Origin of the sequence: Pseudobutyrivibrio sp. C4, from assembly GCF_900111635.1 — a bacterium.
GTDB lineage: Bacteria > Bacillota > Clostridia > Lachnospirales > Lachnospiraceae > Pseudobutyrivibrio > Pseudobutyrivibrio ruminis.
In genome coordinates this window covers 1-57671 of the sequence record NZ_FOHF01000008.1, presented here as the reverse complement: position 1 = coordinate 57671, position 57671 = coordinate 1, and the positions used below count along the sequence as shown (strand labels likewise).

The window sequence follows — 57671 nt, the reverse complement described above, 5'->3', positions numbered from 1 at the left end:
CAACTGCAGCATCGATGTTGTCCTTTAATGTATTTTGAACATCCTCTCCTGCCACGCAATAGCCATTGTAATCGCTTGTGTACATAGCGAGGCGGATAACATTGATTCCCCAGTTATTTCTAAGAGATTTGATAGTCTCTGGTGTGACATATTCTGGATACCAGCTAAGTCCATGTGAGCTGACGCCTGTAAGCACTGCTACATCCCCTGACTCGTCTACAAGCTTGCCATCCTCTACATGAAGGGCACCATAATAATCAAGTGAGACACCTGTAGTAGCTGCTGTAGTCTCTGGCTCTTCTGGCTCTTCTTCAACAGGCTCTTCTGGCTCTTCTACCTTTTCTACCTCTTTTTGAAGCTCTTCCTCTTTAGCAGTAGCCTCCTTAACCTTTTCAGCTTCTGGCTCCTCAGCAACCTGCGGCTCCTCTTCCTGCTTTTCAGTTACTTCCCAAGGAAATACCACACTGCCCTTGGCATAGCTTACTCCAAATACTCCAGCGATAATTGCTATCGCAAGAATTATTATTAACAATACTGTTCTGAATTTCTGCTTTTTTGAAACCATACCATTCTCCTTATTTTAAATTTAGTCGAAAGTTACAGCAGCCTCTCCATTGTGAGCATACTGAATATAATCATAGAGGCGTGAACTGGTTAAAAGATCTGTAGCCTCAAGGTCAAAATCGTAATCAGCAAAATCCACTTCTTCGATAAACTTATCTAACTCCTCATTGCTAAGTGAGTTTACATATTCTTTTATTTCTACAATTGTTTTTCCTGTTAAATCGTACATACATAACCTCTTTTCTATAAAACATTCTTCTTAAGATTATAGTACATTCTCCCCTTTTAAAAAAGAATGTTTTTGTTGTGAAACTCGTTGTAGTCTGTTATCATATATGATAACATTATAGTATCGAATTGGTGGGTAGCTAATGAAGGAAAGATATTCAGATGGAATCATTTCATCTCAAGCCATAGCAGCCCGGCGTTCCATTGCAAAACAGCTTAAGGACGCACGCAAATCCCTGCATCTCACGCAGGAGGTATTAGCTGATATGGCCGGCACGAAAAAATCAAATATCTCCCGCATGGAAAGCGGTAAATACAATCCCTCATTGGATTTTCTAGTGAAGGTTGCAAATTCTATGGGTAAAGAAATAAACATACACTTGGATTGATAGGAAATTGTTATGAGAAAGAAACCAAAGCTTGCCAAAAACATTGATAAAGACGTTGTCTTATGCGAAATCACAAACAGAATAGTATCAAATCGTACTTCTAATCTACTTCTTCATGAATCAGTACCTTTTTCAAAGAATTGGCACCGTGTCCCATTCTTCAAGCGCAGAACTTACAATGGAGCCAGAAACGTCTGTGTTATTTCAATTAGTCGTACACAATATTCAAGAGCCCGCCGCGTCCTTAATCTTCTAGAAGACCGTGACTACAACAGACTCTTACTTAACATCATATAAAATGAGTGCCAGGTCTTTTAGAAACCTGGCACTTTTTTAATCTCTATTTCTTATTAATTTATATATACCTATTATAATTCCTCGTATCAGGGCGTATATCAAGAACATCAGCATAAAGCCCCACACGCCAAACACGATATCCTCAAACTCCATTGCTCCTGAGCCTGTAATCTTTTGCTCGATTTCGATGGCGAAGGTAAGAAGAAGAATTAACGTAAATACGTATATCCAACTGATTATAAGAACGTGACCTGTTTTGGCCAAAAGTGAGAAAATTGGCTGAACAACAAAAATCATAGCCATGCCAATTGCGCCAATCACAAGGAAATGTAGCTCTTTATCTGTGAAATTTGCCTCATATGCATCATTCAGAGAAAGAAGATATGTGTGCATGTCGTTAATAAAATCCAAAATAGCGTATAAAAAGGTGTTCATAGTATCTCTCCTTATGTTAGAATAATCCCTAGAAGCTTAATTATAAGCATACGTTCGGGAGGTAATCAAATGGGAAACATCATCGTCGCACAGTCGGGCGGACCAACTGTGGCAATCAACGCCAGTCTTGCTGGTGTTATCGAGGGAGCCTTGTCTTCTAAATACGACAAGATTTACGGTTCCATCAACGGAATTATCGGCATTAAGGATGACAACATCATCGACTTAACCGAAACAATAAAATCTGATTCTAATTTTCTAAAAAAACTTAAAGTTACTCCAGCCATGTACCTTGGCTCATGTCGTTTCAAGCTTCCAAGCGTCACTTCAAACGACCCTATCTATAATACCCTATTTCAGCAATTTAAAAAATATGATATCGAAGCATTTTTCTACATCGGTGGAAACGACTCCATGGATACTGTAGACAAACTTTCAGCATATGCAAAATCAATAGAATCTCCTATTAGATTTATCGGTGTGCCAAAGACAGTAGACAACGATTTGTGTGTAACAGATCATACTCCTGGTTTTGGTTCAGCTGCTAAATACATTGCTACCGCCACTATGGAAGTTATCTATGACGCTAAAATCTACAACTCTCCTAGTGTTACTATTATAGAAGTAATGGGACGAGATGCCGGATGGCTTACAGCTGCCACATCTCTTGCAAGAAATAACTGCTGCTGTGGACCAGATTTAATCTATCTTCCAGAGGTTCCATTTAACACAGAGGTATTTGTAAACGATTTATCTCGTCTTTTAAAGGAAAAGACAAATATAGTTGTAGCTGTATCCGAGGGAATTCGCGATGCTAATGGTGAATATATCTCTGCATCTACAGGCCAATTAGACAACTTTGGTCACGCACAGCTTTCAGGTGCCGGCAAGACTCTTGAATATATTGTAAAGGATAGACTTGGAGTAAAGGTTCGTTCAATAGAAGTAAACGTTTTACAAAGAGCTGCTGCTCATATGAGCTCACTTACTGATTTAAAAGAATCTGTAGAGCTTGGTAAGCACGGAGTACAGTATGCAGAAGAAGGTGTAACAGGTGCAATGGTAGTTCTTAACCGCACAAGTAACGCACCATACACTGTAGACTACAGCTATGCTACTATCCATGATATTGCAAACGAAGCAAAGGAAGTTCCTCAGGAATGGATTAATGAAAGCCACAACTGGGTTACAGATGAAATGGTAGAATACCTCAAGCCTCTAGTAATTGGGGAGCCTGAGCTTGAATACGAAAACGGACTTCCTGTTTATGTAACAAGATAATTTTGCACATTTCACAAAATTAACACTTACATTTTGTTGAAAATCATGTTATCATTGCTGACGCAACAAAAGATAATATGGTTTAATTGGAAACGACACATCCTCCGGATGATAACGAACAACACATGTATTTTTAATGTATTATTCATTATCAGAAGGAGGATTTATTATGCCTAAAAACAAATTTCATGACGTAGTATTTACAATAATCATGGCTACAATTATGGTTTACGGAATGGTAGTTTACAACGTTGCCTTAAACACAGGAGGAGTTACAGGACAGACATTCTTTTTAGCACTTCATGAGCTTCCTATCATGGTGCCTATCGCATTCATCCTTGAGTTTTTCATTGTTGGTAAGATTGCACGTGCTCTTGCATTCTCTGTAATGAGACCTACTGACAGACCTCAGTTCATTACATACGCTATTTCAATTTGCATTTGCTGCATCATGTGCCCAACAATGAGCCTTGTAGCTACTATCCTTTTCAAGGATACTCATACATTTGGAACATGGGTACAGACATGGGCTATGAACTTCCCAATGGCACTTCTTTATCAGTTGTTCTATTGTGGACCATTTGTAAGACTTATTTTCAGAACTATTTTCAGAGAGAAGAAAGTAGAAACTTCTAATGAAAGCGAAGCTGTTGAGGCTGCGTAAGATTTATAGGGATTAAGATAAGAGCTGTCACATTTAAAATGTGGCAGCTCTTTTTGTTCTTGCTTTTGGATCGCAGCATGTGGGGTTGTGGCTGTTCTCTTTTTTACATGCCGCTATTTAGGGCTAGATTTTTCTATAAATAATTATTATTCTGATGTTTCAAAGGTATATGTATCAGATATTGTTAATCCATCGTCACCTTCTATAGCTACATTAACAGTAACACTTTCTGCTGAAGATTCAGCAAAACCAACTCCTACAGTATATTCTGTACTTGTGGTTCCATTTTCATCTGCAACAACAAAGGAAAAAGCCCACAAAAACCTACGCTCTATTGGCGGTTTTATTATTTATGTCATCGAAATCTAATAATTCAAAATCAGTTACAGGCATAGGTTTATAAAAATAATATCCTTGCATTTGTTCACAATCTATATTTAAAAGAAATTGAGCCTGTTCTTTGGTTTCGACACCTTCAGCAATAAAGTTGAATTTAAGCTGCAAAAGCATTTTGATTATATAGTTAATAATGATTTTGCTTTTTTCTTTGTTCTTCTCGTCCTTTAAAAAGATGTAATCTAGCTTTATTCCGTCAACAGGAACCTCTTTAAGCATATTTAATGAAGAATAGCCACTACCAAAATCATCCATTTCAACAATAAAACCATATTTTTGAAGGGCAGTAGTTGTTTTTAGTAGAAGCTCAGTATCTTCAACATATGCGCTTTCAGTAATTTCAATCCTTAGCTGCGACGGTGCGATATCATACTTTCGTATTAGATTGTTGAAATAGTCCGCAATGTTGTTATTTTTTTCAATGTCATAACGTGATAAGTTTACCGAAATGGAATGTTGGATACCTTTTTCATTCCATCTATGGAGGTCTTGACATACTTTATCCCATATTAAGCAATCTAAATCATAGATAAGCCCTGCTTGTTCCAACATAGGTATAAATATGCCAGGACTTATCCAGCCTAACTTTTCGTGCTTCCAACGGCACAATGCCTCGGCACCAACTATTTTGCCTGTCTTATAATTAACTTGTGGTTGGTACCATACTTGTATTTCATTATTCTTTACGGCTGTTGAAAAATGACCACAGATGTCGGCAATCATTTTAGCTTTTTCCCATTGGTCAGTATTGTATATTTCATATCCCCCACCTGAGACAGAATTGCGAGCTTTCTTTTCTGCTAAATGGGCATAATCCAACATCTTATCAACATTAATATCTGAGTAATCATCACTTGTTAGAACGTATACACCACTGCATAACTGGACTGTATAGTCGATACCCTGATTTATATAATAGTTTTTTACAGGTTCAAATACAGTCTTTTCTTGATTGAAAAGATTATTGTCATCTGGAACTAGAGCTAAAACTGCAAAATGATCAGCCCCTATTCTTGCAACAGCTTCTTTTTCAGACAGGTAATTCATTGTTTTATCAGCCCAGAAAACTAAAAGTTCATCACCTGAATTCATACCCATTTTATCGTTTATAAATTTAAAGTTTTTAATATTGTTATAAGATATTAAATACGTTAAAGTTGGGTTCTCCCTTAATAGCGTTTTAACTTTTTTACGGAAACCATCAAGACTTAAGGTTCCAGTAAGAGCATCATACTCAATTAATTGGCGGATTTGCTCATCTTGCTCTTTTCTTATTGCATATTGTTTTGAAACGAAATGCAGAATAATAAAAACCAATAATAATCCAAATATAATGATTAGATTGCCATAGATATATAAGTAGTCAAAGAAATCATTTTTATACAGACGCCGAGATGTATAATCCAATATAATCGCCTGACGTTGATTATCATTAATCTTAGAAATGCCCACATTAATCTGGTTTATTAGCTCCTGATTTTGAGGGGTATCAACAGCACCAACTCTAAAATCCATTGAGAACATTGTTGTTGGTTGAACTTCTAAATCTGAATATGATGGTTTTTGAAGCACATAACTCCATACATAAGAGTTGTAAAGTAATGCGTCAACATCACCTTTTCGAAGAGCATTCACACAATCAGGCATAGTTTCATACAAAACAAGATTCATACTTGGATACAAAGTGTGAACAGTATCAGCAACACCTGCCATTGATTGTAGCATTCCAACCTTTATTTGTTCTAAAGATTGAATGTAACCGCTACTCAAAGTGACAAGCGTGAAAGGTGTTGTCATAAGATTATCTGATATGATTGAAGGTTGTCCTGAGGTACTTTTTATAGAACTGCCAAAAGGCATTACCAAATCATAATTAGGGTTGTCTAGTGCCTCTTTTAATGTGGATTCCTCTATAACCCTAAAATCAACACTATAACCAGCATTTTCTGCCGCAAGACGCATTAAATCAATTCCAATACCTACAATATCGTTATCTTTGGATGAATTATCAATATAAAATAGAGGGCATCTATCCGAAGGCACACCAACTATTATAGTTTCGTTAGCAGATAAATCTGTAGCCAAAACTGCCTCATTAAACAGGGAAGCAATCATTAATGAAATAAGTAGAAGTACTATTATATTAATTTTTGGAAATGTCTTCATATTAAACCAATCCTTGTAAAAATAATATTTTTTAAAAAGTAGTTTTTACATGGTTCAAAACAATTCACCCACGATATGCTGTATTTACGTAAGTATAGCAAATATTTATGAATACTTTGTTAATTACAAGGCTGATTAATTCATCCCATGAAGAATTGAGAAAATGATGCATTGATTGAAGAATAATTACTGTTGAAAGAAAAAAGAGAGGATGCTGCAAGCTTCGTCTTGCAGCATCCTCTTTATCTACACGTTGATATATAGGAACTAGATTCCCATATCTTACTCCCCAAATCCTTATATTAAACTAACTACTAGCTAGCCTTCTGCGCTGTCATAACTCCAACAATTTTAATAGTATTTCTCGCTACAAATACTGTCTTAACTCCCTTTTGCTGAAGTTCTTCAGCTCTCCTAAAAAGATCCTCTGGACCTGTGCATATAATGATTTCACCTATCGCCATTTCTCATGCCTCCCCTTGGCGTATTTTAATGCTTGTTGTTTGCGCCGCAGCGCAATTTGTTAACAACCGAACGTCTTTAATGATAGTACCAAATCCATTGTTTGTCCATTGCTAAAATGTGAACAAATTGTGAATTCTGCTTAATCGTTTTCACTAATTGATTTTTTTAGGGTTAAATAGAAATAGCTGCAAAATATATTCAGCAAAAGCTGTGAATTTGAGATTATAATTAAGAAGAGCCTCTATCATTTTGTATGACAGAGGCTCATTTTTTTACAAACTGGAATTATTATAAGTTCATGCCCGCATTTTTTTGTCGCGTTTTTCTTTCTTTAATCATTTGCTTGTACTGTGCCAAGCTCATCATTTTCTTTGGGCGCTTTGTGTATTTGATTTTAAGTTCCTCTGGCTTGTACATCTTCATGATGCCAGTGTATGTGATAAGTGAGCCGTCAGACTTTGTAACACATCGTCTGTTTATATGGATATGATAGTTTGAAACCGAACCGTTAATGATAAGCTCTGCAATGCCTTTATCATCGGTGATTTCACCACTCTTAACCTTTGCCTGAAAGGTGTAAATATCCATAATCATGCTGGCTTTATCTTGAATTTTCTTTTGAGCCTCTTTAGCAGCCTGGATAGTCTCCTGATCTGGGGCTTCTATTGTAAATCTATTACCCATTTCCTTATTCCTCAAAAACTTCAGTCATTTTATCACAATTTAGCCACAATTTAAAGATGCACAATTATCCTTTAATTCTTCCAATCAAATAACATGCTCCAAATAGTATGCAGTCCACCGCCACAATTGTGGAACCTACTGGTGTTCCTGCCAGTATAGAAATAATGATTCCTACAAGTGCACAAATCATTGATGATACTGCCGAAAAGATTGTTACACTTTTAAAACTCTTCAAAATGCTCATAGCCGACAATGCAGGAAATATTACCAAAGCAGATATTAGTAAAGAGCCTACCAAATTCATTGCAAGAACGATTATTACAGCAATTACTGTGGCAATAAGCAGATTGTAAAGATTTACCTTTGTACCTACCGCATTAGCAAAATTCTCATCGAATGTAACTGCAAAAATCCTGTTGTAAAACAATATGAAAATCAAAATCACTATAACAGCAAGGATTCCACATGCCCACACATCAGCCTGTGTAAGAGTAAGTATGGATGTTGAGCCAAAAAGTGTTGAGCATACATCACCAGATATATTAGCTGATGAAGGGAAAAGGTTCATAATCAAATAACCAAAGGCAAGAGCTCCAACAGAAAGCATGGCTATTGCTGCATCGCCTTTGATTTTTGCGTTTTGGCCCTTTCTTAGCAAAAGGATAGCAAACAGAATTGTCAGCGGAAGCACAATAATCATCTTGTTTGTAAGCTGAAGAACTGTTGCTATAGCAAGTGCGCCAAATGCTACGTGTGATAATCCATCTCCAATAAATGAATATCTTTTAAGAACAAGTGTAACTCCAAGAAGAGATGAACATAGGGCGATAAGCACGCCTACGATTAACGCATATCTTACGAATGGGAATCCCATATACAAAATAAGTTTATCTAACATGACATTCCCTCCATATCATTAACATTTAAAATACGAGTTGCGTAGTCTTTTACAGCAACCATGTCGTGGCTAATCATGATAATTGTAAGCCCCTCATCGTTAAGCTGCTTTATAAGCTGATACATTTCCTCTGTAACAATAGGATCAAGACCAGCTACTGGCTCATCTAAAAGTAACACTCGCTTTGTAGCACAAAGCGCTCTTGCAAGAAGTACTCGCTGTTGCTGCCCTCCTGAAAGCTCTCTATAGCATCTGTCCTTTAAATCTTCAATGCCCATTCTTTTAATATTTTCCATAGCCAAGGCTTTATGCTCCTTAGAGTAGAAAAACCTTTTCTTTAGGCTATTCTGGCAACCCGAAAGGACAATCTCAAATACCGAAGCAGGGAAATCCCTTTGAACTACTGACTGCTGTGGCAAATAGCCGATTTCATTTTGAATAAGACCATCCCCAAACTCAATGCTACCGGAAATAGGACTTTGAAGCCCCAGCATAGTCTTCATCATTGTAGACTTTCCAGAACCATTCTCCCCGATAATACAGAAGTAATCTCCTGCATTAATCTCGAAATTAATATCTGAAAGAACTGCCTGACCTTCATAGCCAACGCATAAACTTCTTGCTGTTAAAAGTGCCATATTGCCTCCTAATTTAGCCCCTGACTAAGTATATCCAAATTTCCTTCCATCACTGAAAGATATGTCACCCCTGCATTTACGTCATCCATAGTTGTGGACTGTAGCGAATCAAGGGTAAGAATCTGAGCATCCTTAGCTGTTGTGTTTTCAATAATAGTCTTAGCTATTTTTTGATCTGAGTTTTCTATCGTAAATACGGTATTAAGATTAAGCTCATCAACCTTTCCTGCAAGGAATGTGACAGTTTCAAAGCTTGCCTCTGTCTCTGCTGAGCAACCAACAAATGCTGCATAATAATCAAGGCCATAATCATCTACCAAATATCTAAATGGGAAACGGTCTCCAAATAGAACTGTTTTTACTGAAGCTTCATCGATAGTAGCCTGATATTTTTCATCAAGGGCAGCAAGCTCATCGATGTAAGCAGATGCATTGGCAGCATAAGTATCTGCGTTGTCTGCATCTACTGTAGCAATAGCCTGTTCGATAGCATCAACAAGAACCTGGGCATTCTTAAGTGAGAGCCATACGTGCTCGTCGTATTCAACCTCTTCCTCTTCGCCTTCTTCAGCTTCTGCCTCTTCCTCTTCTTCAGCCATCATGCCTTCTACAACTTCCTCTTCCTTAACAGATTCTCCAAGAGATTCAAGAAGATTTACAACCTGCATATCCTTATTAGTAGCCTCTGAAAGTGCATCCCCGACCCACTCATCAGACTCGCCGCCAACATAAACAAACACATCGCAGGTAGCGATTTTCATGATGTCCTCGGCAGTTGGCTGATAGTTGTGAAGATCTACACCATTATCAAGAAGCATTGTAATTTCTACATTGTCATTATCACCCACGATTTCTCTTACCCAATCGTATTCTGGGAAAATAGTGGTTACTACAGATATCTTATTCTCTGAAGTTGTATTATTTACTGATGAATTATTGTCTGTACTTGCACCACATCCTGTAAAAGCCGAAACTCCAAGTGTTGTTGCTGCAAGCATAGCGATTATCTTATTAGTTTTCATTATTTATTTCTCCATTCTTAAAAAATTTTACCAAAACAGAACCTGCATTGTGTTAAATGCAGAGTGAAAGGCAGTATTTTTCAAGAATCCATTCTTACCTTTTGGGAAATCAATGTAGCCTGAATAGACTCAAAAGAATAGTCCTGGAAAGCTTCTGTTAAAAGCTTATGTATGAATAGGACTACCGCAGCAACTATCAAGCCTGTACCGAATGTTTTGAGAGCATTCTCACATTGTTCCAAAATAGAACAAACAGGACAGTGATTGCTGTCTTCACAGTGATGTGATACGTGCTCAGAAATATAAATATTAGAAAAGAACATCATAAATAAAGCAGCTGCGATAGCTACTGTAGCAATTATGATACTTTGAAAATTGCTGTTTTTCATGATTGCCCCTTTCCTAATTAGATAACTCTAACCAAATATCACTGTCATGATACTTATTACTAGATACTTTGTCAATTTGCAAAACTCCACATTAAAAGGCCTAAATTAAAAGAAAAGTTTTGTTATTATTTCTTGACATATGAGTAGCTGTTCAAATTAAAGAATTAGTTGTTAGAATATTCACACAACTGCTATTATTTTATGATATTATACTAATAGGATTTTTTGAGCGAAAACTAGAATTTAATGAGAGGAGGCTCTTTTTATGTACGACTACGTAGCAATAGAACGTAAATATGGTAGTGGTGGTCATGAGATTGCAGATAAGCTTGCAAAGAAGCTTGGATATCAGCTTTACGATCGAGGGGTTGTTGTTGAGACCTGCAAGCGAATGGGACTTCCTTATGATCAGGTGTCTGGAATGGACGAGCAGACTCCTGTAAAAGCTCTTTTTAAGGCTTCAGGAACTGACAATACTTCCATGGAAGAAAAAATCTATAATACTGAGGTAGAAATCATTAAAGAAGCTGCCGAAAAGCCTGGCTGCGTTTTTGTTGGTCGTTGCGCAAGCGAAATTCTAAAAGACAAACAATGCCTTAAGGTTTTCATTACCGCAGATGATTCTTACCGCATGAAACGTGCAATTAACGTGGAAAATATTGAAGCCGACAAGGCTGAAGATGTAATGAAACGTTTTGACAAAAAGCGTGAGAAATTCTTTACCACTCATTCTGGATATAAATGGGGCTCCACAGACTACTTCGATATAGTGCTTAATGTAAGCGAACTAGATGAAGAAGCCTGTGTTGCAATGCTTGAAGCATTAGTTAAGTTTTAAATATGCATCAATTCCACATTTTAATCTATCAAGGCCATCCTGTAGGGTGGCCTTTGTGCATGCCACATTCATACGAAGGAAATTGGCGCCTGTGCCACCGTAAGCTGTACCAGCTGACAGGTAAAGACCTGTTTCTTTTCTGATAAAGGCAGCAAGTTTATCACTTGATACTCCTATAGTTGAAACATCAATCCACAAGAGATATGTAGCATCTCCTCGTACCACATGAAGCTGTGGAATGTTTGCATCCACATATTCTTCTACAATACGTCTGTTTTCAAAGAGATATTCTCTGATTTCATCAAGCCACTGCTCTCCCTTAGTGAAAGCAGCAACTGCCGCATGAGCTGCAAATACATTTGGCTCTGCAACTTCGTCTGTATTTATTCCTCGCCATACCTTGTGACGAAGGAATTTATTTGGAACAAAAATAGCTGCTGTCTGAATTCCAGGGATGCTGAATGTCTTTGTAGGAGCGATGCAAGTGATACTGATGTCCTTGCATGTTTCTGACACCGAAGCAAATGGAACATACTCCTTGCCTGGTGCTGTCAAGTCACAGTGGATTTCATCTGATACCACGGTAACCCCATACTTCTTTGCAAGCTCTCCTACCTTGGCCAAATCTTCCTTTGACCAAATCTTACTAACCGGGTTGTGAGGGTTGCAAAGAACCATAAGACTAGCCTGTGGATCAGACATTTTCTTTTCAAGATCCTCAAAATCCATTGAATACACACCGTTTTCATACTTCAACGGATTTTCAAGGACTCTGCATCCATTATTTACAATGCTATTGAAAAAGATATTGTAGACTGGAGTCTGAATAATCACCTTTTCATTTGGAGTAGTAAGCTTTCGTACAATTGATGAAAGTGCAGGAATTACTCCTGTGCAGAACATCAGCCAGTCTTTTTCAATTTTAAGACCATGGCGACGGTCCCACCATGAAATATAAGCCTGATACCAGTCGTCATCCACATCAGTGTATCCAAACACACCATGTGCCACACGCTGCTGAAGTGCCTCAATTATTTCTGGGGCTGTCTGAAAGTCCATGTCTGCAACCCACATAGGCAGCTCATTTTCCTTCACGTCCCATTTCATGGAATCTGTACCGCGTCTATCTATCTCAACATCAAAATTATATTTACCCATAATTATCCTAAACCCTGTCATATTCAAAATCTTCGCTATGCTCGATTTTAAATATGAGCTCTCCACTCTACGATTTCTTCCTTTTTACCTACTGCCTGGCATTTGATTGTAGTCTTTTCAGGATCAACGAAATCCTTCTCTACAATTAATGTTTCAATCTCAGGTGCTGAAATAGTACCGCTGATTGGGTTAAATACGCTGTCAATCTTGTTTGTAATTTCTGCATCGATATTCTTTGCATACTCAAATGAAAGTGTAGTATTGATAAGCTTACAGTTTTTCATTGTAAGATTGTCGATGTAGCAAAGTCCCTGGAGACTCTCGATTGTACAATTTACAAAAGTAAGATTCTTAGCATTCCATCCAAGGTACTCACCGCAGATGTATGAATCATATACAGTAACATTCTCTGTATTCCAGAATGCATCCTTTGAAAGGATAACTGAATTTCTGATAGTGATATTCTTGCCACCATCAAATGAATAGTTACCATCAAGTCTGAGATTATCAATTTCGATGTTCTCAGAGTTCATAGCAAAGTAATGTCCCTTTGCTGTAACATCCTTAAGATTGATGTTCTTACACATCCAGAATGTCTCTTCTGCATTTGTAAGGTCTACATTATCAAGTGTTACTCCATCACATCTTCTGAAATTCTTTGGAGCTGTGATAAGAGAATTCTTGATTTCGATATTGTTTGTGTACCATACACCAGAACGAGCCATCTCGAACCAGTTACAGTTTTCTACCTTTACATTGTTTGAATACCAGATTGGATACTTCCACTTAAACTGAGAGTGGTATACCTCTATATTCTTGCTTTCCTTTAATGGTGACTCGCCCTCATCAAAGATTGAATCATAAATAACAGCATCCTCAGCTGCATAGAGAGCTCTTTCACCCTTGAAAAATTCCTGTCTATATTCCTTCATATTGCTATAACCTCCGAATTCATACTTATAATACTTCCTAAAGTTAACTTTAGGTCAAGGTATGTTTTCAATTTTATTCACGACATATATTCTAACACCTAAATTTGATTTTGTAAAATTAAATAGCGCGTCTTGATGTTAAAATTCTGTTAAATATCATTATAAGATTGATAATTCCGTCGGTAAGTAACACGATTCCAAGAAATACCATATACCATCCCAAAGTATCCTTTGGCGCTACCAAAATGAATCCTCCCAATATAATGAGGATAGAAATTTCAGCTATAAGCTTTATCTTTTCGCCACGTCTTTCTTTCTTTTCTGTTCTCTCACAAAGATTTCTGAAAGCAATGGCATTGCGGTAGGCCCAAGCTAAAAATGATACGCCAATTACTGCACTACCTATCAAGAAAATGGCATCTTCTTTTACAAGAAGCATAGCGTATACACCAACCATTCCAAGACATATATATACTCTCGCAGATTCTTCCTGAAGATTCCACTTCGCCTTGTATAAATGCCTGATGGTAACGGCTATCTCAAACACAATTACTGCAAACAGCGCCAAGCTAATGGCTGTCTGTAAAATATATTCTGGAATAATAAATAAAACTCCACTACACAGAATCATTCCCAAATAAGGAAGCCAATCCTTCTTTTTTATTTCTTCCTTAATCTTTTTTGCCTTCTTTTCATCTGGCGCTTTATCTAAAGCTGCTGTAATAGGCAGTTTCCAGAAAGTCTTTACAGTCTCTTTATCAAGAGCTAAAAGCTCAATCAAAATCTTTTCTATGGCAAAAGGTCCCTTCGCCACTACCTGACTGGTTGTTTTAATGCCTGCCTTATCGATAGCATTAAATAGGTCGTTAACAAAGCTTGTCCGCTTAGTATTGTTAACACTTTCAATCCACTGATTAAGAACCTGATTTATAAAAACACATCCCGGATCAAATCCATCACTAAAAAAGGCATGTCCATGATCAACTGCCCAGGATGTAGGGTCATGCTGCATGACGCCTTCATTTGTGCTCTTTACAATTACCTGTGGGATATCGTGTTCCTCAAACAGCTGTCCAAAGATAGAATACTCCGGAACATATCTGGTTGCTTTATCTTTTATTTTTGAAACACAGGATTTATCGCATACTTCCGGACAAAGACCTGGGCCATCATTCAGATACACATGCTCTATCCACTTTTGATATTCGTCTGAAATATGGGTAGAAGCATAAAGCGCAAGATTGGCACCTTTGCTGTGACCTGACACTATTACCTGATGTTTTTCATCGAAGGCTTCTTCCAAATAAGCTAAGGCTTTCTTTTGTGCCTCAGTCTCAGTAAAGCTTATCATGAAATCTTCCTTCCAGCCTGCCATGGTATCGTCCGTTCCACGGTATGCTATGAATCTGATTTCATCAGTTAAATCAAAGGTCATGGCTGAAAACTGAGCAGATATTGATTCATCAAATACATCATCATGCTTCACTAAAAGCATTTCTCCGTATCTTTTAGAATCGGCAGCCAAAGTAACAATTTCTTCCTTGCCGTAGAATGTGCCCTGAATTCCAGTTCTTGCCATTACTTCATAGACAACATCCCTAAAAGCCCTAGGCTTATCAAGCTTTACATCCTCTAGTATCAGATATGCAAGCTTGCAAAGGATAAAATTGTCCACCTCTGTAAGTGGCTTCTCCTGAAATGAGTAGTCTTTGTACCATTTTATATAATCGATTACGTTATCCATATCATGCTCCACAGATTATAAAAAAATAATAGTCACTATAAAAATAGTAACTATTACTTTTCCCAAATACAATAAAGCAAATATTAAATTTTTGAAAACTTTTTGTTACTGAAGGTTTTCATAATAATCCATATAAATATCCTTATTCACTGGTGTGTAAACCATGTAGGATTCTTTACCATAAATTAGTGATGCAGGAATCTCCCATGGCTTGCCGTAGTAATAGCAGTCCGCCACCAGCTTTCCATCTGCAATAATCTGTGCCACATCAAATTCCATATTAATAGAAACTAGTCCTTCTGAACTATCCACAGATAGCTTTTTGCATAAAAGCTCTTTTCCACCACATACTGAAAACTCCTCTGGATAATCCAGCTCAGGTGTATAAACACTGTCCTCAATTTTAAGATTTGTGTGGCATATTCCCTTGTTGATATTTCTTTCAACATAGACTTTTCCATCCACTTTTCGCAAATATAGAGCCACTTCCCATGGGATAGTGACTATAGTTAAATCTCCTACCTGGTTATGGCTTACATGGGTAGAATCATCCACCGCAATCACCTTTCCATCCACAGAATACTCAGGCTTTACACCAGGCACTGCTGCAAAGAACAATGTGTTATCGTCTTTGCAAAGCAATTGAGCTGTGGCATAGTCTATATTATGATTTGAAAATGATAGATTAAATGGCAGAATAAATGCCACATCACCTTTTACATCAAACTGTGGGAACTTTACACTTCCAGTGTCTATCACTACATCCTTAATATCATTTAGCTTCAAGCTTCTCTGATGATGATTTATAAACACAAAACCACTGTGTCCATCAGTACGCATAGCATATCTTAGGCTATCTGCATCATCAGCTTCCACAAAAGTCTGGCTTCCTACATGCTCCATTGGTGCCAGAATATCACCAAAATCATTTATAAACATATGGAGCAAATTACAAAGTCTGTATTGATCCCTGACCTGGCCATACTGACCAATGCAAGTCATGAAATCGTAATTCAAGATTGCATAATCATTAGGATATCCCGTAGCCTTACTTTCATGTAATGCGGAAAGTGCACCAAGCTTGTTGGTGCCGCCATGATACATGTAGTAGCCCACCAGATTGTTGCCACAACCTAGCTTTACCAAGCTAAGTGCATAGGCATCCATTGGTGCCACATAAGGCCTACGTATATACGAAGTAGGAAGTCCACTGCCCAGCTCACATGTGGCAAATGGATAGTCCTCGTAAGGAAGTCTCCAGCCCTCGTCATCTGTTTCATTAATCAAATCTACACCTATGGCAGCATCATTTCTGATGGTATTAAATGTGAAATGATGTGATGGCGGAAGTGCCTCTGTGTGGGCTAGCCATGGAGCATCCACATATGCGCCAAACACTGGCAGAAATTCCTTTACTGGGAACTTTGCTCCGTACAATCTATCCCATCCTGTCACTGTCCAAAGAGGCACATCAAATCCAATTTCAGTGGCAATTTCCTTGAGCTTTCCTAAGTGCTCACACTGATCTACAAGCTCATTTTCAATCTGAATACCTATAATAGGACCACCGTCTTTGAAGAAAAGTCCCTGCACCTGCTCATAAATCTTTGAATACCAAACTCTAACACATTCCAAATATCCAGGGTCATTTGTTCTCAGCTTGTAGCCCTTTTTCAAAAGCCAATCAGGGAAACCACCATTTCTAACCTCTCCATGGGCCCATGGCCCAATCCTTAGCATCACAGTAAGACCCAGTTTTTGGCACAGCTCTACAAAATATCGCAGATCTCTATCCCCAGTAAAATCATACTGCCCTTCTATCTCCTCGTGATATATCCAAAACACATAGAAAGCCACCGTTGTAATTCCGCCAGCCTTCATCTTGGCCAGCTCCATCTCCCAATCACTACGAGGATATCGCACAAAGTGAAACTCCCCCATTATTCCAATCCAAGGCTTACCATCCTTCTCAAGGTACAAGCTATTTACCTGATAGCTACTTCCATCTGCTCTAACCTGCCCCAAATTGAGATGATTACGTTTTATCTCAGCCTTCTTATACTCCTTAAACCCGTATTCCATTTTCCTTCTCCCTAAATATGAATGTTCACACTTACTGCTCTGTTTGAAAATCTTTTAACTTGTCATAGTATGACTTATACCTATAAACGGTACGTTTGCTGATTTTACATATATTTTCAATCTCTACTATTGTTTTTCCACTCTCATATGCAGCTACAAATTCTTTATAGCCTTTCATCCATTTTTCATCATGAACCTTTCGTCCCACAGGTTTTCTTTCTTTTAAATTTGCCAATTCCTGCTTAAGCAAAAAATTTTCTTTTTCTAATTCATCTATTCTTTCTAATGCTTGCTCTAATGTATATTTTCCCATTAAAATCCTCCGGTTGACAAACCAAACATCCCATTTTAAAATGTATTCAAGAAATGGGTTTTTTGCCGAGTAAAGTCTTATGACTCCAAAGGGTTGCTCGTTTCTTTTTTTATATCAATAATATCATATAAATATTTTTTCCCATCATTGGAATGTCTTATTAATAAACTTGCATGGTAAACATTGTATCCTATTAGCTCATTTTCTTTATATAACGGAATTGCAAATCTTGAATCATATCTATACCAACCATATTTTGCATTCCATTGATGTTTTGTAGCGGTATTGTTTCGAAAATGTTTTCCAGTGGCAATTTCTATCAACTCTGGTATTCCCTGTGCTACATTAGCCTTAGCTTTTTTATTTGCCCCTTTCAAACCTTTTGTATAATTAGAGTGAGCAAATTCATCTGGCAAATCTGCCCCAACATATATTTGATCACCCGTCTCAATTATTGAGTAAAAATCTCCTATATATCTCTTCAGATAAGTCTCTACTTCATCCCAATCAATGGACTTTTTGCCTTTAAAAATAATATCATTAATCATTACAATATCATTTCCATCAACATCTTTAATGACAAATACATTTCTATTCTTTTTATTTTCCACCAATTTGTGCCTTTCTATTTTTGACACTATAATATTCTTAGGCAGCCGTTGTGTCAATATATATTTGTCACAATGTAAGCTTTTATACTATACAATAAAAAAATACTCTTATGGCTTGCCATAAGAGTATTTTCCTTTTTAAAATCTTTGTTTAGTTTTCATCAACGTACTTTTGGATGTTGCTTGCGTTAGCATAACGCTTAACATCATCGCCGTTAACTACTACAAGAGTAGGTGCCTGCATAACGCCATATTTCTTTGTCATATCTACCTGTTCCTCAGCATCTACAAGGATGTAATCCTCATCTTCAAGGATTTCCTTTGCTCTAGCGCAGTTTGGACATGTCTTTGTAGTGAATAGGTATTTAACGCCTGTTGTTGGCTCCTCTGAAACTACCTCAAGGTTGATTTCAGGCTGCTCAGCCTTTGCTGCCTGCTTTTCTCCAGCACGGCGGCATATAGAACCTGCAATATCGTAAAGCTTACGGTTCTTGTACTCCTGAGCCTTTCCTTCGTTCCAGTTCTGTACTGGACGATAGTAACCAGTGATACGGCTGTAAACCTCTGCTGTCTTGCCACAGTGTGGGCATGTGTAGTGCTCACCAGCGATGTAGCCATGATCCTTACATACTGAGTATGTTGGAGACAATGTGTAGTATGGAAGCTTGTAGTTTTCAGCAATCTTACGTACAAGATTTGCTGCTGATTCCCATGTAGGAAGCTTCTCACCAATAAATGCATGGAATACTGTTCCAGATGTATAAAGTGTCTGGAGCTCATCCTGAACATCAAGAGCATCAAAGATGTCTGATGTGTACTCTACTGGCATGTGTGAGCTGTTTGTATAGAATGGTGTGTCACCTTCTTTACCTGCTGTAATGATATCTGGGAACTGCTCTCTATCATGCTTTGCAAAGCGGTATGTTGTAGACTCAGCTGGTGTAGCCTCAAGGTTGTAAAGGTCGCCGTACATCTCCTGATAATCAGAAAGACGCTCACGCATGTGATTAAGGACATCCTTTGCAAACTCCTGTGTCTTCTTGCTAGTCATATCTGCACGAAGCCAGTTTGCATTAAGACCTACTTCGTTCATACCAATAAGACCGATTGTAGAGAAGTGGTTGTTGAAAGTTCCAAGGTATCTCTTTGTGTATGGGTATAATCCCTCATCAAGAAGCTTTGTGATAACGCCACGCTTAATCTTAAGTGAACGCGCGCTGATATCCATAAGCTTGTCTAATCTAGCATAGAAATCTGCCTCATCCTTTGCCTGGTACGCAATACGAGGAAGATTGATTGTAACTACACCTACAGAACCTGTGCTCTCGCCTGAGCCAAAGAATCCACCTGACTTCTTGCGAAGCTCACGAAGATCAAGACGAAGACGGCAGCACATAGAACGAACATCGCTTGGCTCCATATCGGAATTGATGTAGTTGCTGAAGTATGGAGTACCATACTTTGCAGTCATTTCGAATAATAGTCTGTTGTTTTCTGTGTCAGACCAATCGAAATCACGAGTGATAGAGTATGTAGGGATTGGATACTGGAATCCACGACCGTTAGCATCGCCTTCGATCATGATTTCAAGGAATGCCTTGTTAACCATGTCCATTTCCTTCTTGCAGTCCTTATACTTGAAATCCTGCTCTTTTCCACCAACGATAGCTGGAAGCTCTGCCAAGTCGTTTGGTACTGTCCAATCAAGAGTGATATTTGAGAATGGTGCCTGTGTACCCCAACGTGATGGAGTGTTTACACCGTATATAAATGCCTCAAGGCACTTTTTAACTTCCTGATATGAAAGGTTGTCTGTCTTAACAAATGGTGCAAGATATGTATCAAATGATGAGAATGCCTGAGCACCAGCCCACTCATTCTGCATGATACCAAGGAAGTTTACCATCTGATTGCAAAGTACTGAAAGGTGCTTTGCTGGAGCAGATGTAATCTTTCCTGTGATTCCACCTAAGCCCTCCTGAATAAGCTGCTTAAGTGACCAACCTGCACAATAACCTGTAAGCATTGAAAGATCATGAATGTGGATATCTGCATTGCGGTGTGCCTGTGCAATTTCCTCATCATAAATCTCTGAAAGCCAGTAATTAGCTGTGATTGCACCAGAGTTTGAAAGAATAAGACCACCTACAGAATATGTAACTGTGGAATTTTCCTTAACTCTCCAGTCCTCAACCTTAACATAGCTATCTACAACGTTCTTGTAATCGAGAACTGTAGATTTCATGTTGCGCATCTTTTCACGCTGTTTTCTGTAAAGAATATATGCCTTAGCAACATCTGTATATCCAGTCTGCTCAAGTACGTTTTCTACTGAGTCCTGAATATCCTCCACCGAGATCTTGCTTTCTTTAATTTTGTTCTGGAAATCAGCCGATACTCTAAGCGACAATAATCCGATAATATCGTCGTTGTATTCCTTTCCAGTAGCTTCAAAAGCCTTTGCTATCGCATCATTAATTTTGCCTAAATTGAATTCTGCGACTTGACCATCTCTTTTTACAACATCAAACAATTCTACTCACCAAATATTCCTTTCTCTAGTATCCTTATAATGTCAAAAAAAGGACTCCCCCTTCACCTTCTTTCAAGGCATTTTCGACTTGGTTATATGTTATCAAAATATAGGGTGAGATTCAATTTAAAAAGACTAGATATTGTGCTTTTCGTCATAATTACCTAAATTGGTTCCAAGAATTTGATTATTTTCTAAGTAGAATCACGTTTCAACACACACAATATTTGGTATTTTAACACAAAATGGACACACCATATATAGTGTGCCCATTTTACGTATTTTATCTTGTCTCCAAGAATATTAACTCTTTTGATGCCTCTTCATCATTTGGATAACTCTCAAGATATTGTGTCAACACATCCTTAGCTTCTGAGTATCTTTCCAGCTTTTCAAGTGCTGCAACCTGTCCCTTCATAAGTTCAGACATATTGTCTATTGAATCCAGACTCAACCCTGCCTGATAGTATCCTAAGGCGTTTTCATAGTTGCCATTTGTCATCTCAATATCGCCTAATGCTGCAAGAGCGCTGCTGGTAACTTCATCTGATGCAGCATACTCTTCTAACAGAGTCTGTGCTGAATCATAGTCCCCAGAATCCTGATATAGCTTTGCCAGATAAAGCTTTGCTTCTATTACATCTTTATCAACTGCTGCCTGAAGGTATTCCTGAGCATCAGCGGTTTGACCAAGCATGTAGTATATTCGGCCTTTGTAGTATTTTGCATTGGCTGATTTATCAGATACATCCAAAGCATTGTTTAAATAAACCAATCCCTGATCCGTGTAACCTAAAGAATTAAGGTTTTCATAAATCTGTATATATAATAGGTAATTCTTTTCATCAATGGCTACAGCAGCATCATAATCTGTGATGGCCTCTCCGATTTCCCCTTCTGTTGCATAAATGCTTCCTCTAAGGAAGTAGGCCTCGTAATTATCGCAGTCATATTTGATAAGGTAAGTGTAAGTCTTTACTGCATCGTCAAATGAACCTGCGGAGAACTGAGCTGCTGCTTTGTAATAGTTAATGTCTATCTCTAAATCAGTAACCTTACCAATGGATTTGGCAAGCGCCTGGTCGAAAAGGGTGATGGCTTCTTCGTAGTTTCCTGCATCCATCTGCTCAATTCCCTGATCTCTCAAGTCGATTTCAGACTGGCTATATTTACCACATCCTGCAAAGGATGCTGTCATTATTAAAGTTAGTAATACACATAGAATTCTTTTTCTCATAGCATCCATTTTAACAAAGATGAACCCCTTTGGGTAGGTTATCCTTGCAACAACTTTTTACCATATGTATAATTCTAGTTATTAACTGACGAAATAATATTTTTGGTAAAAGGAGCATACATTATTGGATACACACCTGTTAATTAGACTGATAATTCTCATATTATTGTTAGTCCTTTCCGCTTTCTTTTCATCAGCTGAAACAGCACTAACAACAGTAAATAAAATCAAACTGAAAACTATGGCAGACGATGGCAATAAAAAAGCCGCCAGGGTTTTAAATGTTGTCACCCGTCCTAAAAAAATGTTATCTGCCATACTAATAGGAAATAATATTGTTAACCTGTCAGCATCTTCCCTTGCAACAACCCTCGCAATAGACATATTTGGCAGTGTCGGAGCAGGAATCGCTACAGGTATTCTTACATTATTAATATTGATATTCGGCGAAATCACTCCAAAGTCTATAGCAACTATTAATTCCACATCCCTCAGTCTTCTATTCGCACCTATAATCAGTGGACTGATGTGGTTGCTTACTCCAGTTATTATAATAATTAATTTCCTGGCAGGACTTTGTATAAAGCTTTTTGGAATTGATCCAGATTTCAAGGATGACACTATAACTGAGGATGAGCTTAGAATAATGGTAGATGCCAGCCATCAAAGTGGTGAAATCGAAGGTGACGAACGCACCATGATTCATAAGGTGTTCGACTTCTCTGATGCTTGTGCAAAGGAGGTTATGATTCCACGTATCGACATGACTATGGTTGACGCTGATATTTCTTATGAAGATTTAATATCAGTATTCAAGGAGGACATGTTTACACGACTTCCTGTTTGCGAGCCAGACAGTGAAAAGATTATAGGCATGGTAAATATGAAGGATTTCCTTGGGCTTGTTCCAGGTGATAACTTCTCTGTCAGAAATTACCTTCGTGATGTTTACTTTACTTATGAAATGAAAAACGTATCTGATCTTTTCGATGAGATGCGTGAAGAATCTACAACAGTCTCCATTGTTTTGGATGAATATGGTGATTTATCCGGCATGATTACCATGGAAGACTTGTTGGAAGAAATTGTTGGCGAGATTCGTGACGAGTACGATGAAGATGAGGAAGACCCAATCGTACGTCTAAACGATAGAGAATACCAGGTTCTCGGTTCAATGAATCTAGAAGATTTATGTAATATAATTCCTCTAGGCTTTACAAGCGAAGACTATGATACCATCGGCGGATACATAGTTGGAGCCTTCGATCATTTTCCAAACGCCGGTGAAACCTACGTATCAGAAAATGGCACCATAGTTCGCGTGCTTGCAGTTGATAAGAAGCGTATCACAAAGCTTAGAATCAAATTACCTTATCAAGATACTGCTCCGCAAGAATAGTTACATTGATTATTAGACCCAGACTAGCTACAGTTTGAAAGATTTCTTTCATTCTGCGTGCTGGTTTTAGGGTCTTTTTTTCTACTGCATCATTTCTTGCAAGTTTTCTGTCACGGAATTCCTCATCTACAACAACACATTCATAATCCAGAACAATGAACAAAACTACTCCAATTGTATTAACAACAATAAATATAAACAGGGTAATATTTAGTCTACTCCTAAAATATAACGCCAAATTTGCAATCATAAAAATTGTCTTTTCAATTATGTAGATAAGCCTGTTAGTATTTAAATGTTCTTGCAGCTTTTTTCTGGAAGTTATCCACAATTCCAATTGCTCTCGAAAATACTCCAACGTATCTTGGGTCAATTTTCTATCCTTGCTATTTATAAGATACCCATTTAATAGTCTAACAGGTTCACAATATAAAGCTTTCGTCATATATCTAAATCCGCTATTGGGGTTTTGTAGACTCAAAGCCTTAAAAAGCAACCTCTGTAATGCCTTGCAGGATGCGGTATTCAAGTAGCATTCCTGAAGTAAGCTATCCCTTTGCACCTTTCTTTCCATTAAATAAAGCATTCTATTGAAATATAGCTGTTTCATGCGAAAAGCCTTATTACTTCTGTGTTTATGGCAAATGGCAGCAAGTATAGAAATAGCCTCTACACCTATCCATAAAGCAAAACAAAGCCTTAAATTATTAAGTTCCATAGTATTATTGGGATATGAATGAAATAAATGAAAAAGCGACACGCAAAACGCGTGCCGCTATGATATCACAACATTATGATTGTGGCAATAGTTGTTTTAGCAAAGCTAATAATTAGTACTTCTCAGGCTCTGGATACTCAACTCCGAAAGTCTCAACTGTAACCTTCTTCATCTTCTGCTCGTTAAGAGGTCTATCTGACCAGTCTGTATCTGTCTCAGCGATTTTGTTAACAACATCCATACCCTCGATAACCTTACCAAATGCAGCATAGTCGCCATCAAGATGTGGACTATTCTTGTGCATAATGAAGAACTGGCTACCTGCTGAGTTTGGCATCATTGTACGAGCCATTGAAAGTACACCTGGCTCATGCTTTAAATCGTTCTTAAAGCCGTTGCTTGTAAACTCACCCTTGATAGAGTATCCTGGGCCACCCATACCTGTTCCGTCTGGATCTCCACCCTGAAGCATAAAGCCCTTGATAACTCTATGGAAGATAACTCCATCATAGAAGTTGTGGTTAATCAAGCTAATAAAGTTATTAACTGTGTTTGGCGCAATCTCAGGATAAAGCTCAGCCTTCATGATATCGCCGTTTTCCATTTCAATTGTAACTACTGGATTCTGTGCCATAATTAATTCTCCTTTAAATAATTTACTCCGCTAGTTTACTAGCTCATCTAAAATCTAGAGCTTCTCTAATACCTCTTGTGCCCCTTTAAGGTAGTTATTCGGCATATCGAAGATGCGTCCTGCATCTGCAGCTGTTGCGAAAGCTCTATCCATTGGCATCTTGCCAAGCACTGGAATATTAAGGCTAGCTGCAACCTCATCAATGTGGCTTTCACCAAAGATTTCGATTTTCTTTCCACAATCTGGGCATGAAATATATGAGTAGTTTTCAACAAGGCCAAGCACTGGAATGTGCATCATATCCGCCATGTTGTATGCCTTCTTAACAATCATCTGTACTAATTCCTGTGGGCTTGTTACGATAACAATTCCATCTACAGGAAGTGACTGGAAGCATGTAAGAGGAACATCACCTGTTCCAGGTGGCATATCTACGAATAAATAATCGATATCGCCCCACTGTGTGTCTGTCCAGAACTGCTTTACAACGCCTGCGATAACTGGACCTCTCCAGATAACTGGTGCTTCCTCATCCTCAAGCATAAGGTTGATAGACATGATTTTTGTACCATCCTCAGCAACCTCTGGGAATGTACCATCATCGTTAGCCATAGCTGGGCCGTGTACACCAAACATCTTTGGAATAGATGGGCCGGTGATATCTGCATCAAGAATACCAACACTATAACCTGCTCTAGCCATAACACCAGCAAGTGAAGATGTAACTAATGATTTACCAACTCCACCCTTACCAGATACAACTCCGATAACATGTTTTATATTAGAATTCTTATTTTGCTCTTCTAAAAATGCTGTATTTCTAACACCCTTTTTTGCTGCCTCTGCAGAAGGACAGCCCTCACAAGAGCCTCTGCTACAAGAACTAGCTGAAGCACATGTTTCTTTCTCTGCCATTATTAGACCTCCTAATTTCTGTAATCCGTCAAACATTATATCACAATTACCTTAAATGCCCTACAATTCATAGGTTTATTTAAGAAAACATTAATAAAAATATGCTTGTTGATATTCGCATCAACCAGTAACTCGACTTATCCACAATTTCCACAATGGATTTTTTTCAGTTGAGGATAACTTCTATTTTCCATGTTATTAACATATTTATCCACAAATTGCACTCAATCAAAATCCAAACAAACGTTGATTTCATCAGCGATAACGTTTTAGTGATACACATTTCAACAAACAAAGTTTTCCCCAAAAGTTATCCACAATTGTAAATAACTACACATTTGGTTGAAAAACTTCTGCTAATAATGGATAATCATTGTAGAATTTTTATTTTAGGGAGCAACAATGTCAGATACAAAAAAAGTATTGTCCTTTGCCGTGGAACTAGGAGACATTCTTCTTAGAAATGGAGCAGAGGTTTACAGGGTCGAGGACAGTGTCCTCGCCATTTTAAATTCATATGATATTACAGACTGTGATGTGTATGTATTGAGCAACGGAATATTTGCAAGTGCAGATGAAGTTACCGAACACGCCAGCTCGATGATCAGACATGTACCGATGTATCCAACCCACTTAGGACGTATCGCCGGGCTGAATGCTTTATGCCGTGAAGTCTGTTCAAAAGAGATCACACTAGATGAAGCATGGGCAAAGCTGGAAGAATGTAAACGAATTCCTTCTTACAATTTTCCAATGTTGATAATTGCTACTGCCATTGGATGTGGTGGATTTTCTTATCTATATGGAGGAACAGTTTTAGATGCTTTAATCGCCTGCATAGTTGGTGCAGTCCTTAGATTATTCCTTCATTTTGAAGCACGCATGGGTAATTCCAAAACAATTACTAACGTACTAGCAAGTATGGTTATATCCCTCACTGCTATTCTCTTTTATGCAGTAGGGCTTCCAGTTCACTACGACAAAATAATCATCGGTGCAATTATGCCATTAGTACCAGGTATTCCTCTTACTAACAGCATTCGTGATTTTATCAACAGTGACTACTTGTCCGGCTCTATTCGACTTATAGACGCCCTTCTTACAGCCTTCTGTATTGCTGTAGGTGTTGGTGTTGTTATCACCTTTGCTCATTTCATAGGAGGAGGTGCTTACATCTAATGATAGCTGATTACATTATTCAATTTATAGTAGCTATGGTAGCCACATTAGCATTTGCAATGATTTTTTCCGCACCAAAATCCGAGCTTCTATTTTGTGGACTCTCCGGTGCCATTGGCTGGATATCCTACTCTATAATATCCACAGTCCTTGGTGCACCAACACTTGGAAACATGATAGGTTCTTTGTTCCTTACACTGTTTTCACGTTCACTGGCTGTAAAAAGAAAAAATCCCGTCACCGTGTACCTTATAGCGGGAATATTCCCATTGGTACCTGGTGCCGGAATCTACTATACTTCTTACTATTTAATTATGAACAACATGGAAACCTTCGGTTCTTATGGGTTATCCACCATCAAAACAGCAGGTGCAATCGTAATGGGAATCATCTTTGGTATGGCGTTCCCTCAAAGCTGGTTTAATACAGTTTTTGCACCTTCCTGTCATAAGTCATCAAGCCATTAACCTCATCTTCGATGTCAGTAGCTTGAGTAAATACAGCAGCACTTAGTCCCTCTTCCTGGAGGGACTTTATTTTTGCCATAAGCTCATCATAAGCATTCTGCAACTCATGTTGCTGTTGATATTTTTTGTATCCATAAACAGCGTCTCTCTTCACGTGAGTACCCACTTTAAGAGAATATCCACCATATTCAGAGATAACATAAGGTCTTCTGTTTCGCTTTACCTTTAATTCTTCAAAATAAACATGCTCAGAAAAGACATCTCCACAACCCTCATGGAACCAGCCGGAAGCAGCATCAATAGGCCTTGTATCATCGATTTCTCTGGCAAAATCAAGGCAACCTGCAGCATCAAACTGCCCCCATCCCTCATTAAATAGGCACCACTGGCCTAATGAAGGCACATTATAAAGCTGATGCATCATTTCCTTGCATTCTTTAAACCATACTTCCTTTGATTTTTCAGTGTTTCTTCCGGTAAATCTAAGGAAAAGTCTATTTTTATCCTTTGCATTACCAAATGGACGTACCACAGTAGGAATATTGCAAATCATGTTCATATCGTATTTTGTACCACCATTTACAATATCCTGCCAAACTATCATTCCTAGCCTGTCACAATGGAAGTACCAGCGCATAGGCTCGATTTTGCAGTGCTTACGAATCATATTGAAGCCCAATGATTTGATGGTTTCAATATCATTTATCATGGCCGCATCAGATGGTGGAGTCATAAGACTCTCAGGATAGTACCCCTGATCCAATATACCATTCATAAAATAAGGCTTATGATTCAATGTAAGGCGAGGAATTCCCTTTTCGTCCCTAGCCACACCAAAATGCCTCATGGCAAAGTATGTAGAAAAGCTGTCCTTGCCATAGCTTATATTTAAAAAGTAAAGTACCGGGTCTTCTGGTGACCACAGCTGATACTGATTGAGTTCTATAGTCACATAAAGCTTATCATCCTTGATATTATTAACCCTGTACTCTTTTATTAAATCTTGATTTGAGGATGATATATCCAGATGTCCCTTCATTTCAGACACCTTTATTATCATATTTAGCTTATTTCCATCAATGTCTGGATTAATCTTTAAATCCGTCACAAAAGCATCTGGCACCCATTCCATCCATACAGTCTGCCAAATACCACTTTGAGCCGTATACCACATGCCTGATGGCTCAATACATTGTTTTCCTCTGGCATATCCAATTCTGTCTGTATAGTCCCTAACCTTAACTTTTAGCTCGTTATTTCCCTCTACAACGTAATCTGTGATATCAAAGGTAAATGCAGTAAATCCACCTTCATGGGAGCCTAAATTAATACCATTTAAAGACACATGGGCCACCTGATCAACAGCTCCAAAGTGAAGTAACAAATGCTTAGATTTTTTCACCTTATCTATCTCAAACACCTTTGTGTATTCCAATGTTTCCTCCGGAAGAAGGATGTGCATATCCGTACCAGAAAGCTTAGTTTCTGGTGAAAAAGGGACAAGTATACTGCCTGAACTGCATACTTGTCCCTTACCATTTATAATTCGATAGTCCCACTGACCATTTAAATTAATATAAGATTTGCGCTGAAGCTGAGGACGTGGATACTCTAACAAGCCCTCAAACTTGTAATCCGTGCTCAACTCATATGTCTTTGAATCTTTGCTAGGCTTAGCAATAGCTCCAAGCATCTCTTTCCAATACATAACTAACCCCCTAGTCCGCAAGTTACGCCTACAAGCCTTAGAGTTTCTCCGCTCGACAACACGTCTCGCTTGAGAAACCTAAGAGCTTGCAGTCTACTTGCTCATCTAATTATATTCTTACCTCAGATGATTTGCGCTTTACCCAGGTGCGGTATACCACGATGAGGCAGATGCTGTGGACACTAAGTGTCAACAGCCAGCTTCCTGGGTATGAGAAAAACAGTACTGATTGTGTATGATGAACATGGAAATATGTGGCAATCCAAATTAATCTGGTTACACATGCTCCCAACAACGACACTATCATAGGAACTGTAGAACGTCCCAATCCTCTCAGCCCACCTGTTAGTGTATCCATGACTCCACAAAGGAAATATGGACAGCAAACCCAGAAAAGACGCAGTGTTCCGGCTGCTATTGCATCTGCACTGTCTGTGTATATACCAAGCAGTGGAGTTGCAAAATGGTAGGCTAAATTGCCCATTGTAAGACCAACTACAATTACTATACCAAGTGTCTCAAATATAACCTTCTTAACACGATGCTCATCTCCAGCTCCATAGTTCTGACCAACAAAGGTAACAGTAGTTTGAGATACTGAGTTCATTGATACATATACAAAGCCTTCTATGCTGGCAGCAGCTGACGATCCAGCTATTACCGCAGTACCAAATGAATTGATTGCCGACTGGATAACAACATTAGATAAAGAGAACACAGTTCCCTGAATTCCGGCAGGTAATCCAATTCTTATAATACGATTTAATATTCTCTTATCTATTTTAATCTTAGAAAACTCAAGTCGTAATGCATCTTCTTGCTTCATAAAGAACCCAACTAATAGTAAACAAGAGATATAGCTAGATGTGGCAGTGGCAATAGCAACTCCTGCGACACCCATATTGAAACAAATAACCAGAATAAGATTAAGAATAACATTCACAACACCGGCAATACTAAGGAAAACAAGAGGATGAGTAGTATCTCCTGCTGCCCTAAGAATTGCTGCCAGGAAGTTGTACAGCATGATAGCTGGCATTGCAATGAAATATATACGAACATACAAGGCAGCCAAGCCAATAACATCTTCAGGTGACCCCATTATCTCAAGTATAGGTCTGGCTAAAAACAATCCAACAAATACAAGAAATACGCCACAAATCAATGAAAAAGCAGTACTTGTATGAACTGTCTTTTTAACGTCATCATGGTGATTTGCGCCATAAAACTGAGCTGCGCATACATTTGCACCAACGGACATACCAATAAACAAGTTAGTCATTAAATTTATAAGAGCACCTGTGGAACCTACGGCTGCTAGACTCGCTTCGCCGGCAAAACGACCCACAACTATTACATCAGCTGCATTAAAAAGAAGTTGCAAAACACCTGATAAAATAATAGGTATTGTAAAGATAATTAATTTGCCCAAGAGCGGGCCATGGATCATATCGATTTTTTTTGATTTATTCATAGGATGATTGTAGCACTTTACCATGCAAAATAAAAGCTTGAGGGCAAGCCCACATGGACTTGCCCTCATAAAATTAAAGAAAGAAATTATAGGAAAAATCTATACTTCTAAAAGAATAGATATTGCCCTTAAAGGAATTATTTTGAAGCAACCTCAGCCTTGAGTGCCTCTGTAAGAGCTGGAAGGATCTTGTTAAGATCTCCAACGATACCGTAATCAGCTACGTCAAAGATAGGAGCTGTCTCATCTTTGTTGATAGCGATGATGATATCTGACTCTTCCATACCTGCTGTATGCTGGATAGCACCAGAGATACCGATTGCAAAGTAAACGTTAGGACGAACTGTCTTACCTGTCTGACCTACCTGAAGATCCTTTGGCTTCCAGCCAGCATCTACTACTGCACGTGAGCAAGATACTGTACCACCAAGAACCTCTGCAAGATCATCAAGGAGCTTGAAGTTCTCTGGAGAACCAACTCCACGACCACCAGATACAAGGATCTTTGCATCCATGATATCTACTGTTGTTGCAACGTTCTTTACGATGTTAAGAATCTCAACGAATCTATTGTTTTCCTTAAGCTCTGGCTTGAAGTTGATAACTTCTGCCTTGCGACCTGCCTGCTTTTCAAGCTTCTGCATAACACCTGGACGAACTGTAGCCATCTGTGGACGGTTGTCTGGGCATGCGATTGTAGCGATTGTGTTTCCACCGAATGCTGGACGAGTCATAAGAAGCTGATTGTGCTTCTGCTCCTGACCTTCTCTAGCCTGAAGTGGGAAATCACCAATCTCAAGTGATGTACAGTCAGCTGTAAGACCTGTCTTAACTCTAGCTGAAACTGTAGGACCAAGATCACGACCGATAGCTGTTGCACCAACAAGCATGATTTCTGGCTTGTACTCATTAATATAAGCTGTAAGAGCCTGTGCATATGGCTCTGTACGATATGTTTCAAGTGCTGGATCATCAATAACAACAACCTTGTCTGCACCGTACTCAGCGAGCTCATCTGCAAGGTTAGCAATGCCTGAACCAAGTACTACTGCTGTTACATCTGTTCCTAAATCTGCTGCAAGCTCATGTGCCTTACCGATAAGTTCGAAGGCAATTGAGCTAAGTTTATTATCAACCTGCTGAGCGAATATAGCTACGCCCTTGTATTCTTCTAATGACATTATATTTGCCTCCTCTTATTAAATTACATGCTTTTCTTTAAGCTTGCCAACGATATATTCTACTGACTCCTTAGGATCAAGTGCAACCTTCTCGCCTGCACCCTTACGTACCTTATCAGAAGCCTTTGCAATCTTTGTTGGAGAACCAGCAAGACCGATGTTTGCATCATCAAGATCTGTAAGATCATCACGGCCCCATACTGTTACTTCCTTATCATAAGCATCAAAGATTCCGCCTGGAGTCATATAACGTGGCTCGTTGAGCTCTGAAAGAGCTGTAATAAGACATGGCATCTGAGCCTTAATCTCATGATATCTGTCTTCATACTGACGCTTAACGATTACGCTGTTTCCTTCAACCTTGATGTCCTCTGCATAAGAGATAACTGGAAGACCAAGGTGCTCAGCGATCTGTGGACCAACCTGAGCTGTATCACCATCGATAGCCTGACGACCTGTGATGATAAGATCATAATCAAGTTTCTTTACTGCAGCTGCAACTGTTGAAGATGTAGCCCATGTATCTGCGCCACCGAGGCGTCTATCTGTAACAAGTACTGCTTCATCAGCGCCCATAGCAAGAGCTTCACGAAGCATATCATCTGCCTTAGGAAGTCCCATTGTAAGAACTGTAACCTTTGCACCTGTCTCATCCTTGATACGAAGAGCAGCCTCAAGGCCTGCCTTGTCATCAGGATTCATAATTGCGAGCATAGCTGCTCTATCAAGAGTTCCATCTGGGTTAAACTTAACGCCGCCCTTTGTATCAGGAACCTGTTTAATACATACTACGATATTCATGTATTTAATCTCCTTTAACTTAAATGCTACTAATCAAAATTATTTGAGCATTGAGCCAGAGATAACCATTCTCTGAACCTCAGATGTTCCCTCATAAATTTCTGTAATCTTTGCATCACGCATCATGCGCTCAACATCGTACTCTCTTGTATAACCGTAACCACCGTGGAGCTGAACAGCCTTTGTAGTAACAGCCATAGCAGCCTCAGCAGCGAAAAGCTTAGCCTCAGCAGCTTCTACAGAGTAGCTTGTCTTGTGATCAACAAAATACTGATCCTTTGTGCAAGCAGCCTTGTAAACAAGATACTTAGCAGCATCCATACGAGCCTTCATATCAGCAAGCTGGAATGATGTATTCTGGAATGCAGCGATTGGACGACCAAACTGCTTTCTCTCCTTTACGAAATCAATTGTCGCGTCGATTGAGCCTTCACCAATACCAAGTGCCTGAGCAGCGATACCAATACGTCCACCATCAAGTGTGTGCATAGCGATACCAAATCCCTTACCTCTCTGTCCAAGGAGGTTCTCCTTTGGAATACGGCAATCCTGGAAAATAAGCTCGTATGTAGAAGAAGCACGGATACCCATCTTCTTCTCCTTTGTACCGAATGTAAATCCTGGTGTGTCCTTCTCTACGATGAATGCAGAGAACTTCTTAGACTTACGTCCCTTAGCATCTTCAACGATATCTGTAACTGCGATAACGATGTAGATGTCAGCTTCCTTACCGTTTGTGATGAAGCACTTAGAACCGTTAAGTACCCAAGAATCTCCATCTTCAACAGCCTTTGTCTGAGCACCCTGAGCATCTGTACCAGCGCCTGGCTCTGTAAGTGCGAATGCACCAAGCTTCTTACCACTTGCAAGTGGAACTAAGTACTTCTGCTTCTGCTCTTCTGTACCATATGTAAGAATAGGATCGCAGCAAAGTGATGTATGTGCTGAAACGATAACACCTGTTGTACCGCAAACCTTTGAAAGCTCCTCTACGCACATGATGTATGTAAGAACATCACATCCCTGTCCGCCGTACTCCTTTGGTACTGGAATACCCATGAAGCCATACTTCATCATCTTCTCAACGTTCTCACGTGGGAAGCACTCTGTCTCATCAATTTCCTGAGCAACTGGCTTAACTTCATTCTGAGCGAAATCTCTGAATAACTGTCTAGCCATCTCATGCTTTTTATCTAATGTAAAATCCATGATCTGAATCTCCTTTATTATTAATTACTGAGCGTCTACAGCAGTCTTTGTACGGTCTGCGTTGTATACGTAGAATCCCTTACCAGACTTGCAGCCAAGGTTACCACCACGAACCATCTTACGAAGAAGTGGGCAAGCACGATACTTGCTGTCACCTGTTTCGTTGTAAAGAACGTCCATGATTGCAAGGCAAATATCAAGACCGATGAAATCACCAAGCTCAAGTGGTCCCATTGGATGGTTAGCACCAAGCTTCATAGCTGCATCGATACCAGCGATATCAGAAACACCTTCCATCTTGATGAAAGCAGCTTCGTTGATCATTGGGATAAGGATACGGTTTACTACGAAACCAGCAGCCTCGTTAACCTGTACAGGAGTCTTTCCGATTTCCTCAGAAATCTTCTTGATTGTCTCTACAGTCTCAGCAGGTGTGTTAACACCAGCGATAACTTCTACAAGCTTCATTCTATCTGCAGGATTGAAGAAGTGCATACCGATCATTGGACGGTTAAGACCATTTCCGATTTCTGTGATAGAAAGTGAAGATGTGTTTGAAGCGAAGATGCACTCAGGCTTAGCGATTTCGTCAAGCTCCTTGAATGTTGTCTTCTTAACTTCCATATTCTCGAAAGCAGCCTCTACGATGAGGTCGCAATCCTTGCAAAGGTCTTCCTTAAGACCTGGAGTAATCTTAGCTAAGATAGCATCTACAGCTGCCTGCTCCATTTTGCCTTTTTCAACAAGTCTTGCATAACCCTTAGCAATCTTGTCCTTTCCGCCTTCTGCCCACTCCTGCTTAATATCGCAAAGAGCTACTTCATAACCATCAACCATAGCAAATGCCTTAGCAATGCCCTGGCCCATTGTACCTGCGCCAATTACGCCTACCTTCATTTTTAGTTCCTCCTGAATAATATAGTCCGTGACATATTTTAGTTTTTCTCTCGCCTGTTACAGCTACAAGCCTGATGATTTCTTCGCTCGACAACACGTCTCGCTTAAGAAATATCAGAGCTTGATGCTTACAGGCTGTTTAAACTTACATTATATGTCACTCACTTAATATTTATATTTTTTTGAATAATAGAATATTCAAATGTAGTCTTATTGTCTTAACGATTAACCTTCGTACTTCTCTACGATTGTAGCGCAACCCATTCCGCCACCGATGCAAAGAGTAGCAAGACCCTTCTTGTACTCTGGGTTGTGAATCATATCGTAAAGTAATGTTACAAGAATACGAGCACCTGAAGCTCCTACTGGATGTCCAAGAGCGATAGCACCACCGTTTGGATTGAGCTTGTTAAGATTGAAGCCAAGCTCCTTACCAACTGCTACTGACTGAGCAGCGAATGCTTCGTTTGCTTCGTATACATCAAGATCATCAATTGTAAGACCTGCCTTAGCAAGAGCCTTCTTTGTTGCTGGAACTGGACCAACACCCATGATTTCTGGAGCGCATCCGCCAAGTGCACCAGCTACCCATGTAGCAAGTGGCTTAACACCAAGTTCCTTAGCCTTCTCCTCAGACATAACAACAAGTGCAGCTGCACCATCGTTGATACCTGAAGCATTACCAGCTGTAACAACTCCGTTTGGATAAAGAGCCTTAAGCTTAGCAAGACCTTCCATTGTTGTACCAGGTCTTGGGCCTTCATCTGTATCGAAAAGGATTGTCTCCTTCTTCTTCTTAATTTCTACAGGAACGATCTCATCCTTGAATGCACCAGCTTCGATAGCCTTGCAAGCCTTGTTCTGAGAGTTAACTGCGAACTCATCAAGCTCTTCTCTTGTGAGCTTCCACTGCTCAGCTACGTTATCAGCTGTCTTGATCATGTGGTAATCATTGTATGCATCCCAAAGAGCATCCTTTACCATTGTATCTACTAAAGCACCCTGGCTGTTTGATGGCCATGTCATTCTGTAACCGAAACGACCATTTGGAAGTGCGAATGGAGCAAGTGACATGTTCTCCATACCACCAGCTACAACAACATCAGCGTCACCAGCGATAATCATCTGAGCTGCCTGGTTTACGCAGTTAAGACCTGAACCACAAACAACGTTTGTAGTAACAGCTGTTGTCTCGTTTGGAAGACCAGCCTTGATAGCTGCCTGACGAGCAACGTTCTGTCCTAAACCTGCCTGGATAACGCATCCCATGTATACGTGCTCTACGTCCTCTGGCTTGATTCCAGCTCTCTTAACTGCTTCCTTAATTACGATAGCACCTAAGTCTACTGCTGGAGTGTTGCTAAGTGATCCGCCCATTGTACCAATGGCTGTTCTACATGCGCTAGCAATAACTACTTTTTTTCCCATTTTTTCTTTCTCCTTTGTAGAAATAATTTGTTTTCGGTATAGATAAGTACCTTCTTTTGTCAAAATTCCACAATTATCAGCTTTTAAAACTGTTAATTTTTTAACGAACCTCTTCAAAAAAAAAGCGCTCACCTCTCGCCGTCGTTGTGAAAATATTAACACAACTCCAATTTCATTTCAATGAGAATTTTTGTCATACTTTACTATGTAAATGGTAACTTTCAGAATATTCATCATCAAGTTACTCAATTCTCACACTCCGCTCGTTAAATAATTATCAAGAAATGGCTTATTTTCGTTAAAAAGGAAACCACAATTTTAAATTGCGGTTTCCGAATTGTGTCTATGCATGTGAAAATTTATTATAAATTCGAACATGCTATTATTCTCTAATCCATACCTGCATCTCGTTTTCGCCTCTATTTGCCCATGCATAATATGGAATAAACTTAATCTTTGTCTTTTCTTTCTTTAATGTATCTGTTGAATATAATGAGGTTCCATAATTGGTCACAAGTCTCTCTGCATCACCCTCAATAACACCTACACCATTCAAAAGCTTTTCGTCAAAATGATATTCAAGCTTATTGTCAGCAGGTAAACTGATGTTATTAAGATTATCTCCGTTATCAACACCTTCTATACAATAAACAAAAGGACCTCTGCCGATTGCAACCTTGCCATTATTCTCGGATACAAGTGGGTTACAATAATAACGTCTTACAGACATTTTAAACTTTAGAACCATGCTGACTTTTCCATTAGCTTCCATATCCAGATAATGATAGCCTTGATCAGCACTTATAGGTACTTCTTTTCCATCAACTATAAGACACTTTTCGTCTGCCCAAGCTGGAATTCTAATTCCAAATCTGATTCTATCAGCCCCTGAATTCTTAACAGAGACTTTCACAGTTTCGTCCCAAGGGAACTCAGTCTCTTGAATTATTTCCACATAGTTGTTTCCAACGTTGATGTGAGACTCAGAATCAATATACTGATTGAGCAGAATTCCGTTTTCCTTAACTGTGTAGATATAGTCATCAAGCGATGTAATCATTCTTGCCAGATTAGGAGGACAACATGCACATCCAAGCCAAGCTGGACGAACAGGCTTTACATGACTTTTGGTAGGATCCAGCTTTGACTTTTTAGGATTTACTTCAAGAGGGTTTACATAGAAGAAATGTTTACCATCAAGTGCCATTCCAGCCAACGCGCAGTTGTACAGTGCTCGTTCCATTACCTCTGCATATTCACTATTTGGCTCTATTCTAAGCATTTGTCTTGCAAAGAAAATTAGTCCAATTGCAGCGCAGGTTTCACAGTACATGGTGTCATTTGGCAAGTCATAATCAAGTGTAAATGACTCTCCTATAACGGTAGAGCCAATACCTCCTGTAATGAACATTCGCTTTTCTACAACATCTTTCCAAAGACGTTTGCATGCTTCGAAGATTTCTTTATCTCCTGTTTCTGCAGCTAAATCTGCAAGTGCAGTACACATATATACCAGTCTTACTGCATGGCCTTCTGCAGTTTCCTGCTCAAGTATTGGCTTATGATTTTGGAAATATGTGTCAGGCATGTTCTCAATTCCATTTAACGCATTAGGACCATCATATTCCTTTGCCTGCTCTTTGAAAAACTGAGGATTCTTTCCTCTTTCAAGCAAGAAGTACTTTGCCAAATTCAAATAGCGTTTTTCCTCAGTTGCTCTGTATAATCTCAGCAAGCCTATTTCGATTTCCTCATGTCCATCATAGCCATGAATTTTTCCGTCCTCTGGCCCAAAGTTCGCATCAATATTATCAGCACATTTTTTTGCTACATTAAGTACTTTTTCATTTCCTGTAGCATCATGATAAGCCACTGCAGCCTCAATAAAATGACCCATACAATATAGCTCATGGCTGCCTGCTAATCTTTTGTATCTACTTTCCAATCCCAAGATTGAAAAGTAAGTATCTAAGTATCCGTCATCTTCTTGGGCGTCAGCTATTAAATCAATAACTTCCAGTGCTTTAGCCTCAAGCTCAGGATTCATTTTTTCCCTAAGGGAGTATGCTACGGCCTCCAACCATTTATACACATCACTGTCCTGAAAAGTCCAACCATAATGTGTTCCTTTTTCTCGTCCTGCTGCAATTTTAAAATTAGCAATTGCATGGCTTTTCTCATTTGGGATTGAATCGTCGTTTCTTTCCTTCTCAATAACGATATCCGCCTGATCGTTTAAAACGCTCCACTGAAAAGGAATCATTTCTGTCCTTACAAGTCCGCGATATCTTCCCCAAAACTTTGATGTAATACTAATCTGCCCCATGGTAATTCCCCCTTTTTTCATAAAAAATGAAGTCACTATTAAAAGTGACTTCATAATACTCATATTAAATTAAAGCGCAATAGCTGTCTCAAGTGCAAGCTTCATCATCTCTGTGAATGACTTCTGACGATCCTCAGCTGGGATTTCCTCAGATGTAACGAAAGAATCAGAGATTGTAAGCATACATGTAGCGTTCTTTCCAAGCATGTTTGCATTGTTGAAAAGAGCAAAGCTTTCCATTTCTACGCAGTCGCACTGGCAACGCTCTTTAACTGCCTGCCATCCACCCATTTCTGGTGCTGTATAGAACTGATCTGCAGAGTGTACCTTTGCAACCTTTGCATCGATATCAAGCTCCTTAGCCTTTGCAATAGCGATATCATTGATCTTCTTGCTTGGGTAAAGAGTCTTCTCCTCTACGCCATTTGTGTACTTAGCAAATGTGCTGTCTGAATATGCGCTCTCAGAAATAACTACATCAAGAACGTTAAGCTTGTCTGTGTAGCTTCCTGCAGAACCGATACGGATGATGTTTTCTACATCATAGAAAGCATAAAGCTCGTATGAGTAGATACCGATTGAAGGCATACCCATACCACTAGCCATTACAGATACTGGTACTCCCTTGTATGTTCCTGTGAAACCAAGGCAGTTACGAACTGTATTAACACATTTTACATCCTCTAAGAAATTTTCTGCTACAAACTTTGCTCGTAATGGATCGCCTGGCATAAGTACTGTCTTGGCGAAATCCCCTTTTTTCGCTTCATTATGTGGTGTTGCCATAAAACAAACCTCCTTTATTAATTATAATTATAGAAATAATGGGCATTTATAACTGTACCCGAAGTTCTATCTAAAAATCCTGCCTGCCCAGCAGCTACCTGTGATTCGTGCAAGCTCTGAGCATATGAATAAGTACAGAAGAATAAAGCATCTGTATTTGTATTTCCTGCAATTGCCTGAGCTGCCGCGTATTGGCATGCACTGTTTGGCCCCTCTGCAAGAATCATGGCCACACGACCTGATGTTACTGGCGCAAACTGACCTGATGCATATATTACACCGGAAACTGTGTTAGGAAACTTTGAGCTGGCTACACGGTTCATAACAACTGAACCAACTGCCAAACGGCCGGCGTCTCCCTGATTTGCTGCTTCTGCCTGAATAAGAGCTGCAAGGATAAGTGTTTCCTCGTCTGTGGTGGTGTAACCGCCAGTATATCCACCAGTTTCACCTGCAAGCTTTTCAGCCAATGCAACCTGAGCTGCCTCATATTGCTGCTGAATCTTTTGCTCGTATGCTTTTGCTTCTTCTAACTGTTTTTCTAATTCCTCGATAGCAGCCTCTGTAAGCTCTATCTGAGAATTTGTTGTATTTAATGCTGAAGTGGTGCTGCTTACAAGTGTACCAAGCTCCGACCTCTTGCTCTGAAGAGTATCCTGGTATGCTGTAAGCTCGTCATTTTTAGTCTCGATAGCAGACTTGGTATCTTCCAACTCCTGCTGAGTTTCTTCGTATTTTTCTATGGCATCCTGATCGTAAGCTGTAATCTGTGCCATATATTCAAGACGTTGTAAAAACTCCGAAATAGAACCGCTTTCCAAAAAATTAACAAGCGTGTTTGTAGATTTGTTTTCGTACATGTACTGAATGCGAGCCTTCATGGCTTCCTTTTGTGTATCCAAGGAAGCTTGTGTTGTTTCAAGCTTTTCATTCAAAGATTCGATATCTGCTTCTACAAGTGCTATGCTGTCTTCCGTTTCGGAAATTTCACTTGATACAGTGGTAATCTGAGTATTTAAATCACTAATCTGCCCACTAAGTGAAGTTGCCTGGTCCTCAAGCTGTCCCTTTGCATCCTCTACCTGTTGCTTGGCATTGTTGATATCATCAACAGCCTGTGAGGCATTTTCCGACTCTTGTTTTAGTCGATCTACCTCCGATTGTGAAGCTCTGGCAGATGTACTACAAAGGCACAAACTAACCACTAAAAGCAGTGCTAAACTCCCTTTTAGCTTTTTCATTAATTTCTCCTACAATATATATTATCTGCAAGAACTGCTGATTGATTCTACCGCTACTGCTCCACCACGAGTAACTTCAATTTTCTTAAATCGTGATTTGAGTAGTTCTATAATCTCATTGTTCTTGCGCTCTGTCAACATACACTCAAAGAGTACTGAATCAGCGCCAATATCAACAATTTTAACGCTTCCTCCCTGATTGAATACGTTGGCTATTTGAAATGCCTCGGTCTTGGACTCACTGTTGAGCCCATTTACCCTAGCATAAAGTATCTCTTTCATGTGAATTGACATGGTGGTCAAGTCTATTACTTTTATGACCTCAACCATTGCATTGAGCTGCTTTTTAATCTGCTCAAATGTGGCATCGTCAGCTTTAACCGAAATAGTCATTCTAGAAACATCGTCTCTTTCTGTCGTACCAACAGTGAGAGTTTGAAGGTTATAAGACTTTGCTGAAAACAATCCTGAAACCTTTGCCAAAACACCAACCTGATTTTCTACATATAATGCAATCCATCTGTTCTTCATATTGTTAGCCCCTCTACATCTACTTCAAAATCATTTCACTAAGTGGTGTACCACTTTTAACCATTGGTAATACTAAATCGTCTGGAGAGACAATAAATTCCAAAACTGTTGGGCCATCTGTATTTGCCCTTGCTGTCTCAAGCGCTGACAATACATCGTCCTGATTAGTAACACGGATAGCTTTGCAGCTGTATCCTTCAGCCCATTTAATAAAGTCTGGATAATAACTTCCATCTGATGCAGAAAGATCTGTAATCTCGTATCTCTTTCCATAGAATAACTGTTGCATCTGACGAACCATGCCCAGATTTGAATTATTAAATATACATATAATAACCGGAATCTTTTCAGTCATTGCAGTGGCCATCTCCTGCATGTTCATTTGGAAGCCACCATCGCCGGTGATTAATACAACTGGCTTTTTAGGATTGCCTACTGACGCTCCAATTGCTGCCGGAAAACCAAATCCCATGGTACCAAGACCACCTGAAGTGATGAATTCCTGACCCTCGCTTAACTTGATAAACTGTGTTGCCCACATCTGATGCTGACCAACATCCGTAACGATGTTTGCATCAAAGAATACCTGATTGATTTTCTCACAGATAAGCTGTGGATTAATACCAACCTTTGTATCAGGCATTGAAAGAGGATGTTCACTCTCCCACTCGTTTATCTTAGCAAGCCATTTTGCTGTGTTCATTGGCTCCGCATATTCTACTAATCGCTCCAGTGCGATTTTAGCATCTGCTGTAACAGGTACATCTACCACTACATTTCTTGAAATAGAGGCAGAAGCAATATCAACGTGAACGATTTTTGCCTTTGGCGCAAATTCATCAAGCTCACCTGTTATTCTATCATTAAAACGTGTGCCAATTGAGAACAGCACATCGCACTCTGTAACTGCTTTGTTGGCAGCAAAGCGGCCGTGCATACCACAATTACCAATAAAAAGCTCATGGTCCTCAGGCATAACACCCTTTCCCATTACTGTAGTAGTAACTGGGACATTCATTTTAGCAGCGAACTCAAGAAGCTCCTTCTCAGCGCCAGAAATTCTAACGCCACCACCAGCAAGGATTAAAGGTTTTTTAGCTGATTTAAGTAAACGATAAGCCTTTTTTAACTGGCCAATATGAACTGTTTCATTAGGGTGATAGCCCCTGATATCAACATGCTCTGGGTACTCAGGGTCGCCAGTCTGAACCTGAATATCCTTTGGAATATCTATAAGTACAGGGCCCGGCTTGCCAGTTGAAGCAACCTGAAATCCCATTTTAATGAGACGGCCCATGTCTTCTCTATCTCTGATTGTCACGCCGTACTTGGTGATTGAACGAGTCATTCCTACGATATCTACCTCTTGGAATGCATCGTTTCCAATAAGGTGAAGAGGAACCTGTCCTGTAAAAATCACCATAGGGATACTGTCATAATAAGCATCTGCAATACCGGTGATTGTATTTGTTGCGCCAGGACCTGAAGTGACTAGGACGACCGCAGTTTTCCCAGTCGCGCGGGCATAGCCTTCCGCCTCATGAACAAGTGCTTGCTCATGACGGCCCAAAATAACACGAATTCCTTCGGTTTTGTATAGCTCATCCACGATGTCAGTAATCATGCCTCCTGGATAAGCGAAAATGGTATCTACGCCTTCTTCTTTAAGTGCCTTAACAAATAACTTCCTTCCAGTAATATTTAATGCCATGTCAGTACCCTCTTAAGTTGTGCCAATTAACGTGTATAAGTTCTAAAATAAAATTCTATATCGTAATAAGTTTGCTCCTCTGATTCTTCCGCAAGCTTCCAATCTGAAAGCTCGTCCAAATTTGGAAAATATGTATCTGCATCGTAAGCATAATCAACATATGTAACAAATGCTCGCTTGCAGTCATTTAACATCATGCGATAGATACTTTCGCCGCCGATGACAAAAATATCATCCTGATTATATTTTTTAAGTTCTTCATCAAGCTCTTCCTTTGAATGAACGATGATTGCATCCTTCACTTCATAATTAGGGTCTCTTGTAAGAACGATATTAACTCTGTTTTTGAGTGGCTTACCATTTGGAAAGCTCTCAAGAGTCTTTCGGCCCATAACAACAACCTTGCCTGAAGTAGTCTCCCTAAAAAACTTCATATCGTCAGGAATGCTCACTAGTAGCTTGTTGTCTTTACCTATTGCCCAATTCTTATCTACTGCAACTATTAAATTCATACGCACCTCCTAGACTGCTATAGGAATATTACGGATTTGTTCGCCAGCCTCGTAACCCTCTACGATGAGGTCATCAGTTGTGAAATCGTAGAAGTTCTTAACATCCGGGTTCAAGCGAACCTTTGGAGCTGGAAGCTCTGGTCGGCTAAGTAATTCCTTTATAGCATCCACGTGTCTATCGTAAATATGTGCATCAGCGATGACATGTATAAGCTGGCCCGGAATCATGTCGTTTACCTGGGCCACCATCATAAGTAGGATTGCATACTGGCAAACATTCCAGTTGTTTGCAGCAAGAACATCCTGTGAACGCTGATTAAGAACCATATTAAGAACTAGCTTGTCTGAATCCTTATCCTTTGTAACATTGTAAGTAGCTGAGTAGCAGCATGGATCCAAATGACCTGTTGCTAAATCATGGAACTGATAAAGGTTTGTCATGATTCTGCGGGAATATGGTGTCTCCTTGAGCTGCTTGAGAACATAATCCATCTGATCAATCATCTCACCCTTGAACTCAAACTTTTCGCCTACAACATAACCGTATGCTGTACCGATTGAGCCTTCTTCATCTGCCCATTGATCCCAAATATGGCCCTTTAAATCCTTGATATTATTTGACTTACGCTGGTAAATCCAAAGGATTTCATCCATAGCTGTTTTAAGTGCTGTCTTTCTAAGAGTAAGAGCTGGGAACTCTTCTCTTAAATCGTATTTATTGACCACACCAAACTGCTTAATTGTATATGCCTTTTCGCCAGTATCCTCCCAGATAGGGCGCACAATTTCATCTTTTGTATCTGTGCCATTTTCTAGAATATCACGGCACATCTCTTTAAAAATCACATCAGCTTTACTCATAACTTATATCTCCTTCGTAAAACTACCTAGACTACGTCTATAATATATTCAGTATAAATTCTACCACAATATCTTGCGGTTTGAATAGTTCTTTTCCTGTTTTTAGTTAATATTTAGTTGTAACCTCTTTCTGCCTAAATTTCCTTGAAAATCCAAGTTAATTGCGTTACTATATCTTGTAGTTGTTAATATCAGACCGTTCCTATTGGAAATATCACGGTCTGTTCTAGGAGAAGAAATGAGTCAAGAAAAGGTAGATAAGAAAAGATACGAGCGCGAGCATCGTAGATCAATTATCAGAAAGAAGAAAATCGAGGAAGCTCTTAGCATCCTTTGTGTAGCCGTTATTGGATTGGCTATTGTTGTTTGGATTGGTTTTTCAATTTATACAAAGGCTACAACAGCAGCTGAAGAAAATGCTACATACGAGTATTACGATATCACTACTGAGGCAATTCAGGATTATCTTGGTACTTTAAATTAATTTCATATGCATGTTAAATGGCCATATCACAAATGTGATATGGCCATTTTTATTTTAAAACTATTTACATTAAGAGGCTATTATAGAATTTCCGAAAGCATTTCTTCGTCTATACCTTCAGCAATAAAATTGATTGTGTCACCGTACTTTGCTCCCAAAGCAATCAGTCCGAATGGAGATTTAGCATTTACTAAACTCCCATTAAAGGATGCTGTTATCTCACAATCCAATTTATTCAATTTCTCTATTAAGGCTGTAGCCGGAAGAGCATGTAGCCCTTCTAGCTCCTTAACCCTATACTCTACAATATTCATATTTTTACCTTAGATTTCTACATTGAAATGTGCAAATAAAATCTTTTCTGCTTCAGGATTCCAAAGACCATTGTGTGCCTTACAGCTTTCATCCAGCTTTGCAAACAGCTCATCTTTCTTACCTAGCTCCTCGAAATCATCGATAGCTGTAAGAGGCATATCAAACTGAGTGTAGCAAAGCTTTTTACCACCTGGAATTCCAGGAAGATTGCAAGTTGTATCAGCAACAGCGTCAAGTCCACCTACATGTGTAACCATTACCGATGGATTAATTTCACCCTTTGCAGCAAGCTGAAGAGCTTCTAACAAATCATCATTGTTGCCACCTGTAGTTCCAAGTATATGAGTGCTTGTATAGTGAGCATTATAAAGATTTATTTCCGATTTAAACTGATTGTCAGTTGGGCCTGCAAAGAAATTCATGCATCCATCAAATGCAAGAAGTCTATCCCCCATTTCAGCAACAGGCTTGAATGGAACATATACAAACACATCATCGTATCCATGTCCATCTGTTAAAGCCAAAAGCTCTTCCTCTGCATTTTCCTTTGATGAGTTGAAATAGATTAATTCAACTCCCTTTGATGCTGCAAATTCTGGGCTAATTACAGATGCTGCTCTTTCGAGTTTTGCATCGTCTACATCAGTAACCACAATTCTCTTTGGCTTATTTTCAAATCTGATACCATAGCTAACTGCGCCAAGCCCCATTGGTCCGCAGCCACCCATGATAAGAATATTTCCATCTTTCTTCGTACCCATTGCATGGTTATAATTCTGCTTGTTAGTATGGTAATTAGCGTGATATCCACCTATGACACAACTCATTGGTTCTCCAAGTGATGCCTGGTAAAATGCCTCTCCATCATAAGGAAGTAGCGCATCCAATTCCATAACCTCATGTGGCATAATGCAGTAAGTTGCATCTCCACCACAAAATCTGTAAGAATATCCTGGTGAATCAAGTTTTCCTTGATAGTTGAGAGCTGGCTGAAGTGCCCACTTATCTCCTACCTTATACTTATCCTTCCATTTTTCACCAACCTGTACAATCACACCTGAGCATTCATGTCCTGTGATGATTGGATTTACATCGATATCCTGTGGTGCTCTTTTATGCTTCTTTCCTTGCTTTGCTAATTTATATGTCGACATGCAAATGCTGTCGCTAATTACCTTAACCAATATTTCATCGTCTTTGATTTCCGGAAGTTCGAATTCTTCCAATCTCAAATCCATTTCGCCATACATTCTAACTGCTCTTGTTTTCATTGAAGATGTACCTCCATAAAGGAATGTGCATCATCCTTCAAATATGGCGCTTATATCATCCTCCGACATTCCTAATAATCTATCTATACCATCTGCATCCGAAAATGACAGCGCTATTTTTGAAAGTATTTCCAGATGTTCATCGCCAACAGCAGCAACGCCAATTATCACCTTTGGCTTTTCAGCCGCATCCCACTCCTGACCTTCTGGAACAGTCATCAACACAATTCCTGTCTTCCTAATATCTTTCTTAGCTGCTTCAATACCATGTGGCAATGCTACAAAATTACCCATATATGTATTGAAGATTGTCTCCTTCTCAAGCATAGCCTGAGTGTAATTATCATCTGTGTATCCTTCTGCTGAAAAAATAGCACCAATCCTTTTGATGACATTTTCTTTTGTATCTGGCCTTTGATTTAAAAGTATATTTCTCTTTTCTAGTACCACAATGAAACCTCCATTTATATCTCGTTAAGCTGACTACTAAAATATTCTTTTAGTATTTTCTGTAGCTTGTTTCGTATAGTATCCTCTCTGCCATTTTGTATTGCTGAAAGAAAACTTTCATCATCTATAATTGCACTACTAATTCTTCCTAGCATCTCGGAATTTTCTTTTCTATGTTCATCAAGAGGCATAACCATGCAAAGCACCGCTTTTACCCCATTTAGACCTTCACCTGCTAGTTCCTGCCCGTTTTCACAACTAGCAGTGACTACAATACACTCCTTTACAGCTCTACTTCTAGCATGTAAAAGCGCGATTCCTACCTCAGGAAATACCTGGCTCATGATCTGTTCACGAGCCATTATTTCCGAAGCAAGTATTACAGCTGCCTTAGGCGACTCAGTAATATCCGAACTCAGAGAATTCACCAGTTCTTCAAAAGATGTAAGAGGGAATATCTTTAGATGGTGATATTTACGAATAATCCCTTTTAACCTAATAATGATGTTGTTAATCTCATCCAGCTGTCTTGTAAAGTCAGTATCCGCCTGCCTTGTTGGCAATGTGGAATACTCATCTATCTTCATACTGATTTGCAAGATATCTTTTTTGGTAATCATAGGATTAACCATAATGTAATCGGTACCAAAATCATCCATTTCAATGATTGATATAAAGAAATCAGTACGGGATATGATATGTTCAGTTATCTCATCAAAGCCGTAAGCCTTGATGACAATGTCGTAATTTGCAAAATTATTTTTAAGCTTGGCAATCATAAGCTGTGCAACACCAAACCCGCTTGCGCAAATTACTCCAATGCTAACAGTTCTTCTTTTTCTTTTCCTACTTTCGATTTTCTCCTTGGCAGCACCAAAATGCATACAAAGGTATCCAATCTCTGAATCATTTGGCATTAAGCCTGTATGATTGTATATAACTTCTGCCGCTTTTCTACAGTCTTCGTAAACTGAAGGATATTCAGCCTTTATCTGCTCTAGCAAAGGGTTAGATATTGGCATGTCATTCTTCATTCTATAGATTGCTGTTTCAAGATGGACAATCAATCCTGTTATGAAATCGTCCTCATATTTGATTTCGCTGGCATATCCAGAATCAATTGCATCTATCATTTCATCCACGATATTTAGAAGCTCTTCGGCTCCCATGACTTGCTCCAAGCCAGTATCGTTAGAATATTTAAACTTCGCACCTCTAATATGAAGAAGAATATTGTTAATCTCTGCTTCAGGAATAGTTATGTTAAAAACTCCTTCAAGGGTTGTTGCAATCTTTTTTGCAATATCGTATCCCTTGTCCAAAGAAGCATCATAACTTTCCTCAGTAACAAACTTACCCTGTCCTATTCTTTCCACTGCAACTGCCAAATGTACTAATAACCCCACATAAGCATCATTTGTAATGTTTTTCAGGAAAGGCTCGTCTATATCCTCAAGTACAGATCCTACTTCTGCTAGAATGCCCTCATTCATCAATGAATAAATGTTATCGCCCAATGTAGGCTCACTGTCTATTCTCATGTTTTCGGTAACGAAGCGTTGTAAGGCTATTCGATAATTCTTTTCTGAGGCAGACACCATGATGCCAAATCCAGGCTTTTTAATCATCTCAAGATGATATTCCTTTGCCCAGTCTTCAATAGCATCTAAATCGTGGCTAATGGTGGCTTCGCTAACTCCAAACATGTTGCTGAAATAAAACAGCTTTTGTGGTTCACGATTTCTGAGAAGCTCTAGCTTTAATAGATTTCTCCTTCTTTCTTTATCAGCGACAACCATTTCTCTTTGAGCGCTAATCTCTTCGAGAATGGCATTCTTATTTTCATCAGTTCCTTCAATGAAACTGCCTTCACCTTTTCTGCGAACAAATGTTAAATCAAATGCTTTTAAAACATCTGTAATCTCATCTATATCTCGCAGAACGGTACGCTTGCTCACCCCTAAAAAGTCCGCAATTTCCCCATCGGTAAGCGGATGCTTAACGCTCAACAAATGTGTAATAATCTGTTTCACTCGAGGTGTAATATTCATAGTAAAAATCCCTATCTATGCTTTTAATTCATTTACAAGCGCATCATATTCTGGTGCAGCCATGAAGTTTGTGATTGTTATTAATCTTGCCTGCGGAGCATTTCTTCTAGCTCTATCTGCAAGTTCATTATGTGTAACTACAATCTGAGCATCTGATGGAATCTCTGAAACTGAAGCATGCTTAACTTCGATATCAGATCTTCCTGCATCTGTCAGTTTTTTCTTAAGCACTGAAGCGCCCATTGCTGAAGATCCCATTCCAGCATCGCAAGCAAATACGATGTGCTTAATATTTCTAATATCTGCTGTTATTGAGTCAGCAACTGTAGAAACCTGGTCTACAGAAATTCCCTTTGACTGAGCTTTCATTTCCTTCATCTGATTCGTTGAATCAGAAAGTGATGTCTTAGAATTTGAAAGTCTAACAATTGGAGCAGCGATAACAAATGATACGCCTGCTGCAATTACAGCTGATAAAATTACAAGTAATGTCGATCCCTTTGGTGCCATTCCTGCATAAGCGATGATTGAACCTGGTGAAGCTGGACCTGCAAGTCCAAGACCAAGTGTTGTATTGAAAATCATTGCTGCAACAGAACCACCAATTGTTGCAAGTAAAAGAAGTGGATTCATAAGAACATATGGGAAATAAATCTCGTGAATACCACCAAGTAAATGAATGATAAGTGCTCCAGGAGCTGAGTCCTTTGTTGTCTTATCCTTTGCAAACAACATGTATGCTAAAAGTACACCTGTACCCGCACCTGGGTTTGTTTCAATCATGTAGAAGATTGACTTTCCAGCAACAGCCACATCCTCTGCTCCAAGTGGAGTGAAGATACCATGGTTGATAGCGTTGTTAAGGAACAATACCTTAGCTGGCTCAACAAATACAGAAACAAGTGGAAGTAAGCCATTGTTTACAAGAACCTGAACGCCTGCATTTAATATAGCAAGTACGGCGCCCATAAATGGTCCAATTAAATAGTAGCCTACGATTGCAAGCAATAAACCAAAAATTCCAACTGAGAAGTTGTTAACAAGCATCTCAAATCCTGATGGAATCTTTCCTTCAACTGCTTTATCAAACTTTTTGATAACCCAGCCGCCAAGTGGTCCTGCAACCATTGCACCCATAAACATTGTGTATTCTGTTCCACAGATAACACCGATGGCAACAATTGCGCCCATTACTGCCCCGCGGTTTCCACCGACCATCTTACCACCTTGATAAGCTATCAATACTGGTAACACGTAAGTAAGCATCGGACCTACAATGGAACTAAGTTGTGCGTTAGGCAACCAGCCGGTATCAATAAATAGTGCTGTTAGCAAACCCCATGCTATAAAAGCACCAATGTTTGGCATTACCATTCCACTAAGGAATCGGCCAAAGCTTTGTATTCTCTCTTTCATTAGGATTCTCCTCCAAACTGTAAAAGGCTTGGCACGTCTACCTGCACCTAGTTTAAAATCCGAATGCATTCGTCTTGATTGTATTATAAAGGGGAAATGTGAAGAAATTCAATTGTTAGTTATTTGATTTTGTCACACTGAAAAGTGACAAGAGTTTAATGATTATTTTTACTGTACTTTGGGCCGAAATCCAGGCATTTATTCCTCAAAAAAATATTATCTATTACTCAACTGTTACTACCTTTGCAAGGTTTCTTGGTTTATCAACATCAAGTCCCTTATCTGCAGAAACGTAGTATGAATAAATCTGAAGAGCAACGATTTCTGGGAATGACATATACTCGTCATCTAAATCTGGAAGACCAATTACATGATACTCATCAGAGAAATCAGCCTTTAATTCATTCTTAGCAATAAGCACAACGTTTGCTCCACGGGCTCTAATTTCTTTAACATTTGACAATGCTTTTGAAATCAAATGTGTCTGAGTTACCGCAGCGATAACTGGTGTTCCCTCTGAAATAAGAGCGATTGGACCATGCTTTAATTCGCCAGCTGCATATGCCTCTGAATGAATGTAAGAAATCTCCTTAAGCTTTAAGGCGCCTTCCATAAGTACTGTGTAATCCAAACCTCTACCAATCATGAAAAGATCAGAAGCTGTGATTACTTCTTTTGCCAATTTGTGAATTGCATCCTTCTGTCCGATAACCTCTGCCATAGCATCAGGGATTTTTCTAAGGTTGCTAGTAGCTTCCTCAAAATACTCCTCTGTGATTGTTCCTCTTACAAGACCTGACTTAAGGGCAAGCATGTAGAACATTAACATCTGTGTTGTGTAAGCCTTTGTGCTGGCAACTGCAATTTCTGGGCCTGCATCTGTGTAAAGAGTGTAATCTGCAACTCGTGAGATTGATGAACCTCTTACATTTAAGATTGCAAGACATAGTGCACCTGCTTCTTTTGCCTTTCTAAGGGCCTCTAAAGTATCGATTGTCTCACCTGACTGAGAAACTGCAATGAAAAGTGTATCAGGGCCAACTGTAGTATCAGAATAAATAAACTCTGAAGCCATCTCTGTATCAACATTTATTCCTGTCCACTTCTTGAACAACTGAGCTCCCATAATACCTGCATGTAAAGCAGTACCACAGGCAACAATGCAAATACGATTGAAGTTCTTTAAAGCATCGTCTAATGTACCGCCGAAACCAAACTCAATATCGTTATTAACAAGATAGTTGCTTAAAATTCTGCGAATGCAAGTTGGCTGCTCATCAATTTCCTTTGCCATGAAATATGGATAGCCTTGCTTTCCTGGAGCAGAAACATCCCAATCAACCTTTGTGTAATTTGGCTCAACTGGATTACCATCGAAATCTTCTAAAGAAATGCCATCACGATTTGCTGTAAGAATAATTCTCTCATCAAGTACAAAGTACTCCTTTGAATACTTGAAAAGTGCTGCTGGGTCAGAAGACAATACAGTCACATTATCAGTAGTTGTCGCTACGATAGGGCTAACATTTCTAACTGCGTAGATAGTATCTGGCTTATCGTCAAACATGATTACAAACGCAAATGTACCCTTAATCTTTTTGATTACTCTTTTGATTGTCTTCTTTGGATCACCATCGTAGAGCTTATCAATAAGGGCTGCAACAACCTCAGTATCTGTCTCAGTAACAAGCTTATCCTCAAGCTCGTATTCTTCACGTAAATCAGCATAGTTTTCAATGATGCCGTTATGAACTAATGTAACCTTTCCCGAACGATGTGGATGAGCATTCTTATCGCAAACTCCACCATGAGTAGCCCATCTAGTATGACCAATACCGCAGCTAAAATCAGCACCTTCAGCTGGAACAATTCCTCTAAGGTCGCTAACTCTGCCCTGGCACTTGTACACCTGTGAGTCGCCTTCATTTTCACGTCTGATAGCGATTCCTGCACTGTCATATCCTCTATACTCAAGAAGCTCTAATCCATCTAATATATTAGCTAAAGCATCATTTCCTAAAAAACCTATAATTCCACACATATTTTATTCCTCATTCTTTCTATGTATTACAGCAATGCTGTGAAAGTTCAAAACTACCTATCGCATCATCTTTGTTTTGCAGTCACCTGCATATTTGCTAATGCGTTCGCGTTAGGCAACACGGGAGGGCACCCGCCGAATTTTCGATAATCCCTCCTCCTCGTTAACCAGTCGTCCTGGTGCATGGCGCTAAAACGAGGAATAAATACATGGATTTCTTGACCTCTATTCAATTATCAAAGTACAACGGAGTGAATTCTAGCATAGTGTGTAGTATGTGTCAAATAACGACATACAGCTTTTTCTTTCCTGTATATTAATCGCCTGCAATCTGTTAAACTATAGCCAATAATAAGCTAAGGAGATTCTTATGGAAAAGAAAAGTTTAAAGAAAATAATAATCGGAGCTATTGCTCTTGTTGCTTTAATTGCAGTATTTGTACTTTGCTATAACAAATTCAGTGCAAAGCCTACTGAAGGTGCAAAGTCAATTGTAATTGAAGTAGTAGATAATAATGGAGAATCAACAACATATGATATGCATACTGACGCCGAGTATTTAAAGGATGCTATGGATGAGTTGGCAGAATCTGATGATAGTTTTTCTTTCAGCGGTCAAGATGGAGACTACGGACTTATGGTAGAAGTGATTAACGGAACTCAGGCTATCTACGCAGAAGACAATGCATACTGGGCATTATATGTTAACGGAGAATACGGTCAGTATAGTGCTAACCAGCAGCCAGTAGCTGATGACGACACATATACATGGACTTACGAATTAGCACAGTAATATGGACAGCAGATTTACAACCAAAGATATCGCCCTCATCGGAATGATGATTGCATTAATTGAAGTTTGCAAAGCAGTTCTTAGTTTTGCCCCAAATGTAGAACTTACAACATTTTGGCTGATAATGTTCACACTCTTTTTCGGGCGCAAAATTGTTGCAGTGGTCCCTGCATTTATCCTAGTGGAAGTTGCCATCTATGGCATGAATACCTGGTGGATAATGTATATGTATATATGGCCACTGCTTGTGTTATTGGCCTGGCTCTTTAGAAAAGAAGAATCACCTGTATTCTGGGCAATCTTTTCAGGATTATTCGGACTATGTTTCGGCGCACTTTGTTCGCTAACATATTTTGCAATCGGGCTCTTCTCCGGAGGATTAACAGCAGCCATAAATACAGCATTCCCTTGGTGGATTGCAGGCATCCCTTGGGACTTAGTCCATTGCGTCTCCAACTTTGTATTGATGCTAGTCTTATTTGTTCCAGTGAGGAGACTGTTTTTACATTTTAGTTGATTATTTTACATCATCGGAGGACTTAAATAATGAAAAGAAAGCTTATTCTATTAATAATTGCTAGCACATTGTTGCTTTCAGCATGTAATCAATCTAGTGGAGAAACCAACTCTCAAGAATTACAAGAAAACACAGTCAATAGTGCTACTAGCTCGCCAACCAATGATGAGGCCCCAAGTTCAAACTCTAGCACTGAAGACTACTCTGATTATGTAGGCTTATGGTCAACTGATGGCTCTCGCATAACAGATAGTGGAACTGAGTTTAATATTGAAATAGAAGGCGATAAAATAACAAATGCATCTCTCTATACACAAACAAGCTCGTTTGATAGATTTGCCGAAGTCGACAATATCACCGGAACCATTATAGATGGAACTTGTACGTATGAATTTACAGATGATGGTTGGGATAATAGTGGAACACTTTTAATTCAATTAAAAGACAATACCATTACTATTGATGTGGAAGATTTTGTCCTATCAGAAGACAACGTGATAGGTTATGGAATTAATGGGCATTATGATCTTATTAAAGTGCAGGACGATGACTCTCAAACTGCCACCAGCGATACTACTTTAAATAAATATAATGACGATTGGACCGAGGAACAGATTCTAGCTGAGATTGATAAACGAAGTCAATATAAAGACGAAACTTCATACTATCCTGATTTCTTAAAATATAAGGAAGTAGTTTGCGAATGCACTGATATCTCTGTAGATTGCTATCCACTATTTAATACAGATACCCAGTATTATCAAGCAACTGATTTTGAAAATGTTCCACCTGTAATCATTCATTTAGCAAAGAATGAAATCTATGCCAGACATGGTTATATTTTTACGGATGAGGATTTAAACAATTTTTACCTTACACAACTCTGGTACCTTCCAGAAGTACAAGCATCAGACTTCGATGATAGCGTTTTTAATGAATACGAAAAATATAATCTGGAACTGCTTTCAAAGTTAGATACATACTAAATAATAAAAAAATGAGGTCACCCATTTGGATCATCTTTTTTGAGTAAATAATGTATTTATAAAAGTACCAAGAAACGTAGAATGTTCGATTGTAAAAACAGAACATTTGTGCTAGCATTTATCAATGCGGTTTATCCGCACTGAAAGTACCCATGACAGGGTGGTAGTCTCCCGAGCCTATATGGTGTCCGAGCAATTGGATGCTAACGGAAGGGAGGTGGCGCCAGTGAGCGATTACGAAATCATAATGATAATGCTAGGTATCCTAGTATTGCCTTTCACGGCTTGTAGTTTTCTCCTCGCGTTGCTAAACTTTCTCGACAAGAGAAATAGTAAGCGCAAATAAAAATGCCTCTCCTGTCGGCAAACAGGAGAGGCTGTGCTCTTAATGAGCATTTAAATAGTTTCAACTCGTGAGCATCCACTTTGGAGTGGGTGCTTTCTTTATTTATAATATAACATCTTCGGAATTTAGATTCAACGATTATTTAACTTTGGTTTTCTCTAAATAAATCATCATAGCTAACACCAAGTGCATTTTTTAGTTTTTCCAATGTGTCAAACTTAATAGAACTAGTTTCATTATTGTATATTTTATTAAAGTTTTGATAACTCATCGGTTCCATTTTTTTGAAGAGCCAATATTTTGTATGTTCTTGTTCATCTAGTATTTCATCAATTCTCAGTTGGAGCATTTATTTTCCCTCTCTTCTTTTGAATTGATTATAGAATTTCTCTAATTCACAGATAATTCACCTGAACGTTATATAATCTACGCATTAGATATATGTTTTTGAGGAGGCATTTATGGAAAACCACAATGAAAATGAACAAATAAGTTTTACTAACATGTTCCGGTTTATGGCAAATAAAATACGCACTATAGGTACTATAATAGGAACAATTTTAATTATTATTGGTATCATTAAATTTTGCGGAACTATTGGATACTATGGGTACTACGGAACCGATTTGTACAATGAACTATGTACATCATTAGGTGAAATAAAATCTTTACTTAGTTTACTTTTAGTTGCATCTGGCACCCTAATAGATGTTATATCATTAAAACATTAATAAATAGGAACAAATACGAGGAAAAATATATGGATAAAACTGATTCTATGAATAAAATGAATGATCAAAAATCAAAGGTTAGCTTTCCGGTTCGTTTTGTATGTATTGTTATTATAATTATAGGTGTGATATTAGGAGTTGATAAATCTCTTGAAGCTAAGGAACGTGCACGAAATACTTGGGAAGCGCTTATTAAAGCAACTGAAAAGGTGGAAACTGAAGATGGTGAAAAAACCTTATATCAACATATTACTGATTGGCTGAATTCTACAAATCCTATTTTTGATGGAGTAACCTCCGAACAAAGACAAGTTTTAATTGATTGGAAAAATGAATATGAGCACAGCCATTAAACTAGAAGGAGATAAAACTATGTCAAACCCTGAATTTACACCAATCGAAGCTGTTGAAATAATAAAAAGGATTAATATTATAGGGCCTTTTACACTCCCTGATGTATATAGAGAAAAATGGAATTTGATGTCACGTGCTAGAGGTGCAGGTGCTTTCGGCAGAAAGTTTTTCTATTATATATCAAAACATCCAGAAGAAGGCATTAGTCGTATTGAGGGGCTGAAAATAAAAAATAGGGCTGTCTACAAATATACTTCTCTTCGCGAAATATAGTTTTAAAAGATTTTTTGGGGGCAAAGAAATGGTTGTTTTATTATCAGTAGTTCTTATCATTTGTATTCTATCTGTAATCATTTTATATATTTTGTATTTTAAAATATTACATTCTAATTTAAAAGTTAGTTTTCCAATTCTTTTATTTATAGTTATTGGAATACTACTCGCGGTAACATATAGTATTGTTTTGATAGACAATAAGAAAGACACCGCAATACTTGAATATGAAACTCTCATTGTACAGATTAATACAGCTGAAACATATGATGATTGCGAGCTTGCATACAATAATGCTGTATATTGGTTAGATAAAACAAATGGCCATTTAATAGATGGCGCAACTAAAGAGCAACGAAATGAAATCGAAAAATTTGTAGATTATTACAATGACTATTTCAAATAAAAACTTAAGCTTTTTCCAAAGTTTTCATTATTGCAGTTAAAGGGAGTGCCGTATTACTACTTCAGCGCTCCCTTTTGTTTCTGTATATAAGTATTATAGCCTATTTTTTCGTTCTCCCATTTGTTGGCTGTCTAAAAATAGGATTCATAGATGCCTTTTTTACCAGATACATAAGCACCTGCACTTCATTGGCAGATAGCTTCTTAAAGTTTATGTCCCATAAGTTTGATAATCTTGTAACCTCAGCTTTTTCAAGAGTTGTCATTTCATCATCTTTTTGAAAATCTTCCTGCTCCCTTATATTTTCAATATTCCCATTGCCTTTTTTATACTCTTCAATCAGCTTGTCCATATGGTCAAAAAGCTTGTCAGTTAGCTGTTCTTCATCTCCAGTATCCCAATCCTTCTTATGATCATTTCTTATATCTTTAGCAATAGCCTTTATATCAGACTCAATTAAATCACCAAAATAATAATAATCATCAATAACATGTATGCAAATGGAATGCAGCAAGCTGATATTCAGCGAATGGCAGGTCATGCCAATCCAGCTACAACAGACCACTATAAAAGAGTGTCACGACTTGGTGATATTGATACTGATAGTTGGAATGAGATGTTTGGATAATGCCAAAATAAGAAAAAAATAAGGGCTATAAGCCCTAAAACAATGATTGTACCCCAGTTGTACCCCTTGTGTCCCCCTCGCTCGACGGGATTAAGGAAACATCTCGTCAAATTGCGCGAGACGGGGTGCGGGTGTCCAGTGGACACCTCTGCGAAGCAGAAGCACCGACCGAGCCGGCAGGCGAGACCTCGAACCTTCGAGGCCCGTATGGGCCTACGCGCTCGACGGGATTAAGGAAGCATCACGATTTCTCATCGCAAGCTCGATAAATCGTGATAGGTCGTCCCGTCTCGATGTAAAGTGCTCTTTAATACAAAAAATGAGGTCACCCATTTGGATGACCTCATTTTTTATATTAAAAGAGCGCGAGACGGGACTCGAACCCGCGACCCCCACCTTGGCAAGGTGGTGCTCCACCAACTGAGCCACTCGCGCATATCTGTTGTTTCCTCAACAACAAGATGTATTCTATAGGATAAAATCCTATAAGTCAATACAGTTTTTTAAAGTTGCAAAGCTTACTTTTTATCGGTTGATTTTCAGAAAATTCAAATATCTATTATTCTGCTTTTCAAATCTCTATATGCTATACTCAATTGTAAAGTATCTAGATAAAAAGGCGGTTTAAATATGAACTTAGAAAATAAAAATGGTGTTTCCTTTCTTA

At 38.8% G+C, this 57671-nt stretch carries 61 protein-coding genes and 1 tRNA gene (1 of these 62 running past the window's edge); 17 read left to right on the top strand and 45 right to left on the bottom strand.

All coding sequences use genetic code 11. The annotated features are described in order from the left end of the window. A protein-coding gene (locus BMY66_RS11785; RefSeq protein WP_090395305.1) for a glycoside hydrolase family 5 protein crosses the window boundary here: on the bottom strand, positions 1–565 show its 5' portion. The gene continues 755 nt to the left of window position 1, outside the view; 565 of the gene's 1320 nt are visible here — the first part of the coding sequence; it begins with the start codon at positions 563–565; its stop codon lies off the left edge, out of view. A 21-nt stretch (positions 566–586) separates the two neighbouring features. Further along, positions 587–793 carry a hypothetical protein gene (locus BMY66_RS11780; RefSeq protein WP_033151577.1) on the bottom strand — a complete coding sequence of 69 codons (207 nt, stop codon included), beginning with the start codon at positions 791–793 and terminating at the stop codon, positions 587–589. A 142-nt stretch (positions 794–935) separates the two neighbouring features. Here BMY66_RS11780 and BMY66_RS11775 point away from each other — a divergent pair, with 142 nt between their 5' ends. Both BMY66_RS11775 and BMY66_RS11770 read left to right on the top strand, forming a co-directional pair. Beyond that, entirely contained in the window at positions 936–1181 is a 246-nt protein-coding gene (locus BMY66_RS11775) for a helix-turn-helix transcriptional regulator (RefSeq protein ID WP_033151578.1), read from the top strand. A gap of 12 nt (positions 1182–1193) precedes the next feature. Beyond that, on the top strand, positions 1194–1478 hold the full coding sequence (locus tag BMY66_RS11770; protein WP_090395304.1) for a hypothetical protein: 285 nt from the start codon (positions 1194–1196) through the stop codon (positions 1476–1478). Between the two features lie 36 nt (positions 1479–1514). On the opposite strand, the gene BMY66_RS11765 is transcribed toward BMY66_RS11770, so the two are convergent. After that, the gene (locus tag BMY66_RS11765) at positions 1515–1913 is read right to left on the bottom strand and encodes a hypothetical protein (protein WP_090395303.1); all 399 of its coding nucleotides are present in this window, start codon (positions 1911–1913) and stop codon (positions 1515–1517) included. A gap of 69 nt (positions 1914–1982) precedes the next feature. Here BMY66_RS11765 and BMY66_RS11760 point away from each other — a divergent pair, with 69 nt between their 5' ends. Beyond that, positions 1983–3194 carry a 6-phosphofructokinase gene (locus BMY66_RS11760; protein ID WP_090395302.1) on the top strand — a complete coding sequence of 404 codons (1212 nt, stop codon included), beginning with the start codon at positions 1983–1985 and terminating at the stop codon, positions 3192–3194. A 169-nt stretch (positions 3195–3363) separates the two neighbouring features. Beyond that, positions 3364–3858, top strand: coding sequence for a DUF2798 domain-containing protein (locus tag BMY66_RS11755; protein ID WP_090395301.1), 495 nt, complete (start codon positions 3364–3366; stop codon positions 3856–3858). Positions 3859–4004: 146 nt separating this feature from the next. On the opposite strand, the gene BMY66_RS13845 is transcribed toward BMY66_RS11755, so the two are convergent. The 8 genes from BMY66_RS13845 to BMY66_RS11725 all read right to left on the bottom strand — a co-directional run bounded on the left by BMY66_RS13845 (position 4005) and on the right by BMY66_RS11725 (position 10516). Beyond that, positions 4005–4178: a hypothetical protein gene (locus BMY66_RS13845; RefSeq protein WP_177175664.1), complete on the bottom strand. Its 174-nt coding sequence runs from the start codon at positions 4176–4178 to the stop codon at positions 4005–4007. Between the two features lie 4 nt (positions 4179–4182). After that, the gene (locus BMY66_RS11750; protein ID WP_090395300.1) at positions 4183–6420 is read right to left on the bottom strand and encodes an EAL domain-containing protein; all 2238 of its coding nucleotides are present in this window, start codon (positions 6418–6420) and stop codon (positions 4183–4185) included. A gap of 314 nt (positions 6421–6734) precedes the next feature. Then, entirely contained in the window at positions 6735–6884 is a 150-nt protein-coding gene (locus BMY66_RS13840) for a hypothetical protein (protein WP_167541192.1), read from the bottom strand. A gap of 289 nt (positions 6885–7173) precedes the next feature. Continuing rightward, a complete protein-coding gene (locus tag BMY66_RS11745) occupies positions 7174–7569 on the bottom strand; it encodes a hypothetical protein (protein ID WP_090395299.1) in 396 nt (131 codons plus the stop codon). A 64-nt stretch (positions 7570–7633) separates the two neighbouring features. Next, positions 7634–8467: a metal ABC transporter permease gene (locus BMY66_RS11740; protein ID WP_090395298.1), complete on the bottom strand. Its 834-nt coding sequence runs from the start codon at positions 8465–8467 to the stop codon at positions 7634–7636. Then, a complete protein-coding gene (locus tag BMY66_RS11735; protein ID WP_090395297.1) occupies positions 8461–9105 on the bottom strand; it encodes a metal ABC transporter ATP-binding protein in 645 nt (214 codons plus the stop codon). Before BMY66_RS11735 ends, BMY66_RS11740 begins: the two co-directional genes overlap by 7 nt. An 8-nt stretch (positions 9106–9113) precedes the next feature. Further along, positions 9114–10127 carry a metal ABC transporter substrate-binding protein gene (locus BMY66_RS11730; protein WP_090395296.1) on the bottom strand — a complete coding sequence of 338 codons (1014 nt, stop codon included), beginning with the start codon at positions 10125–10127 and terminating at the stop codon, positions 9114–9116. Between the two features lie 80 nt (positions 10128–10207). Continuing rightward, positions 10208–10516 (bottom strand): hypothetical protein, encoded by a 309-nt coding sequence (locus BMY66_RS11725; protein ID WP_090395295.1) that lies wholly within the window; start codon positions 10514–10516, stop codon positions 10208–10210. Between the two features lie 265 nt (positions 10517–10781). On the opposite strand from BMY66_RS11725, the gene BMY66_RS11720 reads away from it, so the two are divergent. Then, a complete protein-coding gene (locus tag BMY66_RS11720; protein ID WP_090395294.1) occupies positions 10782–11354 on the top strand; it encodes a cytidylate kinase-like family protein in 573 nt (190 codons plus the stop codon). Here BMY66_RS11720 and BMY66_RS11715 read toward each other — a convergent pair. From BMY66_RS11715 to BMY66_RS11680, 8 genes are all read right to left on the bottom strand, one after another. After that, the gene (locus tag BMY66_RS11715) at positions 11340–12512 is read right to left on the bottom strand and encodes a MalY/PatB family protein (protein ID WP_090395293.1); all 1173 of its coding nucleotides are present in this window, start codon (positions 12510–12512) and stop codon (positions 11340–11342) included. The genes BMY66_RS11720 and BMY66_RS11715 overlap by 15 nt on opposite strands. Positions 12513–12559: 47 nt before the next feature. Next, positions 12560–13444 (bottom strand): DUF3737 family protein, encoded by an 885-nt coding sequence (locus BMY66_RS11710; protein WP_090395292.1) that lies wholly within the window; start codon positions 13442–13444, stop codon positions 12560–12562. A gap of 118 nt (positions 13445–13562) precedes the next feature. Then, positions 13563–15188 carry an Mbeg1-like protein gene (locus tag BMY66_RS11705; protein WP_090395291.1) on the bottom strand — a complete coding sequence of 542 codons (1626 nt, stop codon included), beginning with the start codon at positions 15186–15188 and terminating at the stop codon, positions 13563–13565. Positions 15189–15293: 105 nt separating this feature from the next. After that, a complete protein-coding gene (locus tag BMY66_RS11700; protein ID WP_090395290.1) occupies positions 15294–17270 on the bottom strand; it encodes a beta-galactosidase in 1977 nt (658 codons plus the stop codon). Positions 17271–17301: 31 nt separating this feature from the next. Beyond that, positions 17302–17583, bottom strand: a complete 282-nt coding sequence (locus tag BMY66_RS11695) for a helix-turn-helix domain-containing protein (protein ID WP_090395289.1) — start codon at positions 17581–17583, stop codon at positions 17302–17304. 77 nt (positions 17584–17660) lie between these two features. Next, positions 17661–18221, bottom strand: coding sequence for a hypothetical protein (locus tag BMY66_RS11690; RefSeq protein ID WP_242942716.1), 561 nt, complete (start codon positions 18219–18221; stop codon positions 17661–17663). Between the two features lie 124 nt (positions 18222–18345). Then, the gene (locus tag BMY66_RS11685) at positions 18346–20727 is read right to left on the bottom strand and encodes a ribonucleoside triphosphate reductase (RefSeq protein WP_090395288.1); all 2382 of its coding nucleotides are present in this window, start codon (positions 20725–20727) and stop codon (positions 18346–18348) included. 283 nt (positions 20728–21010) lie between these two features. After that, positions 21011–21964, bottom strand: a complete 954-nt coding sequence (locus tag BMY66_RS11680) for a tetratricopeptide repeat protein (protein WP_044936237.1) — start codon at positions 21962–21964, stop codon at positions 21011–21013. A gap of 124 nt (positions 21965–22088) precedes the next feature. On the opposite strand from BMY66_RS11680, the gene BMY66_RS11675 reads away from it, so the two are divergent. Further along, positions 22089–23363: an HlyC/CorC family transporter gene (locus BMY66_RS11675; RefSeq protein ID WP_090395287.1), complete on the top strand. Its 1275-nt coding sequence runs from the start codon at positions 22089–22091 to the stop codon at positions 23361–23363. Here BMY66_RS11675 and BMY66_RS11670 read toward each other — a convergent pair. The 3 genes from BMY66_RS11670 to BMY66_RS11660 all read right to left on the bottom strand — a co-directional run bounded on the left by BMY66_RS11670 (position 23326) and on the right by BMY66_RS11660 (position 25630). Continuing rightward, a complete protein-coding gene (locus tag BMY66_RS11670) occupies positions 23326–24081 on the bottom strand; it encodes a hypothetical protein (RefSeq protein ID WP_143064539.1) in 756 nt (251 codons plus the stop codon). The genes BMY66_RS11675 and BMY66_RS11670 overlap by 38 nt on opposite strands. A gap of 112 nt (positions 24082–24193) precedes the next feature. Beyond that, positions 24194–24715 (bottom strand): peptidylprolyl isomerase, encoded by a 522-nt coding sequence (locus BMY66_RS11665; RefSeq protein WP_090395285.1) that lies wholly within the window; start codon positions 24713–24715, stop codon positions 24194–24196. A gap of 54 nt (positions 24716–24769) precedes the next feature. Then, the gene (locus BMY66_RS11660) at positions 24770–25630 is read right to left on the bottom strand and encodes an Mrp/NBP35 family ATP-binding protein (protein ID WP_090395284.1); all 861 of its coding nucleotides are present in this window, start codon (positions 25628–25630) and stop codon (positions 24770–24772) included. Positions 25631–26032: 402 nt separating this feature from the next. Between BMY66_RS11660 and BMY66_RS11655 the strand changes: the two genes are divergently transcribed. Then, the gene (locus BMY66_RS11655) at positions 26033–26809 is read left to right on the top strand and encodes a threonine/serine exporter family protein (RefSeq protein WP_044935885.1); all 777 of its coding nucleotides are present in this window, start codon (positions 26033–26035) and stop codon (positions 26807–26809) included. Further along, positions 26809–27276 (top strand): threonine/serine exporter family protein, encoded by a 468-nt coding sequence (locus BMY66_RS11650; RefSeq protein WP_090395283.1) that lies wholly within the window; start codon positions 26809–26811, stop codon positions 27274–27276. The genes BMY66_RS11655 and BMY66_RS11650 overlap by 1 nt, the downstream gene beginning before the upstream one ends. Here BMY66_RS11650 and BMY66_RS11645 read toward each other — a convergent pair. The 14 genes from BMY66_RS11645 to thyA form a co-directional block, all read right to left on the bottom strand. Further along, complete coding sequence (locus tag BMY66_RS11645) at positions 27230–28984, bottom strand: glycoside hydrolase family 2 protein (protein WP_090395282.1); 1755 nt, start codon at positions 28982–28984, stop codon at positions 27230–27232. The two genes, BMY66_RS11650 and BMY66_RS11645, sit on opposite strands and share 47 nt — an antisense overlap. 109 nt (positions 28985–29093) lie before the next feature. Further along, positions 29094–30527 (bottom strand): MATE family efflux transporter, encoded by a 1434-nt coding sequence (locus BMY66_RS11640; RefSeq protein ID WP_090395281.1) that lies wholly within the window; start codon positions 30525–30527, stop codon positions 29094–29096. 68 nt (positions 30528–30595) lie between these two features. Continuing rightward, positions 30596–31639: an electron transfer flavoprotein subunit alpha/FixB family protein gene (locus BMY66_RS11635; RefSeq protein ID WP_090395280.1), complete on the bottom strand. Its 1044-nt coding sequence runs from the start codon at positions 31637–31639 to the stop codon at positions 30596–30598. A gap of 18 nt (positions 31640–31657) precedes the next feature. Then, a complete protein-coding gene (locus BMY66_RS11630; RefSeq protein ID WP_044935876.1) occupies positions 31658–32440 on the bottom strand; it encodes an electron transfer flavoprotein subunit beta/FixA family protein in 783 nt (260 codons plus the stop codon). A 39-nt stretch (positions 32441–32479) separates the two neighbouring features. Next, on the bottom strand, positions 32480–33649 hold the full coding sequence (locus BMY66_RS11625; protein ID WP_044935874.1) for an acyl-CoA dehydrogenase: 1170 nt from the start codon (positions 33647–33649) through the stop codon (positions 32480–32482). Between the two features lie 24 nt (positions 33650–33673). Continuing rightward, complete coding sequence (locus BMY66_RS11620) at positions 33674–34546, bottom strand: 3-hydroxyacyl-CoA dehydrogenase family protein (protein WP_044935872.1); 873 nt, start codon at positions 34544–34546, stop codon at positions 33674–33676. A 225-nt stretch (positions 34547–34771) separates the two neighbouring features. Continuing rightward, complete coding sequence (locus BMY66_RS11615; protein ID WP_090395279.1) at positions 34772–35974, bottom strand: acetyl-CoA C-acetyltransferase; 1203 nt, start codon at positions 35972–35974, stop codon at positions 34772–34774. A 382-nt stretch (positions 35975–36356) separates the two neighbouring features. Beyond that, positions 36357–38300, bottom strand: a complete 1944-nt coding sequence (locus BMY66_RS11610) for a glycoside hydrolase family 127 protein (protein ID WP_090395278.1) — start codon at positions 38298–38300, stop codon at positions 36357–36359. A 69-nt stretch (positions 38301–38369) separates the two neighbouring features. Continuing rightward, on the bottom strand, positions 38370–39086 hold the full coding sequence (deoD, locus tag BMY66_RS11605; protein ID WP_090395277.1) for a purine-nucleoside phosphorylase: 717 nt from the start codon (positions 39084–39086) through the stop codon (positions 38370–38372). 17 nt (positions 39087–39103) lie between these two features. Next, positions 39104–40327, bottom strand: a complete 1224-nt coding sequence (locus BMY66_RS11600) for a cell wall hydrolase (protein WP_090395276.1) — start codon at positions 40325–40327, stop codon at positions 39104–39106. 21 nt (positions 40328–40348) lie between these two features. Beyond that, positions 40349–40858 (bottom strand): acetolactate synthase small subunit, encoded by a 510-nt coding sequence (gene ilvN / locus BMY66_RS11595; RefSeq protein ID WP_033151614.1) that lies wholly within the window; start codon positions 40856–40858, stop codon positions 40349–40351. A 19-nt stretch (positions 40859–40877) separates the two neighbouring features. Beyond that, positions 40878–42569 (bottom strand): biosynthetic-type acetolactate synthase large subunit, encoded by a 1692-nt coding sequence (gene ilvB / locus BMY66_RS11590; protein ID WP_074790071.1) that lies wholly within the window; start codon positions 42567–42569, stop codon positions 40878–40880. 26 nt (positions 42570–42595) lie between these two features. Further along, positions 42596–43081: a dihydrofolate reductase gene (locus tag BMY66_RS11585; protein ID WP_090395275.1), complete on the bottom strand. Its 486-nt coding sequence runs from the start codon at positions 43079–43081 to the stop codon at positions 42596–42598. Between the two features lie 9 nt (positions 43082–43090). Next, positions 43091–43942 carry a thymidylate synthase gene (thyA, locus tag BMY66_RS11580; RefSeq protein WP_074790067.1) on the bottom strand — a complete coding sequence of 284 codons (852 nt, stop codon included), beginning with the start codon at positions 43940–43942 and terminating at the stop codon, positions 43091–43093. Positions 43943–44180: 238 nt separating this feature from the next. Between thyA and BMY66_RS11575 the strand changes: the two genes are divergently transcribed. After that, positions 44181–44426, top strand: a complete 246-nt coding sequence (locus BMY66_RS11575) for a hypothetical protein (protein ID WP_074790065.1) — start codon at positions 44181–44183, stop codon at positions 44424–44426. An 80-nt stretch (positions 44427–44506) separates the two neighbouring features. Here the strand turns inward: BMY66_RS11575 and BMY66_RS11570 are convergent, their stop codons facing one another. The 6 genes from BMY66_RS11570 to glmS all read right to left on the bottom strand — a co-directional run bounded on the left by BMY66_RS11570 (position 44507) and on the right by glmS (position 51970). Next, positions 44507–44740 carry an HPr family phosphocarrier protein gene (locus tag BMY66_RS11570; protein WP_074790063.1) on the bottom strand — a complete coding sequence of 78 codons (234 nt, stop codon included), beginning with the start codon at positions 44738–44740 and terminating at the stop codon, positions 44507–44509. A gap of 9 nt (positions 44741–44749) precedes the next feature. Continuing rightward, the gene (locus BMY66_RS11565; RefSeq protein WP_074790061.1) at positions 44750–46012 is read right to left on the bottom strand and encodes a zinc-binding dehydrogenase; all 1263 of its coding nucleotides are present in this window, start codon (positions 46010–46012) and stop codon (positions 44750–44752) included. Between the two features lie 30 nt (positions 46013–46042). After that, positions 46043–46462, bottom strand: coding sequence for a PTS mannitol transporter subunit IIA (locus BMY66_RS11560; protein ID WP_207645503.1), 420 nt, complete (start codon positions 46460–46462; stop codon positions 46043–46045). 14 nt (positions 46463–46476) lie between these two features. Further along, positions 46477–48513, bottom strand: a complete 2037-nt coding sequence (locus BMY66_RS11555) for a BglG family transcription antiterminator (RefSeq protein ID WP_074790059.1) — start codon at positions 48511–48513, stop codon at positions 46477–46479. Positions 48514–48528: 15 nt separating this feature from the next. After that, a complete protein-coding gene (locus BMY66_RS11550) occupies positions 48529–49929 on the bottom strand; it encodes a PTS mannitol transporter subunit IIBC (RefSeq protein WP_074790058.1) in 1401 nt (466 codons plus the stop codon). Between the two features lie 223 nt (positions 49930–50152). Beyond that, on the bottom strand, positions 50153–51970 hold the full coding sequence (gene glmS / locus BMY66_RS11545; RefSeq protein WP_090395273.1) for a glutamine--fructose-6-phosphate transaminase (isomerizing): 1818 nt from the start codon (positions 51968–51970) through the stop codon (positions 50153–50155). 370 nt (positions 51971–52340) lie between these two features. Between glmS and BMY66_RS11540 the strand changes: the two genes are divergently transcribed. The 3 genes from BMY66_RS11540 to BMY66_RS11530 are packed head-to-tail and all read left to right on the top strand — an operon-like array spanning position 52341 to position 54266. Continuing rightward, the gene (locus BMY66_RS11540) at positions 52341–52763 is read left to right on the top strand and encodes a DUF4430 domain-containing protein (protein ID WP_090395272.1); all 423 of its coding nucleotides are present in this window, start codon (positions 52341–52343) and stop codon (positions 52761–52763) included. 1 nt (position 52764) lies between these two features. Continuing rightward, the gene (locus BMY66_RS11535; protein ID WP_090395271.1) at positions 52765–53280 is read left to right on the top strand and encodes a hypothetical protein; all 516 of its coding nucleotides are present in this window, start codon (positions 52765–52767) and stop codon (positions 53278–53280) included. A 29-nt stretch (positions 53281–53309) separates the two neighbouring features. Next, positions 53310–54266 carry a YARHG domain-containing protein gene (locus BMY66_RS11530; protein ID WP_090395270.1) on the top strand — a complete coding sequence of 319 codons (957 nt, stop codon included), beginning with the start codon at positions 53310–53312 and terminating at the stop codon, positions 54264–54266. 488 nt (positions 54267–54754) lie between these two features. On the opposite strand, the gene BMY66_RS11525 is transcribed toward BMY66_RS11530, so the two are convergent. Further along, the gene (locus BMY66_RS11525) at positions 54755–54961 is read right to left on the bottom strand and encodes a helix-turn-helix domain-containing protein (RefSeq protein WP_044935837.1); all 207 of its coding nucleotides are present in this window, start codon (positions 54959–54961) and stop codon (positions 54755–54757) included. A gap of 112 nt (positions 54962–55073) precedes the next feature. Here BMY66_RS11525 and BMY66_RS11520 point away from each other — a divergent pair, with 112 nt between their 5' ends. The 4 genes from BMY66_RS11520 to BMY66_RS13645 all read left to right on the top strand — a co-directional run bounded on the left by BMY66_RS11520 (position 55074) and on the right by BMY66_RS13645 (position 56376). Then, a complete protein-coding gene (locus tag BMY66_RS11520; RefSeq protein WP_044935835.1) occupies positions 55074–55343 on the top strand; it encodes a hypothetical protein in 270 nt (89 codons plus the stop codon). Between the two features lie 29 nt (positions 55344–55372). Next, positions 55373–55696: a hypothetical protein gene (locus BMY66_RS11515; RefSeq protein ID WP_044935832.1), complete on the top strand. Its 324-nt coding sequence runs from the start codon at positions 55373–55375 to the stop codon at positions 55694–55696. A gap of 19 nt (positions 55697–55715) precedes the next feature. Continuing rightward, entirely contained in the window at positions 55716–55970 is a 255-nt protein-coding gene (locus BMY66_RS11510) for a hypothetical protein (RefSeq protein ID WP_044935829.1), read from the top strand. A 190-nt stretch (positions 55971–56160) separates the two neighbouring features. Beyond that, positions 56161–56376, top strand: a complete 216-nt coding sequence (locus tag BMY66_RS13645) for a hypothetical protein (protein ID WP_143064538.1) — start codon at positions 56161–56163, stop codon at positions 56374–56376. Positions 56377–56476: 100 nt separating this feature from the next. On the opposite strand, the gene BMY66_RS11500 is transcribed toward BMY66_RS13645, so the two are convergent. Continuing rightward, positions 56477–56890: a hypothetical protein gene (locus BMY66_RS11500; RefSeq protein ID WP_143064537.1), complete on the bottom strand. Its 414-nt coding sequence runs from the start codon at positions 56888–56890 to the stop codon at positions 56477–56479. Here BMY66_RS11500 and BMY66_RS13950 point away from each other — a divergent pair. After that, on the top strand, positions 56882–57004 hold the full coding sequence (locus BMY66_RS13950; RefSeq protein WP_256377524.1) for a hypothetical protein: 123 nt from the start codon (positions 56882–56884) through the stop codon (positions 57002–57004). The two genes, BMY66_RS11500 and BMY66_RS13950, sit on opposite strands and share 9 nt — an antisense overlap. Positions 57005–57366: 362 nt before the next feature. Here BMY66_RS13950 and BMY66_RS11495 read toward each other — a convergent pair. Then, a tRNA-Gly gene (locus BMY66_RS11495) sits at positions 57367–57439 on the bottom strand. Positions 57440–57671: the final 232 nt, after the last annotated feature.

Coding starts and splice junctions, on each gene's coding strand:
- BMY66_RS11585 (WP_090395275.1), bottom strand. CDS start 43,081: ATGAATTTAATAGTTGCAGTAGATAAGAATTGGGCAATAGGTAAAGAC.
- BMY66_RS11780 (WP_033151577.1), bottom strand. CDS start 793: ATGTACGATTTAACAGGAAAAACAATTGTAGAAATAAAAGAATATGTA.
- BMY66_RS11765 (WP_090395303.1), bottom strand. CDS start 1,913: ATGAACACCTTTTTATACGCTATTTTGGATTTTATTAACGACATGCAC.
- BMY66_RS11600 (WP_090395276.1), bottom strand. CDS start 40,327: ATGAAAAAGCTAAAAGGGAGTTTAGCACTGCTTTTAGTGGTTAGTTTG.
- BMY66_RS11630 (WP_044935876.1), bottom strand. CDS start 32,440: ATGAATATCGTAGTATGTATTAAACAGGTTCCTGATACAAAGGGCGGC.
- BMY66_RS11645 (WP_090395282.1), bottom strand. CDS start 28,984: ATGTATTGGAAAGAGATGCTTGGAGCTATTGCTAAGCCTAGCAAAGAT.
- ilvB (WP_074790071.1), bottom strand. CDS start 42,569: ATGGCATTAAATATTACTGGAAGGAAGTTATTTGTTAAGGCACTTAAA.
- BMY66_RS11740 (WP_090395298.1), bottom strand. CDS start 8,467: ATGTTAGATAAACTTATTTTGTATATGGGATTCCCATTCGTAAGATAT.
- BMY66_RS11725 (WP_090395295.1), bottom strand. CDS start 10,516: ATGAAAAACAGCAATTTTCAAAGTATCATAATTGCTACAGTAGCTATC.
- BMY66_RS11745 (WP_090395299.1), bottom strand. CDS start 7,569: ATGGGTAATAGATTTACAATAGAAGCCCCAGATCAGGAGACTATCCAG.
- BMY66_RS11530 (WP_090395270.1), top strand. CDS start 53,310: ATGAAAAGAAAGCTTATTCTATTAATAATTGCTAGCACATTGTTGCTT.
- BMY66_RS11735 (WP_090395297.1), bottom strand. CDS start 9,105: ATGGCACTTTTAACAGCAAGAAGTTTATGCGTTGGCTATGAAGGTCAG.
- BMY66_RS11665 (WP_090395285.1), bottom strand. CDS start 24,715: ATGGCACAGAATCCAGTAGTTACAATTGAAATGGAAAACGGCGATATC.
- BMY66_RS11710 (WP_090395292.1), bottom strand. CDS start 13,444: ATGAAGGAATATAGACAGGAATTTTTCAAGGGTGAAAGAGCTCTCTAT.
- glmS (WP_090395273.1), bottom strand. CDS start 51,970: ATGTGTGGAATTATAGGTTTTTTAGGAAATGATGCTTTAGCTAATATA.
- BMY66_RS11760 (WP_090395302.1), top strand. CDS start 1,983: ATGGGAAACATCATCGTCGCACAGTCGGGCGGACCAACTGTGGCAATC.
- BMY66_RS11540 (WP_090395272.1), top strand. CDS start 52,341: ATGGAAAAGAAAAGTTTAAAGAAAATAATAATCGGAGCTATTGCTCTT.
- BMY66_RS11625 (WP_044935874.1), bottom strand. CDS start 33,649: ATGGATTTTACATTAGATAAAAAGCATGAGATGGCTAGACAGTTATTC.
- BMY66_RS11640 (WP_090395281.1), bottom strand. CDS start 30,527: ATGAGGGCAAGTCCATGTGGGCTTGCCCTCAAGCTTTTATTTTGCATG.
- BMY66_RS11695 (WP_090395289.1), bottom strand. CDS start 17,583: ATGGGAAAATATACATTAGAGCAAGCATTAGAAAGAATAGATGAATTA.
- BMY66_RS11705 (WP_090395291.1), bottom strand. CDS start 15,188: ATGGATAACGTAATCGATTATATAAAATGGTACAAAGACTACTCATTT.
- BMY66_RS11650 (WP_090395283.1), top strand. CDS start 26,809: ATGATAGCTGATTACATTATTCAATTTATAGTAGCTATGGTAGCCACA.
- BMY66_RS11770 (WP_090395304.1), top strand. CDS start 1,194: ATGAGAAAGAAACCAAAGCTTGCCAAAAACATTGATAAAGACGTTGTC.
- BMY66_RS13950 (WP_256377524.1), top strand. CDS start 56,882: ATGCAGCAAGCTGATATTCAGCGAATGGCAGGTCATGCCAATCCAGCT.
- BMY66_RS11525 (WP_044935837.1), bottom strand. CDS start 54,961: ATGCTCCAACTGAGAATTGATGAAATACTAGATGAACAAGAACATACA.
- BMY66_RS11620 (WP_044935872.1), bottom strand. CDS start 34,546: ATGAAGGTAGGCGTAATTGGCGCAGGTACAATGGGCCAGGGCATTGCT.
- BMY66_RS11775 (WP_033151578.1), top strand. CDS start 936: ATGAAGGAAAGATATTCAGATGGAATCATTTCATCTCAAGCCATAGCA.
- BMY66_RS11655 (WP_044935885.1), top strand. CDS start 26,033: ATGTCAGATACAAAAAAAGTATTGTCCTTTGCCGTGGAACTAGGAGAC.
- BMY66_RS11535 (WP_090395271.1), top strand. CDS start 52,765: ATGGACAGCAGATTTACAACCAAAGATATCGCCCTCATCGGAATGATG.
- deoD (WP_090395277.1), bottom strand. CDS start 39,086: ATGGCAACACCACATAATGAAGCGAAAAAAGGGGATTTCGCCAAGACA.
- BMY66_RS11660 (WP_090395284.1), bottom strand. CDS start 25,630: ATGGCAGAGAAAGAAACATGTGCTTCAGCTAGTTCTTGTAGCAGAGGC.
- BMY66_RS11700 (WP_090395290.1), bottom strand. CDS start 17,270: ATGGAATACGGGTTTAAGGAGTATAAGAAGGCTGAGATAAAACGTAAT.
- BMY66_RS11575 (WP_074790065.1), top strand. CDS start 44,181: ATGAGTCAAGAAAAGGTAGATAAGAAAAGATACGAGCGCGAGCATCGT.
- BMY66_RS11510 (WP_044935829.1), top strand. CDS start 55,716: ATGTCAAACCCTGAATTTACACCAATCGAAGCTGTTGAAATAATAAAA.
- BMY66_RS11635 (WP_090395280.1), bottom strand. CDS start 31,639: ATGTCATTAGAAGAATACAAGGGCGTAGCTATATTCGCTCAGCAGGTT.
- BMY66_RS11750 (WP_090395300.1), bottom strand. CDS start 6,420: ATGAAGACATTTCCAAAAATTAATATAATAGTACTTCTACTTATTTCA.
- thyA (WP_074790067.1), bottom strand. CDS start 43,942: ATGAGTAAAGCTGATGTGATTTTTAAAGAGATGTGCCGTGATATTCTA.
- BMY66_RS11515 (WP_044935832.1), top strand. CDS start 55,373: ATGGATAAAACTGATTCTATGAATAAAATGAATGATCAAAAATCAAAG.
- BMY66_RS11670 (WP_143064539.1), bottom strand. CDS start 24,081: ATGGAACTTAATAATTTAAGGCTTTGTTTTGCTTTATGGATAGGTGTA.
- BMY66_RS11755 (WP_090395301.1), top strand. CDS start 3,364: ATGCCTAAAAACAAATTTCATGACGTAGTATTTACAATAATCATGGCT.
- BMY66_RS11680 (WP_044936237.1), bottom strand. CDS start 21,964: ATGAGAAAAAGAATTCTATGTGTATTACTAACTTTAATAATGACAGCA.
- BMY66_RS11570 (WP_074790063.1), bottom strand. CDS start 44,740: ATGAATATTGTAGAGTATAGGGTTAAGGAGCTAGAAGGGCTACATGCT.
- BMY66_RS11715 (WP_090395293.1), bottom strand. CDS start 12,512: ATGGGTAAATATAATTTTGATGTTGAGATAGATAGACGCGGTACAGAT.
- BMY66_RS11730 (WP_090395296.1), bottom strand. CDS start 10,127: ATGAAAACTAATAAGATAATCGCTATGCTTGCAGCAACAACACTTGGA.
- BMY66_RS11720 (WP_090395294.1), top strand. CDS start 10,782: ATGTACGACTACGTAGCAATAGAACGTAAATATGGTAGTGGTGGTCAT.
- BMY66_RS11555 (WP_074790059.1), bottom strand. CDS start 48,513: ATGAATATTACACCTCGAGTGAAACAGATTATTACACATTTGTTGAGC.
- BMY66_RS13840 (WP_167541192.1), bottom strand. CDS start 6,884: ATGGCGATAGGTGAAATCATTATATGCACAGGTCCAGAGGATCTTTTT.
- ilvN (WP_033151614.1), bottom strand. CDS start 40,858: ATGAAGAACAGATGGATTGCATTATATGTAGAAAATCAGGTTGGTGTT.
- BMY66_RS11550 (WP_074790058.1), bottom strand. CDS start 49,929: ATGAAAGAGAGAATACAAAGCTTTGGCCGATTCCTTAGTGGAATGGTA.
- BMY66_RS11610 (WP_090395278.1), bottom strand. CDS start 38,300: ATGGGGCAGATTAGTATTACATCAAAGTTTTGGGGAAGATATCGCGGA.
- BMY66_RS11520 (WP_044935835.1), top strand. CDS start 55,074: ATGGAAAACCACAATGAAAATGAACAAATAAGTTTTACTAACATGTTC.
- BMY66_RS11565 (WP_074790061.1), bottom strand. CDS start 46,012: ATGAAAACAAGAGCAGTTAGAATGTATGGCGAAATGGATTTGAGATTG.
- BMY66_RS11615 (WP_090395279.1), bottom strand. CDS start 35,974: ATGGGAAAAAAAGTAGTTATTGCTAGCGCATGTAGAACAGCCATTGGT.